Source organism: Thermotoga neapolitana DSM 4359 (genome assembly GCF_000018945.1).
Lineage (GTDB): Bacteria > Thermotogota > Thermotogae > Thermotogales > Thermotogaceae > Thermotoga > Thermotoga neapolitana.
On sequence record NC_011978.1, the window covers coordinates 1,551,813 to 1,609,483 of the forward strand.

Below are 57,671 nucleotides of genomic sequence, written 5' to 3' on the forward strand. Positions count from 1 at the left end.
AATAGGTCTTCCTGATATTCAACGGCCCTTCGTCTGGGATACAACGCGTGTGCGTGATCTGTTTGATTCTATGTACCGTGGCTATCCTATTGGAACTCTTCTTTTCTGGGAAAATGGTTTCCCTGGTGAACACCGCACTATCGGGACAGGCCCCAAGAAGAAAGTGCCTCGCCTGCTCGTTGTAGATGGTCAACAGCGACTCACTGCCCTTTACTCCGTAATGAAGGGTGTTCCCATCGTAGACAAGAACTTTCGACAACGGCGCTTGAGAATAGCCTTCAATCCGTTGGAAGAAAAATTCGAGGTCACCAATACATCTATTGAACGAGATCCTACCTGGATATCTGATATCAGTATCCTGTGGCAGGAAGGTTTCGCGCTGTACGATTTTATCTCCAGTTTCATGAAGAGATTGGAAGAACGGCGTGGTCTAACCGAAGAGGAACGGCAGCGGATTCCTCGATCCATTCAAAAGCTGGTCAACCTCGTCAATTATCCAATGACCGCTCTGGAAATTTCTGCCAGCGCCACAGAAGAACAGGTTTCTGAGATCTTTGTTCGCATAAACAGCAGAGGTCGTACACTCAATCAGGCCGATTTCATCCTGACGTTGATGTCCGTTTTCTGGGATGAAGGGCGAAAACAACTGGAAGAATTCTGCCGGCGGGCTAAGAATCCACCTTCGGATAATCGTCCTTCACCCTATAACCCATACTTCAAACCTCAACCAGATCAGCTACTGAGAGTCGATGTGGCACTGGCTTTTCGTCGCGCCCGGCTGGAATACGTGTATTCCATTCTGCGAGGCAAAGATCTTCAGACCGGTGAATTCTCTCCTGAACGTCGTGATGCCCAGTTCGCTCTCCTGAGAAAAGCACAGGACGAAGTTCTCAACCTGCAAAACTGGCACGACTTTTTGAAAGTTATAAAGCGTGCCGGATATATTCATCCCAGTCTTATTACCTCTGAAATGGCGCTGGTTTACACTTATTCCCTCTGGCTCATTGGCAAACAAGACTTTGGCCTGGACCAGCACACTCTCCGCAATCTGATGGCACGATGGTTCTTCATGAGTTCACTCACCAGCCGCTACTCCTCTTCCCCTGAAACTCGTATGGAACAGGATCTCGCATTGATACGAGGCTGTACCAATTCAGAAGAGTTCATTCGGACACTGGAACAGGAAATATCAGCGGTTCTGACAAATGATTACTGGACTGTCACGCTCCCCAACGAACTCGCCACAGCTTCCGCTCGCAGTCCGGGACAATTCGCCTTCTTTGCAGCTCTCTGTTTGCTTGATGCCCCGGTACTCTACTCTTCTATGAAGGTTCGCGACCTGCTCGATCCCACATCACAATCGGGAAGGTCAGCCCTGGAGAGACACCATCTCTTTCCACGCAAATACCTTCAAAAACTGGGCATCAAAGATAAACACGACATAAACCAGGTTGCCAATTTCGCACTGGTAGAATGGTACGACAACGTTGATATAGGAGATCGCCCTCCTTCAGATTACGCGCCCGAGTATGAAAGACGTTTTCCACCCGACAAACTTAAAGAAATGTACTGGTACCATGCACTGCCCGAAGGCTGGTACAACATGGATTACTGGACATTTTTGGAGGAACGCCGACGTCGAATGGCAGAAATCATTCGAAAAGGGTTTGAGAGTTTGAAGTGAAAAAGTCAGTCTAATTGGAAGAAATCACCTCCTGCGGTATATTTTCTGTCCGAGTGAAATGACGTATCGTTGTTTTGTTTTTATTGTCGATCCAAATATTTCGGTGATATCAATGTCTTTATTCTCGTGAACCAGGTATATTCTTCTTTTTTCATCATCGAACGGGCTGAAGATCTTTAAAATTACGGGCTTTTTACCTCCAAGGTTGGAAACTATGTAGATCCAGTATCTATCCCGATTGTCATTTGCGAATCTGTGCTCAGCCGCGGTCAACTCAGCGGACAGCCACAAGGGTTTGTGTCCCTTGACTTCTATGTACTTCTCACCTTCTGGTTCAGAGACTTTTATATCGTAGTGTTCCTTCAAAGAAACATCCTCTACCTTCCAGTCAGAGCTTTCCCCATACTTTTCAATTAGACGCTTCTTTTCTATGTTCATAACAATTTCCATGGCTTTTCTTTCACTTTCAAGAATATCTTCGAGTGGAACGAAACCTCTTTCCATCCATCTTTCATAGTCGTTCGATGGAAGATCAAAGCTGTCTGGAGGAAGGCCGAGGATTTCAAGAATGGAAGGATGAAATAGTTTAAAAATGGAAAATTCCCTGTCGGATACACCCTCAACTCTCAAAATCTCAGATGACTTCGTGTCCAGATTTATGAACAGTGAGCCTGTTTTCATAAAAGATTCATTCAGTTCAGTGTCATAATCTGTGTGTTTATTCATGATGCTTTGTAAATCTTTGGCACTCCGATCTATCAATTTCGCGGTTTGAATATCCATCTTCTCTTTTGGATTTGCCCATTCAATAACGAACCATTCTTTTGAAAACACATCTGCCAGCTTTTCCAAAAGAGAAGTACCACGGTAGAGCTGAGGTGAAACGTTTCCACCGATTTCAATTAGTACAGGATACTCGTATATCTTTCTTCCTCGATCGATGACTTCCACCTGGAAAAGTCTGTATTCTTTTGACTCATTTTTAACGGCTATTTTTAAACACTTCTCGTTCAGAAGTGGTTCATGTATTCTATCTGTCAGAATTTTAAAAAGGTATGAACCTATACTATTGATAAAACTATTTTCAAAAACTGATATGTACTTTTTAAGTTTCTCGAAAACGATCTCCGATTCCATATCGTCAGGTAAAAGAACACTGTTCAGTTCTTCTTGAATTTCATTACAGGTGTTCAAAGGAACGACTTCTTCGATCTTCGTTCTGAGAGATTTCAAAGTGCTGATTATACGTTTTGTCTGTTCATCTAAATTCCTCCTTTTGATGGCAGAGAGCATCAGTTCGAACTCGGACACAGGAGAATCCGAAGTTTCCTCGTCCTGAACGTTCTCCAGCCGATACTCGAAATTTCCACTGAGCGTTCTCGTTCCAAAAACTGGCTTACCAACGTTCGGCCCAGTTCCAACAGCATCAGTTATGTTCAGGATCTTCTGATAAAGGCTTTCCAGTATCTGAAGATCTGCCTCGTGGTTGAGAAGAAGGGTGTAAGCGATCGTTTCTTTTGTCTGATTCAGTCTCCAGATTCTTCCCACCCTCTGTTCGAGCTTTATCGGACTCCAAGGGATTTCGTAATTGATCAGGATGTTTGCCACCTGCAGGTTCAATCCCTCGGATGCCACATCGGTTGAGATCAGTAGTTTTCCATCGTTTGCAAATTTCTCCACCTGTTTTTCTATTTCTTCGCTTTTCATTCCGCCATGAAGTACAGATATATCCTTTTCCTCAGAAAGGTGAATACCTTCTTGTTCGAGGAGTGTTGGAAGATTGTTCCTAAGGTATTCCAGTGTGTCCTTGAATTCTGTAAATACGATCACCTTTTCGTTTTTCTTCAGGTGATATGCGAGAACTTCGGCAAGAGTTTTCAACTTGCTGTCGTTTTTTCCGATGGCCTTTCCAATCTTCAGGATCTTTTCTAACGCGTTAATCTGTCCTTTATCAAGAGGGTATCTTTTGGCCACGCTGTTTATTATGCTACTGATCAGATCGTCTATTTCTGAATTTTCTTCCAGTTCCATCTCATCGTACCCGAGGCCGAATATCTGCTTGATCTGATCTTCCAGCACGTCTTCACCTGAAGCCCCGGAATACTGATTTTTGATGATGTTGTTTATAGTTTTCAAAGCGGATTCGTAACTCGAAGCCGCTCTTTTTCTCAAAAGTACAGCAAGAAGAGCAACAGGAGAGTTCATATGAACATCCTTGACCATTTCAAAGAGCACTTCATCCAGTTCCTCAAAGAAACGTTTTTCTTCTTCGGTAATATCAACTATCACAGCGTTGAAATCGCACTTTTTGAAGATCTCTCTCTTCTCCAGATCGTTGACAACCTTTTTTGTTCGACGAAAAACCAGAACCCCGTGAGTTCTTCTGTAGAACTTCTCGCTGTCCAGAGCGTTCCAATCGGCTGTCAGTGTTGGATCAAGGAGTCTGAGCCTTTCTATATAGTCTTTCGGATTACCTCTGTGCGGTGTTGCGGAGAGAAATACGATGTTGAGGTCCTCTTTTGATTTTTCGATCAGACTCTTCAAAAAGTTGTATCTCTGTGTGTTGTAAGTTACATTATGAACCTCGTCAACGATTAGAAGATCCCAATCTATCGCCGAGAACTTTTCTGAATGGTTTTGACTCTTTGCCAGATCGATTGACACCACAAAATACTCGGCAGCATTATTAAAAGTAGCCTTTCTGAGAAGTTTTCTTTCCACTTCGCTTCCATTCGTTATGACAACCGGTTTTCCTCCCAATCTTCTTATCTCCTGTTTCCACTGCTCTCTGAGGATCTTGGGAACGAGGATCAGAATCTTTTTTGCTTCACCTTGAAGCTCTAAATATCTCGCTATTGCAAGAGCCTGGATGGTTTTTCCGAGGCCTATCTCATCGGCTATTAGAATTCTCACAGGCCTTGAAAGCATGGCATGACAGAGCGTCTGAAACTGATGCTTGAAAGCTTCTATTCTCCTTCTGTTCGAGGGAGAAGTCAGCGAGGAATAAAAGAGAGCGGGATTGCTCAGTGTAACTTTTCTGAGTATGACCTCAGGTAACCTTTCCAAGCCTTTCTACCTCCAGGATACGCCTTGCAAGATAATTCAGCACTCTCCGATTCTTGGCTTTCCAGAAAGTGTATTTTATCTTCGAGCCCCAGAACCGTAGAGTTAAAGGTTCCATTGAAAGAACGAGATCCTCGAGATACCCCCACTCCACAGGATTCTTCAAAACAGACATCAAAACACCGTAGATCATCAATCTCAAGTACGCGTAGTCATCCGAGACCTTCAGTACAAGCTTTCTGGATCGATCATTTTCCATCTGAAAAAGGCTGATCTGTTCATCGTGTATCGCTCCTACTTTTTTCGCAAAGTTCAAAAACTCTGGCAAAAACACCTTCGCACGTGCCTCTGCTTTCCCGGGTATCTGCTCTTCTTTACCGTTTTTTCCAGCGATAAAAACCGGAACGAACTCCGCCAGCTTCTGAGTTCTCTTCACAGGAAGAGTGGACTTTTTGACGTACTTCAAAGATATGCGGTATTCGATCGCACTGTTCATTTCTGATCTCCTTTCTTTAGAATGAATGATACTTTTCCATTCAGAGGTTTCAGTTTCTCAAAGATAAGGTCATTGATCATCTGTGGTTCCGACAAACGGAAGTTCACATCGAGCAAAGCCTTTGTTCCCAGAAAATCTTCGAGCTCACCGGCAATGTATTCAAAAGTTTTTCTGTCGGTTTCACTGAACTGAACTTTCCACTCAGGCTTTTCCGTTTCGAGACGACCACTCACCACTCCTTCGAAGTCCTCTGGTAGAGATTTCAGTGTATCGAGATCTCTGATGGATTTCACGGAAACAAGAAACATTCCTTTGTGAGTTTCGTCCAAGGTATTTGTCTCAAGAACACTCGATTCAACTTTCGGTACAAGAACGATCTCCTTGGGAATCATTTTCTCTTCACTTTTTGCCTCTATCTTCACAACTTTCTTCTCAGACGGTATGGTCATATTCCATAGAATTTCAAGAGATTCACCCTCTCTGAGAAAAACGTTCTGATAGGAAAGTTCCCCGTATTCGGATGAGAGTTCGATCTCGGCATCACCAAAAGCGGTTATCCTAACGGGGATCTCTACTTTCTCGCCCGGTTTTCCTTCAACGCTTCGTCGGGCTACCTCAAGGTCGAATTCTCCTTTTTTAATCTCCACTTCTTCCTTTTTTTCCAGGATTAAACCGTACATAACGGCTTCTTCGTCCCCTATCTGACATTCCTCGTTCTCCACAGTAACCAGGTTCTTCAAAAGCTCTGAAAATTCCGAACTCGGAAGATAAATTTCGTACCACACGCGATATCTTTTTCCATCCCTAATCTCATCCTTTTCCTGTTTCAAAAGCTCGCAGACTTGTCTTCTGAGAGCTTCATTAGCTGGCAGAATTATGTCATCGGGCTCAACTTTGGAGATCTCCACGCCGCTTTCTTGTGCAAAGTCGGGAATCTCCGAATAGACCTTTTTGAATAGTATCTTTCCTTTTCTTTCAAGGCCGATCTTGAGCTTTCGAACAGCCTCCTTTATCGACTTCTTGAGATTCTCAAAGTCCACCATGGGTGCAGAGGGATTCGAACAGATGATTTTTCTCAGTTCTGACACGTAGTATCCTTCTGGTTTCAGAATATTGAGGCCGATGTTTTCTTTCAACCAGTTAGCGAATTCGATGAAATCGAATTCCTCTACGATCTTTCCTCTGCCTTTCAGAGCAGAATACACGTTTTCGACAACAGATTTCGAGCTGGCAGGAGCGTCAGCGGTGTCTATACCATCTTTAACCGGGTAAGCTACTTTTCTGAAAGAGCCCACAATTTGATTCTCAAGGTCTTCAAGGGCCCTGTTTCTTATATCTCTGAGCTGGTTCAGCTGTATTTTCACCACGTCTTCTCCATACTTTCCATACATCTCTTTTACCGTGTCCATCACCCTCTGGCATGCCATATCTCTTGCCGTCGTCATTATCAGATGTTTCATCGTTCCCGGAATGGGATAACAGACAACCACAGTGTTCTTGTAAGTTCTGCTTCCAGAACCGATCTGGAACATAATGCCTTTCAGTAATTTCTCATCGACATCCTCACTCACCAGTACGAAGAGCTTGTACATTTCATTGTCCATAAGTTCCTGTGGTTCTTTGCTAACGATCACCTGTTCGAAGAACCTCACGTGTTCTTCTACAGTGGATCCCTTACCTCTTGCTGCGATACTCCTTTTTTCCCTCACTAACTGGTCCACATATCGGACAAGCTGGTTCCAGATCTCACCATAGCTGCTTTCGATGAGCTCCTCAGTTTTGCTGTCAACCATCTTTGTCACGTTGGCAACTCTCCAGAACCAGAAAACACCGTCTTTTCTGTTCAGAAAGACGAAGTGTGGATGGGATTCTATCTCTTCGACGGTGTCTTTTATATCAGCGGGAATCCACTGTTTTTTGGAGAAAGTTTCTGGGTCGTAGATCGCTCTCGATATGGTGGTCAGCGTTGGGAAATCATTTAGAGGAGTCGGTGCATCGAATGGATATGTTCTCAAAAAGATGTAAGTGAGAATCATCCTTGCAAGCTCTGGATGTCTGAAAGCTCTGTACTTCTCATCGTTGACCAGTTCAGCATCTATAATCGAAGCGTAATCAGCGAACTTCGACTTTTCTCCAAAGAGCATTCCCCTTATTCTGTCATTTGTAAGATCGATGTGAATAGGAAGTATGATAGCAGGTGCAAATCCCTCTTTCTCGTAGCGATCGATCAGGTTTCTCACAACGATTCTGGTTATTCTGATCATGTCCCTCGTTCTCTGAAGATCCGTCTTTTCTATGATCGTTCTCAGAATCTGTATGTATTCGGGATGGAACGGATAGGTTCTGGGTATTTCATGAGTGAATCCTCCGTGACCGAAGATTTCCACATCGTTATTTTCAGATCTTATTCTTTCCAGTGTTCTTCTTCGGATATCGGGATCCACACGCTTGAATATCCTCTTTTTCAAGACCTCGACGAGTTCGTCGTTTATGCCAACGGTTCTCACAGGTGTGTAAGAATCAGCCCCACCAACTCTTCTGACAGCATCCCACAGAGCCCTTACAACACTGTGGTTGTATTCTTCCTGAGTCCTCAGATTGCCTCCTTCCTCTGTCATGGGAAGTGTGATCACCATAGAACTCGTAGAGCTTGAAAGAGCCGTGGAGAGCCTGTCGATGAAGTTGTCCACGTTTTTTGCGTAACGGCGGTCCTCTTCCGCTCCAGAGTTGTAAAGGTTGTCAACGTAATCCGCAATTTCGTCGATCAAAAGCAGTACTTTTTCGCCTCTGAATAAATCCCTCAGAGTTTCAATGTCCGGCACCGTGAGATTTTTATCGTTTTTCTCGACGATGGAGTACTTTCCAAGGGAATGTGCTATGTACCCCCAGATCGTCTTCACACTGTAGGGGCCCACGTCCAGAGGAATACTTGGCTGACCTACCCTTCCCTTACCATACACGGGAACGACCTTTACGCTTTCTCCAAGGAGCTTTATCCTCTCTGCCAGTTCTCTTATGGTTTCTCTTTTTTCGGGAATGTATCCCTCGAGGACCTCTGGGTCTTCCAGAGCTTCAGGTGTTTTGAAGGCGTGATACAGGGTGAGGAGCAGATGCGTCTTTCCACCACCGAAGAGAGAGTAGATCAGAAATATGTTTCTTCTCTCTTTTCCCTCGAATGTATCAAGGATTCTTTTCAATATCTCCACCGTTGCATCGGTGAAATACGTCCTTTTGAAAAACTCCTTCGGATCTCTGTATATCTCCGGCGCTTCACCGGTGTACACATCCCCTAATTCCGGCGCAACTTGAGAATCAAAACTCTCATCCAGAACGTCCTCCCAAACTTCGTAAGGACCGAATTTCATCACACAGCACCCCCTACATAACCCAGGAGTCTTCTCATCAAAACGACTTCGAGGAATCCGTCCTTTTCCAGCTCCCTGTCTATCTCTGAAGCGAACTCTTCTTTCATCCTCCTGACAGGATCTATTTTCCTGATGTAGATCTCCGCGTAGTACTCAGACACGAGCCTCGCGATAAAAAGGGCCTCTTCTACCTCACCAGCCCACATTTTTCTGAGTTTTTCTATCTCCTCTTTCACTCTGGAGCGTCCAAGCAGTGAGTAGTACTCGAGAAGCTGAAGCACATCCACACTGTTTTTTGGTTTTGGCTCTACCGGATCGAGTTTCTTTTCATGAAGGAACTTCTGGAACTCCTTCGTGTCCAAAGCTTTCTTGCCGAGAAGATCCGGTGTGTAGAGCGTGTATTCTTTACTGCTTGAAGATCTCTTCTCTTTGAGAACTCCACTGCTGATCAACTCACTCGGATCTGTTGATGTTGCGAGCCTGAGGAGGACGATATCGTTCGCGCTCAAAGATGCGTTTCCAAATAGTATCTTGTAAGCGGTGTAGAACATGGCAGTGCCAGAATGGAGTGTTCCAGTTCCTTCGATCTCCGCAATCGCGTTCACAATTCCTCTTATAGTAGCGGGATATACGTATTCGTTCAAAATTTCTTCTGTCGTAAGAGGACCTTTCAGGGAGGAAATTTCTCTGTACTTTGTGACTTCCTCGAGGGCAGCCGCCATCACACCGTACAGCAGATCGAGTCCTTCATAACCATACTCTATGAATTCACGAGCCGAAGACTTTGCTTTTCTCTCGATCTCTTCCTTCAGAGTCGATATTTGAACGGTTTTTTCCTCTTTCTGTTTTCTCCAGACAGCAACGATCGAGGTGTCGAGACTCATTTTACCCCTGCTCACGATGCTCGTTTCCGATTCGGTTGTCAGAGGGATTGCCCTCGTTATTTGAAGTCTTGCTCGCCTCCAGCCGGCTTCAATGAGGTTTATCCAGCTTCCCGGATCTGTGTGAGCGTAGTAGGTGACAAGAACCCCATCGTCCTTGAGGTGCTCCCTCATGGCCACGAAGGCCTGACTGAAGAGGTTTTCGAAGTGTTGGACGGCTTTCTCCTTTTTGTTTTCGTCTTCCATGAAACGACCCGGATTCGTCGAAACTTCTTTCTTCGCAAATTCCTGCCACTGGGTCTTGATTTCCACCCATTTGGGGCCGATTCTTTTGAAAAACGCTTCCTTGTGGAACCTTGGAATGAGTTTTCCGTTCTCAACGTCGCTCAGAGCCCTTTTGAGCCAGACGTAGTAGAAGTCAGAAAGTTCTGTGTATGGGACATCATCTGCATAGGGTGGATCAGTTACGATGACGTCGAACTTCTCTCCAAGGTTGAGCGAGGTCGCGTCGCCCTGGAGAACTTTAACGGAGTTTTCTGTGAAATCCGCAAGGGTTCTCTGGGAGGAGGAGAGAGCGGAGGTGAGGTATTTAACACCCCTTAATATTGCAAGGAGTGTTTTGATCATCCCACCAAAACTACTAAACCAAGGACTTTCTGTCCAGTTCCAATTCATTGCGATTCCACGGGTGGACATTGTTTCCCCAATTTTCCACCAAGTAGAATCCCACCGGGTAACGATTGAATTGTAGTACGCATACTTCAACATCGCCGTGCTCAAATACGTTGCCACTGCCTCCGCATACTCAAATGCCCTTTCTTTATTCCAGCCCTCGGCAATCTTTTCCTCCTCGACCTTTCTGCCAACTTCCCTTATCAGCCTCACGATCTTTATGAGGGTGAGAAGCTGACGGGGGTTGAAGAACTGATACCATTTTTCTGCACTGAGTATTGGAGTAATACGGCGGTTCTCGTAAAGAGGTATTGCTTCACTCGGCACGTCCAGATCTCCCTTCTCAAGCATCTCCCTGACCTTCTCCTTCGCTTTCCAGAGTTTTTCGCTGTCTTCCTTTGTCGCTGGTTCAAAGATCAGATCTCCATCCTTGACTTTCACCTTCACGAGCAGTCTCTGCCTTGCGAAGCGCTCATCACCTTCGTGGTACTTTCTCAGCGCGAACTTCACATAAAAATCCCCGTTTTTCAGCTTCATGTGGTGATTTCCATTTTCATCCGCGTACTTTATGACATTTCCACACATAAGACAGGTGAGCTGGCTCCGTCTTAATTCGATATTCGCCGAAGGAACTTCGAAGATAACCGTGTTTCCATCTATCTTCACATCACTCTGTTTCAGCTTTCCATCTCTTACAGCTTCTTCTACTGTTTTCACGTAGTTTTCTCCTTCGAAGATGATCTCATTGCCGTCAACATTCGCTTTAGAAATATCGTCCAGGATTTCGTTGAGGTCAATCACCCTTATTTCAATCTCATCGCCCTTCCTCTCAGGCTTCATGTAGGCGAGCCTCTTGTAGCCCTTGCCGTCCTTAACTCTTGCCAGCCAGAAATTTCCTATCGCAGGAGTCCACCGCCCACAGTGAGGGCACCTGATTTCCCACGTTCCGATGTAAACGGCCACGTCATCGTCGTAAAGCTCCCTGATTTCAGGGTCATTCTTGAGTTGCTCGGTTATCCACTCACCCCACCTTTCAACGTCTTTCACGAGGGATTTCCCGAACTTCTTTGGATATTCGAGAACGGCCTTGAGAAAAATGTAGGTTGTTGGTAGAAGTTCAACAGCCGTGACATCAAGGCCGAGTCTCAGCCCTTCGAGGGGAATCGAACCGAACCCAGCGAAGGGATCGAGCAACTTTTTCCCTTCAAAGTACTTCGCAAATTCCGCGGGAATTTGAGGGTTCTCTCTGTGGGGTGTGGGCGAAGAAAGTCTTACAGCCGCTTTGAATAGATTTTCATCCACGTTTTCGGGAAGCAGTGCCCCCGCTATTACAGACCTTGCACCTACGAGAGGTTTCCTCGTCCAGTAAAACACCATCTCCCAGTACGGAGGCCTTCCAGGTCCTTTCTCGCCGGAACTTTTTTTATTTACTTCCTGGACCGGGAATTTGAGACTTTCAAGGAATGTTTTCATTGTACATCCCCCTTTGGATTTGCTGTATCCAACTTAAATTGTACACAAAATCACTTCAAAAACCTGAACCTGTAAAATCCAAGAAAGTACGGATTTATCTCAAGGGGTGCCCAGGAGGGGTCGTAGTTCACAAGTTCGGAGTATCTGACGAACCTGAGCTCTCCCGGATTTTCTCCGATCGGACCCGTGTGGTAAACGAACCATCCTTCATGATCAGCGAGGTTCAGATTTCCGACGAATATCATGAGATGGTACGGCATCTCAACGTCTTCCGGATGAAAGAAAACCGCTATGTCACCCGGAAGCGCTTCCGAGACACTCTTTGTGACGAACTCCATACTGCACTCCACAAGAATCCTCGCAACCGCAAAGTTCGAAAAGTCCTCAACTCCCCTGTAAGCTCCCTTCTCTATCCTGAACATCTTCGTTCCAACAAGAGGAAGATTCGGGTAGTTGTACTTCTCCACGTCTTCCCAAACGGGTCCGTTGTAACCTGAGAGAGAAAACCAGCTTCCTGTGTGTTTCTTCAGTGCCTCTCTTGCGCAGTACCTGACGAAACCAGAGCAATCCCTTTCTTCTTTCGGCCAGAGGAGAGGATCGTTCTTGAACGCCGACAGGGCTATCCAGACGAACCAGTTTCTGAACCTCTCACTGTCTTCACTGTCGAGTTCCAGAGAGTCCGGATATCCCATCACCGTCGCTGTCTTCTTCGCTGGCTCTGGCTTCGATCTTTAGCTCCTTCTTCACCCTGAAAATGCCACCGCTTTCAAAGTGCAGAGTCACAGTCTCGCCGGGTCTCACCTGCTTGATCAGAACACCGTTTTCTTCGAGCACGAAGTTTTTGGAACACTCCACCTTCGCTCCTCTGACTTCAAGAGGAACGAAAATGTCCTGGACGTTCTTCAGAACGAAAGTCCCACCAGAAAACTCCACCCTGAACCTCAAAACCTCAACGACGTTCCACAGAAGAACGCCTGTAACGATCAACAAGATCAGGTATCTCTTCATAACGCACCTTCTCCATAAATCTCAGAAGACAGTCCCTGTGGTAGCCAAAGACCTCTTCCGGTTTCACACCGAGCACTGCAAGGACCACACCCTCTTCCATCCACCGCGGCAGATCAAAATACATCTCCAGAACATGGTGTAGAAGCTCATGGAGGATCGTCGCTTCGAGGGAGTTTTTCCTTCGAAGTACATCGAGCGGCTGGGTGTATATGACACCTTCGTGGTAAACCCCGCCTGTGTGGTACGGCATACCCGTAATTTCGTGGAACTCTTCAAGACTTTCGCACTCGAAGACTACCACATCCAGACTCGGCTCGACCCTCAAGAATTCACATACCTTCGTGAAGCGATCCAGAAAGTCTTTTCCCAGCTCAAGGTTGATCATCTCTTCCATCGATAAAATCCGCCCCGATGAAAAGCACATCTGGATCTGTATGAGCATAGAGACCACGAGAATACATCGGATAAACCCGTGCCGGAAGAAGATGAAACACCCCCTCTGCAGTCGCCCTCCAGACGTAGTCAAAGCTATTACCGTAAAGATATCGGGCAAAGAGCGCCACCCTGTCCGTTCGAATCTCCCTTCCAGAGTACCATGCGTTCCATGAAGAGTACCAGCTGTACGAGAACTTGTTTTCCTCGATCCCTTTTTCTCTGTAGTTCGAGAGCACCTGCGCACAGGACGGGATGAAATCCTCCACTATGAGATAATTTCCATCTCCTTTAACCCTCACCACCGTTTTGATTATGTCTCCCAATTCTATCTTCACGTCTCCAACATCGAAGACCACCTCGAAAACTCTGTTCCGAAGAGTTTTTGAAGATCCACTGAAGCGTATGTTCTCCGCAACCAGCTTCTTCCCATCCCAGAAGAATACCCTTCTGGCAACAAACGGAAGATCCACGAACTCTCCGTTCCTGTACCAGTACGTTTTGTTTTCTCCCCTCAGCAAGATTTCGTCCATCGTGCAGGACAGTCCCGTAACGTCTTCGGGAACGGGTATCTTTTCATCACCGACCAGCACGAATCCCTTCATGAGAAAGACGGGACCACTTCTCATGAAACCTGCGTCCGTTACATCCAGATACCTGGTGATGGTGTTCTTTTCCGTATCGTAGATGAGCGCTTCGTTTCTGAAAAAAACAAGAATCAAGCCGTTGAACGTTTCGATCCTGAAGAACGTGTAAGTCTCTCCCTTTATTTTCACTTCTGCACCGTTTATCTCGAGGGGAACTCCTCTGTATTCGATTGTCTTCTTCCAGTACTTGTACGGCAGGATGTAGAGCTCTTCAGTTTGCTCTTTCTCGACAGGGTGTATCGAGCGCGGTACGTATCCTCTCCCGATCGGCACGAAGGCATCCACAATCATTTTATTCTCCTCTATGAGCAGTTCGTACCTTTTGTAGAATTCTCTTTTTATCTCCAAACCTTCGCTCACAGCCTCTTTCGGAACTTCGATGTAAACTACCTCCACTTCCACAATGCCTTTTCCAGAGACGGTCAGTGAACCGGGAACGAGGGACCTTTCTTCACCTGGCTTCAGTTCGAAGGTGTTTTCGGAGTTGATGACTTTCAGTGTGGTTGAAGCGTACTCCGGCATCGCCTCAAGGAGCGCCAAAATAACAAAGGACGTGTCTTTTGTGGAAGTCCAGAAAGCGCTGTCTTTTTTCAAGAGAAGGTAATTTGTCACTTTTCTTTCCAGTTCTGGAAATTCTTTCCACTTCGCAAGAGCCCTGAGGAAGACGCTGTTGAGCTGGATCTCACTGATGAGGGGATTATTAGAATATACATTCAGATAGGCCTTCTGCTCGTCCTGGACGACGTAGTTCATCAGCTGTTTCAGAGCCTCTTTTGAACTCAAACTCAGAAACACCAGATCCGCTTCGCTTTCTGGCTTGAACGGCTCGTGATTCACTCCGTACAGATCGAGAACATACGATCCGTAGGCCGATGGATGTTTTCTGAGATACTCTATTCCTCTCTGCAGAACGCTTTCTGCGACATCGTATCCTGCCTTCATGGTAAAGTACAGCCCTTCCATCACGTAGCAGGTCATGAAGTCATCGGATTCGCCGAATCTGAACCATCCCCAGCCACCATCGTTGTGCTGGTAAGAGTAGAGTTTGAACAGCCCCCTCTGGATGATCTCTTCCAGGTTTTCCACCTCTATTCCTGCGCTTGCTGCAACCACAGCCGGGAAGAACCGGCTCATGGTCTGTTCGACACAACCGTACGGGAAGTCTATCAACCTTTTCAGGCTATCCTCGACAAGCGGAACGATGCTGTCCAGAAACCTTATCCTCGATGAGATGAACTGCCCTGGAATTTCCAGCGTTTCTTTCCCGTCCAAGAGCATGATGCGGTAGAATTCCCTTTCGAAGGCGAATCTTTCAACGGGCAGTCTCATGGAGACCGCATCGTTCAGATCTTCTCCGACCGCAACGAACTTCACGAAACTTCCTTCAGAAGCGGAGACAGCCTTCACTGTCCAGGTCTCTGTGTGTGAGGAGTTCGCCTCCATCAAAAAGTGCCTTGAAGAACTCCCCTCGAGGAGTTCTATGTTCTCGGGAAGTTCCACCGTGAGTTGAACCGGAAGCGTCTTTGAAGTCCTGTTGAAAACGGTTGCGGATATTTTTATCACATCACTCTCCCTCAGAAAAGATGGAAGATGTGGCATCAGATAGAACTTTTTGGAAACGACCATTTCGCTTTCTGTCTGGGAAAATCGATCCTTTGAGAAACCGTAGGCCGTTGCCCTGAAAGAAGTGATGCTGTCTGGTACCTTGAAGCTCACCCTTGCCGTTCCGTTGTGAAGCTTCAGTGATGGGATCCAGAGGGCCGTGTCGGGGAAGTACTCCCTGACGTTCAACTTGGATGGAAGGGCGTTCTGCTTGAAATCGGCAAAGGTCTTCTCCTCCGGGAGGGAAGCGAGTTTGTTTCGGAACGAATCCCTTGAAACGTAGAGCCTCCAGTAATGCGGAAATCCTCCTCTTGTCCGGGGATAGTTCATGTATGGATAGAGGAAGTTTTCGAGCACCGGTGGTTCTGCTCCAACCATGGCGTATATCGCTTCATCAACGAGGAAAAGACAGACTCTGTCCACATTCGATTCGATCGTGATCTGTGCCATTTCTCCAGGTTCATACTGATCTTTGTCGAACAGAATCTTCATGGTGGTGAAATTCGTGTCGAGCAGAACGTTCAGCCTTTCCAGCTTGTAGATACGCCCATTATCGTCGAGTCCAACGAAGCTGATGAATAGATTCTTCTCGGGGATATCTTTCGGTATTCTGACACGCAGGTTGACAGATCCGGTGAAGGAGACGGGAATAGTGTCGTAAACCCTGTTTGAGACGATTCCCAGAACTCCCATCACCTTACCAGGTGCAAGGATCTGAACCGAAAGTTCATCCCCGGGTTTCACTGTGTTCGTTGCCGGATTGATTACGAACTCGCTGCTTGTTCCTGCACCGCAGTAAGCGTACACGTAGAAGTGAGTTTTCGCTTTTCCAAAGGAGAGTTCTATTCTGTAACTTTTTGGCTCTTTTGGGGTGAAAGTGACGATCGCCTCACCGTTTTCCACGGCCACCGTGCTCGTTGAATCCTCAGAAGAGGTGGTGAGCAGTCCATTTAAAGGATTTCCTGAAAGATCCGTCACTTTCACCTTCACCCTCACCTGCTTGCCCGGTGAAGTGGAAACGTACCGATCCAGAGGAGATATCAGAACGTTGTCGGCGTACACCTTCACAGACCTTGTTTCCTCGATCTGACGCTGGCTCTCATCCGTCACAATCACCTCCAGCCGGTAAGAGCCCTGAAACCCTTCTTCTGTTTTCACACCGAGCCTGAGGTTTCCCTCTTCGTCCGTGAAGTCCGTTCCCCTGTAAACTAGATAGCCGCTTCCTTCCTCTGGAAAGGCCCGAACGTAGTAGGCAACCTGCGCCTTCGCGACGGGCTGGCCGTTGAAGTACTTCACCCTGACAAGGTAGTTCACAACTTCGCCAGATATGTACACGTCTTTATCCGTTTCGATTTCGACTTTGTACTCCGGTTTCCTGTATTCTTCCACCAGAAAATATTCGTAGTAGCGTCTTCCTCCGTGATCGACATTCACCTTGTAGAGTCCGACCGAGGCTGTGTCTGGAAGTTTCATGGAACCGCTGAATCCACCGAGCTCGTCGGTTTCGAACTCCGATCTGTAAACCTCGTTTTTCTTTGTGTCGAAGATGGAAACGGTGACTTTCGTCTTCTCAAAGGCTTTGTAGAGACCCTCTTCAAAAGAGAAGATCTGACCTCTGAAGTGGACCGTGTCGGACGGTTTGTAGATCGGCCTGTCTGTGACAAAGAAAAGCTTTTCTCTTTCAAGCCCTCCACCTGAAAAGTACACCCCTCCAAAAAATCGAGAGTCCCCGTACCTGATGTAGAACGTGTCGAAGTGTTTCGTGATAGAAACGACCCCGTCTTTGCCGGTGAAAACTCTGTCGATCAGTTTTGAATCTTCAAAGAGGAGGACCTCCGCTCCTTCTACAAAATCACCGTCTGAGTCGAATACGTGGAGCCTCAGCTTTTCGCTGTCGGAAAAGTAGATCGCTTCCAGATCGGTGACGATGAACAGGCTCCTGTCAATCACCCTTCTGAAAACCGTCCCCTCGTTGGAAACCAGAGTCGCAAAGTAAAATCCCCTGTCTTTGAGCGGAAATGAGAATTCTTTCCACTCTTCTGAGGAGAACTTTTTACTGTAGATAGGACGTGTTATCTCTAACAGTGAAAAGTTAAAGCTTTCTGGATCAAAAACTGCTTTCAAAAAGTCTTCTTCACTTATCTTCCACACGTTCAGGGTGATATTCTCCAGATCTGAGATCACAAAGGAGAGCCCCTCATCTGGGTGCAGAACAGGATATCTAGAGAAATAGGCGTATCCTCCAAAAAGACTGAAGCTGATCAGAAGAAAAACCAAGAAAATCAATCTCTTCATACCCATCCCCCTCTTTCACGTTTTTAAAATGTTAATACTATGATACCACTTAACGAAAGAAAATCAGAAGATCAATCTTTAAACGTGATCATTTGGTTAATTTACCATATCGTAATATTATTCAACGTCTATGTAACATTAGAATATTATTATTTTCACGAGGATTGAGATTTTTTTCACAAAAACTCAAGGGGAGGTGTGCAGTATGGCGAAGTACCAGGTCACCAAGACTTTGGATGTGAGAGGAGAGGTTTGTCCAGTGCCTGATGTTGAAACCAAAAGGGCTCTGCAGAACATGAAGCCAGGAGAAATCCTTGAAGTGTGGATCGACTATCCAATGTCGAAAGAAAGAATCCCGGAAACTGTCAAAAAACTTGGCCACGAAGTCCTGGAAATCGAAGAAGTGGGTCCGAGCGAATGGAAGATCTACATCAAAGTGAAATAAGGAGGTGCAGAAGTCATGGTCTGGACCGGTCTACTAATCGGAGTTCTGTTCGGTGTAATCCTTCAGCGTGGCAGGATCTGCTTTAACTCCGCTTTCAGAGACGTTCTGATCTTCAAGGACAATTACTTGATGAGGCTCGCTGCGCTGACACTCGGTCTCGAATCCATCACGCTCTTGATCTTCGCTCAGGCCGGCATCATAACTCTCAACCCCAAACCCCTCAACTGGATTGGAAACATCATTGGTGGATTCATCTTCGGAATGGGAATGGTGCTCGCTGGTGGATGTGCTTCGGGAGTGACTTACAGAACCGGCGAAGGAATGACAACAGCGTGGTTCGCAGCTCTGGCCTACGCTCTGACGGCCCACGCTACAAAGAAGGGATTGTTCTCGGGATGGATCAAGTGGCTGAGCAACTACACGGTGACAGTTTCGAACACAAATCCCGTTTACGCACCAAAGACAGGGCCAACTATCGCAACGGTGCTCGGTATCAGTCCATGGATCGCCTCAATTATCTTCCTTGCGCTCATGCTCTGGTACGCCTTCGGAGTGAAAAACAAGTCCCAGAGGCCTTCCAAATTGAACTGGATCGCTGCTTCTGTTCTCATAGCGATACTCGCACCCATAGCCTGGTGGGCAAGTGCGAGTACAGGAAGAAACTATGGTCTTGGTATCACAGGGGGCTGGATAAATCTGGTTTCTGTTTACGCAAACAACGCCTCTCTGAACTGGGAAGGTGCTGAGATTCTCGGAATAATAATAGGAGCTGCCATATCTGCCATTGCAGGAAAAGAGTTCAAACTGAGAATGCCAAAGAACCCCAAAACCTACGCTCAGGTTCTTCTGGGAGGATTTCTCATGGGATTCGGTGCGGTAACAGCTGGAGGATGTAATATAGGTCATTTCCTCACCGGTGTTCCGACACTGGCCATCTCATCGATAGTAGCATCTATCTTTTTCATTCTCGGAAACTGGACAATGGCCTGGTTCCTGTTTGGAAGACAGAAATGAAACTTCAAGAGGAGGAAAAACTATGAAGATAGGAATACAGGTGATGGTTCCACCCTATACATATGAAGATCTGGATACCGCTATAAAGATCGCTGAAGCCGCAATGGAAAAAGGTCATGAAGTAACACTCTTTCTCTTCGCGGATTCCGTCATTTGTACTAACAAGAACATAAAGCCAATCAAAATCGACAGAAACATTCCACAGAAACTTGTAGAACTGATGCAAAAAGGAAACTTCGAGGTTCACATATGTGGAATATGTATGGACTACAGAGGGATAACCACAGACATGATAATAGAGGGTTCGAAACCGAGCGGTCTTCCAGAACTCGCAAACCTGATTGCCACCTGCGACAGATTCATAAATCTGATGGCTTGAGGTGAGATCATGAAGAAACTTCTGTTTGTAGCCTATCAATCACCGGTTGGAAGTGTCTGGGTCAACGAAGCATTCAGAACTGCCTTTGGAATGTACGGAGAGGATCTGGAACCAAATGTTCTCCTAATTGAAGAGGCTTCTGTTGCGTTATCCAAAAATACGAAGCCGGAGATGCTGGGACTACTTCCTCTCTCGATCTGTCACAAATACATCAAAAGATACGGTACCAAAGTTTACGCAGTCAAACAGCATCTCGAGAAGTACAGGGTAAAAGAACTGGACGAAAATTTCGGGGCAGAAGTGATCGACGAAGCGAATCTCCCAGAATTCTTACACAGTTTCGACTACGTTATATTCATGTGAGGTGATAGGAGATGGCACTCGTACTCGTTAAGTACGGAACGGATCACCCAGTGGAAAAACTCAAAATAAGATCTGCAAAGGCAGAAGATAAGATAGTTCTCATACAAAACGGTGTCTTCTGGGCTCTGGAAGAACTCGAAACACCAGCAAAGGTCTACGCAATCAAGGACGATTTTCTTGCGAGAGGATATTCCGAAGAGGATTCAAAAGTTCCACTGATCACTTACAGTGAATTCATAGATCTTCTGGAGGGTGAAGAGAAATTCATCGGCTGATGAGATTTAGATGTGATAAAATAAGAATACGCTAAGTCAACAGCAGGCCGCGGCTCGTCCGCGGCTTTTGCAGAAGGTGGTAACCCATGGGACAGCGCGGAAGCGTTTTGACACTCTTTAAAACCTTATCGAATCAGACACGACTCGACATCCTGATGCTTTTGAGAGACAGTTGTCTCACCGCTTCAGAAGTGGCGGAGAAGCTGAAGATCAATCCCTCAACCGCTTACAGGTATTTGAACCAGATGGTTAAAGCGGGGATCCTCAAAGTCGTAAAGACACCCGAGGGTGACAGGTACGATTTTTCTTCTGTTCAGGTGTTCAGGATGCTCGAAGCAGCGGTGGAATTGCTCCACGAGAACGAAAAAGAAAAGAAAATTTCCAGTATCATCTCAGTAGAAGAGTCGCCTGGGTCGAAGAAATTTCTCGATATGCGGGGACAAATATGTCCCGTTCCAGAGATCACGACCAGAAAAGAACTGGAAAAACTCCAGCCTGGAGAAACCCTGATCGTGATGTGCGACTATCCACTCTCGGGAGAGAGGATCACAAGTTTCTCTCTGAGGGAAGGCTATGAAGTGGCCACTGAACAGATCGGACCCGTAACCAAGATCTACATAAAGAAACCGCAATCTCTTTAAAAATTGAAAAGGATGGGAAAGAGAAGAGTGAAAATCACAAAAGTGACCAGAACGTGAAGGTAGAGCGTGTTGAGAACGAGTTGCATGTCTTTTTGATTCCTCTCACTTATGAACAGCGGCATTATAAACGGTGGCGGAAGAACCATAAGGGTGATCAGAGTTCGCTCAAATCCTCTGTCAAGATGCAACACCCTCACAAACAGAATCTCACCGATCGCGACGGCAAGAGTAAGTGTAATCATCGTTCTGACGCTTGTGAGGCTGTAAAATCAAACACGTTTTCTCATCACCAAGTGTGTGGGTCTGGCATAGCGAGGTGCCAAAACGAACTTAAGCAAGGACTACCGAACAACAAGGGTGTTGTGAGAAGAAAATGCTATGAGTTTTTGCGCGGTGGGCAAGGAGACAAGCGTATCAAAGCCATAGACTCGGACTGGAAGATCATCTCAGCCCTTCAACGATTTTTTTGAAGCGTACTCGACCAGAGTATTGAATGACGTTCATTTCTTTCTGGAGATGGTATTGCGGTTTTAACCATCTCAAGAATCGGCCATTTCGCTGCCAGGTTTTTGGTTTGAGTGTTTAAGTTATGTTGATTATTACTGCTGATCTGATTTTTGATTAGTGCCACTTTTAATGCCTTGACCACAGTTTATCATCTTTTTCTCGAGATTCTCAACGTCATGAAAAATACTCTTGATCCGGTCAGAAAGTTAGATTATAATTTCAAGCAGAAGAAAGCTGATTTGTATCGAGTCGCTCTTCACGCAAAACTTTGCTGGACCGTTCACGTGAAAATTCTCGGCGATTCTTTGAAAGGGGGTTGTGTCGAGTGGTTACGGGATTCCAGTTTATCCTTGTAGCGATTGCTTTCCTGGCACTCGGGGTCTCAGTGGGTTTATTCGTAAGTACAATGAGAATGAGAAGAAAACGTACTGTAGATCCTAAAAAATCGGCAGCGGAAGAATCGTCGATGGGTATGAGCAATACTACGGAAAAAACACTCAGTTCGTCAAAGGAGCCAGAGAAGGTTGAGAAAGTGATCATAGAAGATGAGTTCAATTCACCAGTACTACAGATTGAACCATACACTGGTGATTATGTTGGGAGATGGGAGAAAGTAGAATTACCGCAAAAGGTCCTCTCGAAACTGTCTGCAGCGTTCTCGAGCATGCCATTGCTGCTTTTCAGCGTTCCTCTATCCTCACCTCGAGTCTACCTGGTGAGATTCAGTCAGCCTTTTGATCATCTCATGCGCTCGAATGGGGTTTATAAAGCTGTAGCACTTAGACCAGATGGTACGATCACAGGGCTTCCCAACGTTTTGTCTCCCGGGTTTTACAGATTCTTAGGTTCGGCAGCAACGGTCTGGGCTATACTGGCGGTGATAACGAGACAGAAATATTTGCACGATATCGAGCAAAGGTTGAAGAAAATCGAAGAGGGTGTTGCTGACATAAAGGAATTTCTTGAAAAAGAGCGGGATACCGGAATTCAGGGTAATCTGCTTTACTTGAAACAGGTATACGAGGCTTTGAAGAACGGAGATCTTTCAGAGTACGATATCAATAGTTTCAATAGCCAACTTGAATCCATAGAAAGGCAATGTCAGCAGGCCGTCTTACATTATCAAATCGATATGGAAAACTGCTTCAAGAAATTGGAAGAATTCGAGATTGGCGCTTGGATTGGAAAGGGACTAAAGAAGCAAGGAGAAGAATTCAGGAAGGTCTTGAACAGTTTTTTCCACTATTCTAAGTATCTTTTGTTGGTCTTTCAAGAAAGGTTAGTCACGATTTATCTTAAGACATTCTTACCAGTTGGTAAATCGATCTTGAGGGTTAGAATCAATGACCTGAAGGAATCACTGAGATTTTTGGAAAGAACAAGAAAGATCGAAGAATTCATAGAGCAAAGTTTAGACAGAATTGAAGAGTTTTGGGCATTGTTCACAAGCGAAAAAACGGAAAACCAGATTAAAAGGTCATTAAGACAGGACGTCAGAAGGAATTTGCGCGAACTTGAAGAAATGAGAGAAAGGCTGTACGAATCCTTAGCTAATTTTGAGGAACGGTTGAACCAGCTTGAGGCGGAAAAACAGGTAAACTTGGTTGTTTTCATGGACCAAGACCACAAGCAGATAAAAGAAGTGCGTATGATTCCCGCCGGCGGTTCAGCATAGGTAGGATAGTTGAACAACGATCGCTGCTGTGTGGGCTTCAAAAGATGAGCCCAGGGTTGTCTGTCTCAACTTCTAATCCTGTCCAGGTCGGCGCGCATGAATAGCAGTAGGTAATAAACCGGCTCGTCACGGCCTTCAACGTAGATCCAGCGGGACATCTTCAAAAATTCTTCGGCGTCGATCAGGTTCTGCACGTGTTCCGCTTCCTGCCGGGTGCAGGGTTCTATGACCTGCTCGATCCTGGAAATCTTTGCATCCTTCAAACTGTTGAAGAACAGTTTGGCGAGGGATTTTGTCAAATCTTCGTTTTCGAACGATTTTGAAACCTCAGGATGGAAGTAGGACTTTTCCACCACGATGGGGCCTTCGTCGACGTACCTGAGCCGCCACCCCAGTACGGTTGAAGGACCAGACCAAAACTGCCAGGCTGTGTCTGCAACAGGTTGTTGCAACTGTATCGAGTATTGCCGAACAGACGAATTTACTTGCCCTCAATGCCGCCATAGAAGCTGCAAGGAGTGGAGAAGCCGGAAGAGGTTTTGCAGTGGTTGCTGATGAAATCAGAAAGCTTGCCGAAGAGAGTCGAAGCTCCTCTTCAAAGATAGCAGAATATCTATCGACCATAAACACGGGTATTCGACGATACAGAATTTCTTCTCCCAGTTGAAGGTTGTTCTCGATAGTGTGAACGAAACCATAAATCTACTTTCGATGATTAAGGAAAACTTCGAGGACATGGTGCTGTGAATCTGCGGAAAAACCCACAATACGGGGAGCCTCTGGCTCCTCTTTTTCTTAATCACAACAGGACTTTTTCTCTCTCTTCATTCCATACATCTCTTCGTCCGCTTTTTGAAGGAATTTCAAATAGTTGTCACCTGGATTGAGTTCAGCCACACCGTAGCTGATATCGACATCCACTCCCAGTTCATTCGAGTTTCTGATTTTCTCCCTTATCCTCGAAGCGACCCGTTCTGCTTGTTGTTTGCTGGTGTTGTAAAGGACAACTAAAAATTCATCCCCACCGTAGCGCACTGCAAAATCCGAAGAGCGAATCGAATCGCTAATACATCTTGCAACGAATTTGAGCACCTTATCTCCGGTTAAATGTCCGTATGTGTCGTTGATCTGTTTGAAATCGTCAACATCGATCATTATGAAAGACAGCGGAACGTTCTGGAACTGCGCTTTTCGAACTTGATCCTGAATCCACTCGTTGAAAAACGCCCTGTTGAAGAGCCCTGTTAAACTATCGCGATGAGCGATTTCCTTGAGTTTTTCTTTTTCTTCGTGAAGTTCAAACAATAGAGCTCGAACAGGATTCGCCAAAGCGTTCACTATCATTCCCCTCAAAATCACCATGTACGAGAGAAATCTGAAAACATGTCCCAGGAAATTGAAAAAACCATAGACATCTGAATACAGTGTGAAAGAGAGCTCTCCAAAGATCGTGAGAATTACTGCAGCTACGAGAGGTTTTCGGAATGTAGAGATCGAGATATCTTTACTTCTGAGCGTTCGAACAAGCACCGCAAGTAGAACAAAAATTATGATGTACTCCATTGATATTTTGAACTCTGTTAAACCGAAACCTTCGATGAAACAGTCTGGGAAAACTCCAGTCCAGATGGATGTGATCAGAAATGTGGTCAGAGGGCCGAACAGAAAAAACAATGTTCTCTCGCTGAGCTTAGGAAAATACAGGATCAGAACAAAACCGAGTGTTTCAAGCAATCTTCCTGCGATCCAAAACTGGGTGGGCTGGTTTGACGTCCAGTTTGGAAAAACTCCCATACCCTTATACGCAAGCGTATGAAGGAAGTCGACAATTGCAACGAATATATAAACGATTCCAAACTTTATGAAGATTCTGTTTTGATTGAATCCACGTGTGGCATACGCTATTAAACCAATCGACAGACCGGTAAATATCGCAAAGAACTCTATTACTGTATGATAAAGCAGGTAGTTTATCCTTGAGAGAAAAAACAGCGCAGCGAGAACTGGTATGTAAATGAAAATGAATCTTTTGGTGATCGCTTTCAAAGCCAATCCCCTCCACACAAAAGTGAATCACAGGAAATTATATCATGGTGAGAGGACCGCATGTACCTGCTTTTTTCACTCCAGAATTAAACGGTAGATGTTTCTCAAATCGCGGTGTCGTAAAATTGACATTTTACGACACCAAAGTCTTCCTCCCAAAAATATAAATCTGAATTTACTAAATTCACATTTAGCAAATCATCATTTATAATTTTTATTGTAAGGAATCTCAAGGGGGAATGGGCATGCTGATTGACAGGGAAAGGGAATGTGAGTTTTTAAGAAGAAAGATTTCAAGCAACAAATCAGAACTTTTGATCATCAGTTGTTGAAAAACTGAGCCACGGTATCACCGAGATAGACATCGACTCGATCAACAACCAGAAACTCCACCAGATGCCGTATGGAAAGTTTCTCAGCAAACTGAAGTACAAAGCCGATCAAGTAGGAATCAGAGTTATTGAAGTGCTCGAAACGCACACCTCACAGACATGTTCTATATGCGGTGCTGTGGACAGATGAAGCCGAGGTTTGTACGTTTGCAAACACTGTGGTTCGGCGATGAACAAGGATGTAGAGATAGATATCGTAGGAATAAAAGGAAACACCCTATACGTTGGCGAATGTAAGTGGTCAAACAAGAAAATAGATGTTCGTGTTCTGGATCGATTGAGAAGCAAAGTTCCATACCTTCTAAAGGATCTTCAAGTAGATAATCTCTCCGTTGTTTACTATCTCTTTTCCAGAAGTGGTTTCGATGGACTAAAAGAGACCGAAGAAGTGAAACTGGTCGAACTCAAAGATCTGTTTCGGTGAGGTCTTCCCATTCACTCTTCAGCAAGCCCATCACGATAACGTCGTGATACCTTCCTTCTCTGAAAAGTTCTTGTCTTAAGATACCCTCCACTTTGAAGCCTATTTTCTCGTAAACTCTCTTTGCCCGCTCGTTGAAACTGAACACGTGGAGCTTGATCTTGTTCATATTCATCTCGTTGAAAATGAACCGCACCAGTACCCTCATAGCGTCCGTTCCATATCCCTGGCTCCAGTAAGGCCTCCCCAGAAATATGCCGACCTCTGCCACAGAGTTTTTCCAGTCGATTTTGTTAATGCTGCATCCCCCTATGTACTCTCCATCACTCAACTTCTCGATGGCGAACGAGTAGGAATCTGTGCTGAAGGGATTCAAACTTTGGTACCATTTTTCTTCGTCTTCTTTTCTCCACGGAAAAGGAATACCCGGAACGAGGCACTTCTTCACTTCAGGATCGTTGGCGAATTCCAGGGCTTTCTCTATGTCTTCTTTTCTGTAGGCCCTGAGCCTCACCAGCTTTCCTTCAAACATAGAATCCCTCCGTTCGTTTTTTGATTTATAGTGTAACATAAATTATTGGGAAGGTGATCTTCGGTGGACGAATACCTGGAGTACCTCAAAGTGGTTAAAAAAAGAAGCGAAAGGACGCTGTATCAATACAGATCTATTCTAAGAGAATTCACCAGGTTCGAGCCCATCACTCCAGAAACCTGGAAGGAGTATCTCAACACAATATCGAAGAACGCTCCCGCTACCCAGAGGAACAAGCTCGTCGTTGTGAAGAACTACCTGAACTGGAGAGCGGATAGAGGACTGCTGAACGCGGAAGAGCGCTTCTGGAACGAAGCAGAGCCTCCCCGTCATACGGTGTTACCAAAAGCCATTGAACTCGATGAAGTCCGTCGTATTATCGAAGCGTGTGACAACCCTCTGTACAGAGCGATATTCAAAGTGCTCGCCAATACCGGGATGCGAGTATCGGAGATTGTGAATCTGTCAGTTCACGATATTTCGGTGAACGAAACTGCCAGGATAAGAATAAAGGGAAAGGGAAACAAGGAAAGAATCATCAACGTCTCAAAGGAACTGGTAGAAGAACTCATGAATTCCGGCTTTTTCGAGAAGAAACCTTCCGTTCGATCGATACAGAGAGCCGTCAAAAGATACGCAAGGAAAGCGGGTATAAAGAAAAAAGTGACTCCCCACATATTCAGACATTCTTTCGCTGTGGCGCTGATTGAACGAGGTGTTCCCCTGAACAAGATTCAGGCCCTTCTGGGTCACGCAAACATCTCCACCACTTCTATATACCTAAAGATAGCAAGTGAAGGAATTGAGATTCCAAAAATTATTTAATGAAATAAATGACAATAACGATTTTGAAACAAAGAAGATATTAATATTTGCTAATCTAAACTAATATTAAACAATATACTCTTTGTTATTTAATTTACCCTAAATTTTACTATTCAATATTTATAATTATGTACAACTTGATTGCGTAAACTAATATTACTGGAACATTGCCAGAACATTACTTTGACATACCCTCTATCGTCCTGTTCAGCTTTCCGCTGGCAAAACCTTCCAGATCCAGCGTCACAAAAGAAAAACCGATCTTCTGAAGTGCCAATACAATATCTGTTCTTTTGCCCATGAGGAGTTCCATCTCATCTCTTCCCACTTCGACAACAGCGGTTTTGTACGGGAAAAATCTCACCCTCACCTCTCTGAATCCCAGTTCTCTGAGAAAGTTCTCCGCTTTTTCCACCATTCGAACGCGCTCTTCGTTCAATCCAAATCCGTAAGGAAACCTCGAACACAGACAGGCCATGGCGGGTTTGTCCCAAGTTGGAAGCCCCAGCTTCTTGGAGTACTCTCTTATCTCTTCCTTCGTCACTTCAAAATCTATGAAGGGATGCCAGATGCCGTCTTCCGTGGATGCCTTCACTCCCGGCCTGTAATCCTGAAGGTCTGAAAAATTCAACCCATCAGCTATCACATCGAAACCATTCTCCCTTGCCCAGTTCTTTACGATGTTGTCTCTCAGCTTTCTGCACAGGTAACACCTGTCTGGAGGATTCTCTATGAGGTGTCTGCTCTTGAGCTCGTTCAGTTCGATGAATTCATGCCTTATTCCAATGAGATTTGCCAGATTCTTCGCTTCTTCTATCTCTTTTCTTGGAATCACCGGGGAGTCTATCGTGAGTGCCACGGCGTTTTTTCCCAGCACTTCACGTGCCAGTTTCGCTAAAAGGGTGCTGTCGACCCCACCGGAGAACATGACGACGAGTTTTTTCTTGCTTTTAATAGCTTCACTTATTCTCTGAAGTTTATCCATCTTTCCTTATCCTCCTTAAAATTCTCACGGCGGCCGCTGCGGCTCCAACGGTGTTCCCTATGTTCACCACAACAAGACCCGGAACACACGTTTGAAGCATCGTGGAAAGCGCTCCCAGTCCCTCTCCACCGAATCCATAACCAACGGGTGTGGGAACGGCTATCACCGGAAGATCTGTGAGAGAAGCTATGAGAGAAGGAAGAATTCCTTCCATTCCGGCAAAGACTATGAGAAGGTCAGAATCTTCTGTCTTGCTGAGTGCGTAAAAGGATCTGTGTATCCCCGCAACTCCCGCGTCGTAAACCTTCTGAACGTTGACACCGAGTTCTTCAAGTATGAGAGAAGTCTCCTCGGCGAAGGGAACATCAGAAGTTCCAGCAGTTATCACTCCAACTTTTCCGTTCAACTTTTCCAGAGTTGTATTTTCTCTCTTTAAAACCACGAGTCTCCCAGCTTCTTTTATCACGTAGCCAAAAAATCTATCTTTCAACTCCCGTTTTTTCTCCTCGTCCAGACCGGAGACAAAGGCGATTCCCTTTCTCTCTAAAAACTTCTCCACAGCGGCTATCGTCTGCTCCTTAGTTTTCCCCAGTGCAAAGACGATTTCGGGAAATCCCTGCCTTTTGTCTCTTTCCATGTCGAGCATCAACTCGTTTGTTCTTTCAAAAAATTTGCTCAAAATCTTCTCTTCCGCTTCTTGAATGGTTATCTCACCACTTGCGAGAGATCTCAGTACATCTTCAAACATCGTTTCGAACCTCCGAAACACTCTTGTAGACCGCTCTGTATACTTCTTTGAGAGGAATTCCTTTCTCCTGTGCAACCTTCTTGCAAGCCTCGTACTCTGGTGAGATGTTCACGATCTCCGAATCGAAACTCGCTATCTTGACTGGAATCTCCCCGTATTCGGTCTTTACCGTCTTCAATGTGCGGGTCGCTTCTACCTTTTCGGGATAGAAAACCCTCGCACCTATGCTGGTGCTTTCTTTGAAGAGCAGTTTCAGGATCTCATCTTTTTTCGACTCGTGACAGAGAACAGAAACCTTGACAGCCGGACGGTTCTTCTTCATGTATATGGGTGTGAAGAAGACATCCTTTGCCCCCGCTTCAAACAGTCTCTCCATGAGATGACCGAACAGCTGTGGATTCATATCGTCCACATTCGTTTCTATGAGAACATCTCCGGTTCTTTCGGAGGGTTCGATGTAACCGAGATACCCCCTCAAAACGTTCGGTATTTCGAGATCCATCGTCCCAGCTCCGTATCCCACTTTTTCTACTCTCAAGATCGGTGTCCTGAACTCGTCAACCAGGATCTTCAAGATCACTGCTCCCGTCGGCGTGACCAGTTCCGCGCGCACTTTCTGATCCATATAGATCGGAATGCCTTTCAGCAGCTCAGCGGTGGCTGGAGCGGGAACCGGGTATCTGCCGTGTTCTGTCATCACAAAACCGCTTCCCGTGTTGACAGTGCCACAGAAAACCTTCTCTACTTCGAGAAGCTCCAATCCAACTACAGCTCCCGCGATCTCTATCACAGCGTCCATGGCCCCAACTTCGTGGAAATGAACCTTTTCTTTTGAGAGGCCGTGGATCTTGCTTTCCGCTTCTGCGAGAGCTTCAAACATCCTTATCGCTTTCTCTTTCAAAGGATCTTCGAGTCTGCTGAGTACTTCAACGATCTCGGAGAGATGTCTTCCATGGTGATGGTGGTGATCATGATCCGACACAATGTGATCCTCGTGGTGCTCTTTTCTAGGGAAAACAACGTCAACTTTTGTGGCGGTTACTCCTTTTTTGTTTACCTTTTTCACCACGAGATCGAATTCGACGTTGAGCTTTTCAAGACGGGATTTTATCTTTTCTGGATCCACCCCAAGATCGACCAAAAGGCCAAGGAACATGTCCCCAGATATCCCTGAGAAAGGATCGAGATATAGTATCCTCATCGTATTCGCACCTCCATATCTTTTTTAAGTAAGTATACACTAATTCTTGATGCGAACTAAGTAACAGTTGATTTAAATTGGGAAGCTTCGAAGCATCCTTGCCGCAAAATAATAATGGAGAACCCAACAAGGAGGGCATGTACAATGCGCTGGGAAGAGGTTGAACCGGTTGTTCGAGAACTTCTGGATTTTCAGATCAGTTCTCCTGAAGAATTCAGAACCTTCATCAACAAAGTGACGGACTTCTTCGACCGGGTAAGAGAAGAACACGGATGGCTCTACATCAAAATGACTGTGAACGCAGACAAGGAAGAGTTCGCAAAAGCTTACGAGGAGTTCCAAAAAGAGATCGTGGCAAAACTCAAGCCTTACGAACAGAAGATAAAAGAGAAAATCGTAGAAAACGAACACTTCGCTCCGCGTGGTTACGAACACATGATAAAGGTGATCAAAAACGATGTGGAACTGTTCAGAGAGGAAAACGTTCCTCTTCAGGTGAAAGAGAGTATCCTCTCTAGAAACTACGGCACGATCGTGGGAAACATCGAAGTCGATTTCGAAGGAGAGAAAAAGACGCTTCAGCAGCTTTCCGTGTACCTGAGAGATCCCGACAGATCTACGAGGGAACTCGCCTGGAGGAAAAGGTACGAAGGAATCTGGGAAGTACGGGACAAGCTCAACAAACTCTTCGACGAACTCAAAGAAATCAGGCACCAGCAGGCCCTGAACGCGGGTTTTTCCAACTACAGAGATTACATGCACAGACTTAAGAGCAGGTTCGAATACACCCCGGAAGACCTGTACCGTTTCCACGAAGCGGTGGAAAAAGAAGTCGTTCCCTATCTGGTGGAAAGAACAAAAATCAGGCAGAGAAAGCTGGGAATCGAAAGCGTCAGACCCTGGGATACAGCGGTAGATGTGGATGGAAAGGTCTTGAAACCTTTTTCCTCAGTGGAAGAATTCATGGAAAAAACCGAGAGAGCACTCAAAAGGTTGAACCCCACCTTCGCGGAAAGATTTCGCCTCATGAGGGAAAAGAATCTCCTTGACCTTGAAAACAGAAAAGGAAAAGCTCCTGGTGGATACAACCACACGCTTCCAAAGACGGGAGCTCCCTTCATCTTCATGAACGCGGTGGGACAACCGGGGGATGTGAGGACGATCTTTCACGAACTGGGACACTCGATGCACTCGTTTGAAACGCTGAGCCTTCCGGTCTTTTACAGACCGCATAGAATGGAAGTTGCGGAGCTCGCCTCCATGTCGTTGGAACTCATCTCCATGGAATACTGGGACGAGTTCTACACCGACCCCGAGGATCTGAAAAAGGCAAAGATCGAAGAACTCGAAGGTGCACTCTACTTTCTGCCGTGGTGCATGATCGTGGACGCCTTCCAGCACTGGATCTACACCAACCCAGATCACACACCAAAAGAAAGGGACGAGTACTTCGCTTATTTGATGGACAGATTCAACCCGGGAGTGGACTGGAGCGATCTGGACGAAGAAAAGAAAACGAGGTGGCTCTTTCAGCTTCACATCTTCGAAGTACCTTTCTACTACATCGAGTACGGCATAGCACAGATAGGAGCCCTGGCAATTTACAGGAACTACATAGAAGATCCAGAAAAAACACTGAAAGACTATCAGAGATTTTTATCCGTGGGATGTTCGATGCCGGTGGACGAAGTTTATAAAACCGCGGGAATAGAGCTCAAATTCTCGAGGGATTACATAAGAGAGATCGTGGATTTTGTGGCAAAACAGATCGAAGAAATAGAAAAATGAAGCCCTGGCAATGCCAGGGCTTTTCACCATCCCCTCGAAGCACCTCCACCACCGGAAGATCCTTCACCGAATCCCCCAAAACCTCCTGATCCACCTCTGGAACCACCGAACCCACCAGGAAACCTTGGGCCTCTGTACCAGCGCCTTCCTCTTCCCATGATGGAAGAGAAGATGATGAACGCGATGACAATTACAATGATCGAAATACCGCTGATGTCCGTTCCTCTTTCAGGAAGATCAGAAGTCCCGGTGAGTTCCACTCCGTACTCTTTCGCCACCTCGTTCGCGATGGCAAGGTAGCCGTAATAGATCCCTTTCGAGTACTCTCCGTTTTTGAAATAGGGAATCACGTATTCATCGAGGATCCTTCCCGCTTTTCCATCTGGAATGGCACCTTCCAGACCGTAACCAACTTCTATTCTCACCTTTCTGTCGTTCATGGCAACGAGGAGCAGCACACCGTTGTTCTTCTCTTTTTGTCCTATTCCCCACTCTCTGAAAAGCCGATTCGCATACTCTTCGACCGTGAGGCCGGAGAGGGAAGGTACAACGACAACCACCACCTGGGCTGTCGTTTTGTTTTCCAATTCTTTTCCAACGGAGATGATCTTTTCCACGGTAGTTTTATCGAGAACACCTACGTAGTCGTTCACGTACTTGTACGGGGTCGGCTTTGGAAATTCAACTGAAAGCAAAAGAACCGATGAAACAATGAAAATCAACAGAAAGATCTTTCTCATCAGAACTTCACCTCGGGAACTTCCTCGGCTCCCGGTTTCGCTTCAAAGTACTGCTTTTCTTCGAATCCGAACATCTTCGCGAAGATCACACCGGGGAATTTTTTTATAGCGGTGTTGTATTTCTTCACCGCTTCGTTGTAGTCTCTTCTTGCAACGGCGATTCTGTTCTCTGTTCCGGCGAGCTCATCCATGAGCTGTCGGAAGTTTGCGTCTGCCTTCAGATTTGGATAGTTCTCGGCTATGGCAAGTAGTCTCGAAAGGGCCGAAGAAAGCTCTGCATCGGCCTGAGCACTTTCCTGAGGAGTTTTCGCACCTATCAACTTCGCTCTGGCGTTCGCTATTTCTTCGAGTATCTCTTTTTCATGCGCGGCGTAGCCCTTTACAGTTTCAACGAGATTTGGAATGAGATCTGCCCTTCTTTGAAGTTGATTCTGGATCTGGCTGTACTTTTCCTGAACTTCCTGCTCAAGGGAAACAAGGTAGTTGTAGTATCCCACAGTTGTTCCAATGATGACAACTACCAGTACGAGTATCACTATCAGTACGATCAGACCTCTTTTCACTCGGATCCCTCCTTCCATTTACTCATGTTACCATGAAATTCTATATTATGAAAATTCTCGTTCATGGATATTATCCAAAAAATTCATTTATCATCGATTAATAAGAATTATTGGGTTTTATGATCGAGATTCTTTGTTTTTCTCTCGTTGACTTTTCATTTTCCTTCGTGTTACCATTCTTGTGAAAACGATTTCGAAAACGATTTCATCAAGACACAAGGGAGGATGTTTCTAGTGATTTCCGTCGTGGGGAGTTCAAACATAGATATCGTTCTGAAGGTTGATCACTTCACAAAACCTGGTGAAACCCAGAAAGCGATAGAGATGAACGTTTTTCCGGGTGGAAAAGGGGCGAATCAGGCTGTAACAGTCGCAAAAATTGGAGAGAAAGGATGCCGTTTTGTAACGTGCATTGGAAACGATGATTACTCTGATCTGCTCATAGAGAATTACGAAAAACTCGGAATAACTGGATATATAAGAGTTAGTCTTCCTACAGGAAGAGCGTTCATAGAAGTCGATAAAACAGGACAAAACAGGATCATCATCTTTCCTGGAGCGAACGCCGAACTGAAAAAAGAATTGATTGATTGGAATACGCTCTCTGAAAGTGATATCCTTCTCCTTCAAAACGAAATTCCTTTTGAAACCACCTTGGAATGTGCGAAAAGATTCAATGGAATTGTGATCTTTGACCCCGCACCCGCGCAGGGAATAAACGAAGAAATCTTTCAGTACCTGGACTATCTCACACCGAATGAAAAAGAGATCGAAGCCCTGTCGAAAGATTTCTTCGGTGAGTTTTTGACGGTTGAGAAAGCCGCTGAGAAGTTTCTGGAACTCGGCGTCAAGAATGTGATAGTGAAGCTCGGTGACAAAGGAGTACTTCTTGTGAACAAAAATGAAAAGAAACACTTTCCGACCTTCAAAGTAAAGGCTGTGGACACAACAGCGGCGGGGGACGTGTTCAATGGAGCTTTTGCCGTTGCTCTGTCTGAGGGAAAAAATCCCGAAGAGGCGGTAATCTTTGGAACGGCAGCAGCGGCCATATCGGTAACAAGGTTGGGAGCTCAAAGTTCTATTCCAGCGAGAGAAGAAGTAGAGGCGTTTTTGAAGAATTTATGAGGGGGCAGAATCATGAAAAAGGTTGGTATTTTGAATTCGGAAATTTCTAAGATTGTAGCGGATATGGGACACATGGATACATTAGCCGTTGTGGACTTAGGATTTCCTATCCCGCAGGGAGTAAAAAAAGTAGATCTGGTGGTTGATAGAGGAAAGCCTGGCTTGATGGAAGTTATAGAAATTCTTCTTCGGGAGTTAAAGGTGGAGAGAATAATCCTTGCAAAGGAGATGGATGAGAAGAGTATACAAACTAAACAGGAACTTCTGAAACTTATAGAGAAAATGAATGGACCAGTTGAAGTCGTTACAGTTCCTCATAAGGAGTTTAAGGAAATGTCGAAAAACGTGAAGGGGATTATCAGAACAGGAGCGGACATTCCTTATTCCAATGTAATACTTGTGGGAGGGGTTATCTTCTAAATTTGAAAAGAAGAAAATACTGTTTTTACCTCAAATTTCCTTAGGGAGGTGGGTTTTATGAAGAAGAGCTTGTTTGTGGTGTTGGTATTGGTTGGATTGTTACTGGTTTCCTTCACAGGTTTGGCACAGGAACAGCAGAAACCAAAAGGAAAGATGGCTATTGTGATCTCCACACTTAACAATCCATGGTTTGTTGTCCTCGCTGAAACAGCGAAGCAAAGAGCAGAACAACTCGGCTATGAAGCTACTATCTTTGATTCTCAGAATGACACAGCTAAGGAGTCGGCTCACTTCGATGCGATCATAGCTGCCGGATATGATGCCATCATCTTCAATCCCACCGATGCGGATGGATCGATAGCAAACGTGAAGAGAGCGAAAGAAGCAGGCATACCTGTCTTCTGTGTAGACAGGGGAATTAACGCAAGAGGACTGGCGGTAGCACAAATTTATTCAGATAACTACTATGGTGGTGTGCTTATGGGTGAATACTTTGTAAAGTTCCTCAAAGAGAAATATCCAGATGCAAAAGAAATCCCATATGCGGAGCTTCTCGGAATACTCAGTGCACAACCCACCTGGGATAGATCAAATGGATTCCACAGCGTTGTAGATCAATATCCCGAGTTCAAGATGGTGGCACAGCAATCCGCAGAATTTGACAGAGACACAGCTTACAAAGTCACAGAACAGATTCTCCAGGCACATCCTGAAATTAAAGCCATATGGTGCGGAAACGATGCTATGGCACTCGGTGCTATGAAAGCATGTGAAGCTGCAGGAAGAACCGATATCTACATTTTTGGATTCGATGGAGCAGAAGACGTGATAAATGCCATCAAAGAAGGAAAGCAGATCGTAGCAACTATCATGCAATTCCCGAAACTTATGGCAAGATTGGCAGTTGAATGGGCTGACCAGTACCTCAGAGGTGAAAGAAGCTTCCCGGAGATTGTACCTGTCACTGTTGAGCTGGTGACAAGAGAAAACATCGATAAGTACACTGCTTACGGCAGAAAAGAAGAATAATCACTGAGCTAATCTAGACAGGGGGACCCGCGACCTATGAGCGGGTGCCCCCTTTTAGAAAGGAGGATGGAATTTGAAATCGAAGTTAACTAAAAGAAAAGTTATTTCCATGATTGTTGTCTTCTTTATCTTACTTCTGATCTATCTTTCGTGTGATGTCATTCCTATAGAAGAAATGGAGAAAGGCTTCGATCCCAAAAGATACGCCAGAGAATTATGGTTCAAGCTCCAAGACATGATGAACGAGGGACTTGGTTATGATGCGGTGGAAGTTTTAAATACATTGGACGAAAATCCTGAACTTGCTCATCAAAAGTTTGCTAAGGTAGTTGGCGTTTCAAATTACAGATATTACATCATACAGGGTGTAGGAGAAATTGTTGAAATAAAAGACGATGGAATACTCGTTAAAGTCAGAGAAAACCGCAAAGTTCCAGATTTGTTTCTAAGTAATCACATTTTTGGCAATGGAATAGTCAACGCTACTGGTATTGCAAAAATGGAAGATTTTGATAGAATCATTGATTTCAACCTCACTGCCACGGAGCTGAACAAAATAGTGAAAGAAGAGGTGGTCAATTCTTTCTTAAAACAACTCTCGAAAGGAGCAGGCAGCGTGGGTTCTCTTGTTAGATTCATAGCCGTTTTTACTCTACTCAAAGATGAAGAAATTAAGTATCCAATAGAAGCGATTCCGCTTTATCTGGAAATTCAGGGAGGTTTTTGATATGATGCTCAACACAGAAAAAGAAAGGGAAGTATTGCTGGAAGCCAGAAATATTACCAAAACTTTTCCGGGAGTAATCGCTGTCAATAATGTAACTCTTCAAATATATAAAGGGGAAGTTTGCGCTCTGGTTGGAGAAAACGGAGCTGGCAAATCCACTCTCATGAAGATTTTGGCCGGGGTATATCCGGATTACGAGGGACAGATCTTTCTGGAAGGAAAAGAGGTTCGATTCAGGAATCCAAGAGAAGCCCAGGAGAATGGAATCGCCTTAATTCCTCAAGAACTAGATCTTGTACCTAATCTTAGTTCAGCTGAAAATATCTTTCTCTCCAGAGAACCGGTCAACGAGTTTGGTGTGATTGAATACCAGAAAATGTTTGAACAAGCTTCAAAATTATTTTCAAAGCTAGGAGTTAATATCGATCCAAAAACAAAAGTGGAAGATCTGAGCACTAGTCAACAACAAATGGTAGCTATTGCTAAAGCACTTTCACTTGACGCCAAAATAATCATCATGGACGAACCAACCTCTGCCATAGGTAAACGTGAAACTGAACAACTGTTCAATATTATAAGATCTTTAAAAAATGAAGGAAAATCTGTGATTTACATTTCTCATCGATTAGAGGAAATATTCGAAATAGCTGACAGGGTTGTTGTGATGAGAGATGGTAGAAAGGTAGGAGAGGGTCCCATAGAAGAATTTGATCATGATAAACTTGTTAGATTAATGGTAGGAAGAAGTATAGATCAGTTTTTTATAAAAGAACGTGCGACAATAACAGACGAAATTTTCAGAGTGGAAGGTATTAAACTGTGGAGTTTGGACAGAAAGAAACTTTTAGTTGATGATGTGAGTTTTTACGTCAGGAAGGGAGAAGTATTGGGAATATATGGATTAGTCGGCGCTGGAAGAACAGAACTTTTGGAGGCTATATTCGGCGCCCATCCAGGTCGTACAGAAGGAAAGGTATTCATTGGAGGAAAAGAAATAAAAATTCACTCTCCTAGGGACGCTGTAAAGAATGGGATAGGATTAGTCCCAGAGGATAGAAAAACTGCAGGACTGATTCTTCAAATGTCTGTTTTGCATAATATAACCCTCCCTTCAGTGGTAATGAAACTTATCGTTAGAAAATTTGGATTAATAGATAGTCAACTCGAAAAAGAAATCGTTCGTTCGTTTATAGAAAAATTAAACATTAAAACTCCTTCACCCTATCAAATCGTGGAGAACCTCAGTGGAGGAAACCAGCAAAAAGTAGTTCTGGCAAAATGGCTTGCAATAAAACCAAAGGTACTTCTCTTAGATGAACCTACCAGAGGAATTGATGTAAACGCAAAGAGTGAGATTTACAAACTCATAAGTGAAATGGCTGTTTCAGGAATGGGTGTAGTTATGGTTTCCTCTGAACTTCCAGAGATACTTGCCATGTCCGACAGAATTCTTGTTATGTCTGAGGGGCGGAAAACAGCTGAGTTTCTCAGAGAAGAAGTCACCGAGGAAGATCTTCTGAAAGCAGCAATCCCCAGAAGTGTGAAGGTAGAAACAACACAAAGGGAGGAGTGAGTAAAAGATGCAGGTCGAGAGATCCAGAGCGAAGATTTCGTGGTATCAAAGGATATCTCGCTATCAGTCGATTTTCATACTTCTTGGTCTTATCGTCTTGTTCAGTTTTCTGTCCAATCGATTTCTCACTCTTGAAAATTTCTGGATCATTCTCAGACAAACAGCTGTTAACCTCTGTATAGCTGTGGGTATGACGTTTGTCATTCTCACGGGAGGAATAGATCTATCTGTTGGTTCTATCCTTGGATTCTCGGGGGCTGTAACCGCAAAACTTTTGAAGTATGGTCTGATACTAAGTGCGTTTGGTGTCGTGCTCAAGTTCAATCCTCTTGGTGCATCAATAATTGGAGTCTTGGCTGGTTTTGCAATAGGATTGTTCAATGGGTTTATTATCACAAGATTCAATATTCCCCCATTTGTGGCCACACTGGGAACAATGACAGCAGTTAGAGGATTCATCATGCTTCTGACTAAAGGACATCCTATAACGCGATTGGGTGATAGTTTTGACTTCATAGGTTCTGGGTGGTTTTTAGGGATTCCAATGCCAGTCTGGATAGCCGCTATAGCCACAGGAGTAGGCATTTTTATTCTCAGAAAAACTCAGTTTGGAAGATATGTATATGCTGTTGGAGGTAATGAAAAAGCAGCAGTTCTCTCTGGTGTGAATTCAAAACTGACGAAACTCTGGGTGTACGCGATATCGGGTATCCTCTCGGCTGTTGCAGGTCTAATAGTTACCGCCCGTTTAGATTCAGCCCAGCCAAATGCTGGTTTGATGTACGAGCTAGATGCAATAGCCGCAACAGTTATTGGAGGAGCCTCTCTTTCAGGTGGAAAAGGAACTCTCATAGGAACTGTTGTAGGTGCATTGATAATTGGTGTTTTGAACGATGGGTTGGTACTCGTTGGTGTTTCTCCTTTCTGGCAACAGGTTGCAAAGGGATTCATAATAATAGCTGCTGTGATAGCAGAAAAACTCGGTAGAGGGGAAAAGGAGTGATCAAAGAGTGGGTGCATTGACCAGACACGAGGTTCTTGAACTGAAAAGAAAAGCTATCGAAATAAGAAAGATGATTCTCGATATGATCTACAAGGCAAAGTCAGGGCATACCGGCGGTTCCTTATCGAGCGTGGAAATCCTGGTAACACTCTTTTACAAAATTCTCAGAGTGAAACCGGAAGATCCGAACTGGGAAGACAGAGACAGGTTTATTCTGAGCAAGGGTCACAGCGTTGAAGCATATTACGCAGTCTTAGCTGATAAAGGATTTTTCCCGAAAGAAGAACTCGAGACGTACTGCAAGTACGGTTCTAGGCTCACAGGACATCCCACCAGAAAAGTCCCAGGGGTTGAGGTGAACACCGGTGCGCTTGGTCATGGTCTTGCCATCGGGGTTGGTATGGCTTTAGCAGGAAAAATGGATGGTAAAGACTACAAGGTTTACGTTTTGATGGGAGACGGGGAGCTGGATGAAGGAAGCGTCTGGGAAGCAGCACAGGTGGCGTCCCACTATAGTCTTGATAATTTGATAGGCATAGTTGATAGGAATCGTCTTCAGATATCTGGCCACACAGAAGAAGTCTTGAAACTGGAACCACTCTCAAAAAGATGGGAAGCATTTGGCTGGAACGTGCTGGAAGTTGATGGTCACGATTTTGAGTCACTTTACAAAACGTTTGTCTCCATACCTAGAGAAACTGGGAAACCACATTTGATAATCGCAAACACGATAAAAGGAAAAGGAATCTCCTTCATTGAAGGAAGAGTAGAATGGCACCACAAGGTTCCAAGTGATGAAGAATACAGGAAAGCCATCGAAGAGTTAGAAGAACAGCTGAAAACGCTAGAAGAAGGTGATATGGTATGAAAGTTGCTCTCAGAAAGACAATAGGTGAAAGATTGCTAGAACTTGCGAAGCAGGATGAAAAGATCGTGGTTGTAACCTCTGATGCACGGGGATCCGCGGCCATTGCGGACTTTTTCAAAGTATTTCCAGAAAGATCAATAGAAGTCGGAATAGCTGAGCAGACAGCAGCTGGAGTAGCCGCCGGTCTTGCCCTCTGCGGAAAGAAGGCCTGGGTCTTTGGACCTGCATGCTTCTATTCCGCAAGAAATTTAGAGCAGATAAAAAACGACATTGCCTACTCGGATGCCAATGTGAAAATCGTGGCAGTCAGTGGAGGGGTCAGCTATGGCCCTCTGGGAAGTACACACCATGCTCTCCACGACGTAGCTGTTATGAGAGCCATTCCCAACCTGAAAGTATTGCTTCCCAGTGATGCTGTTCTTGCAGCTGCCATCTTGGAACAGTTACTGAAAGATGAGAAACCCGTATACATGAGAACGGGAAGGAATCCGGTACCTGTGATCTATTCACGAGACGAAAAATTCGAGGTAGGAAGAGCAATAACATTGAAAGAGGGCAATGATATCACAATAATAGCAACAGGAGAAGTCGTGTGGAGAGCTTTGGAAGCGGCAAAGATTCTTGAAAAGGAAGGAATAAGTGCAAGGGTGATTGATATGTTTACCGTTAAACCCCTGGATGAAGAAGCAGTTTTCAGAGCTGCTCGAGAAACAGGAAGAATAGTAACCGTTGAGGAACATAGCATTTTTGGAGGTCTCGGTGGAGCGGTTGCAGAATTCCTTTCTCAAAATTTACCTACTCCTATGAAAATCCTTGGGATACCCGATGAGTATCCGGTTACAGGAACGCAGGATGAAGTTTTAAAACACTACGGCCTTGCGCCAGAGGGGATTGCAAAAACTGTCTTAGAGTGGTTCAAGGAGGGAAATTAGAATGTACGTTCTCGCAATAGATCAGAGTACCTCTGGTACGAAAGCTATTATATTCGATGAGAAAGGAGGAATTGTTCACAGGGTAACGGTGTACCACAAACAGTACTATCCAAAACCAGGCTGGGTAGAACACGATCCTGAGGAGATCTTTCGAAACACCTTAGATGCATGCAGAAAAGTCATTGAAGAATCGGGTATAAAACCGCTCGAGATAGAAGCTCTAGCTATTACGAACCAAAGAGAAACAACCATCTTGTGGGAGAAGAAATCAGGGAAACCAGTCTACAACGCTGTGGTCTGGCAGTGTCAGAGAGGGGCTTCTCTCTGTGAAGAGATAAAGAAAAGGGGATTGGAAGGGAAGATAAAAGAAAAAACAGGACTCGTAGTTGATCCTTATTTCTCTGCCAGTAAAATCAGGTGGATTCTGGACAATGTGGAAGGCGTAAAAAACAAGGCAAAGCAAGGAGAAATTGCTTTTGGAACAGTGGACAGCTGGCTGATCTGGAAATTGACTAAAGGGGAAGTTCATGCAACAGACTTTTCAAATGCGAGCCGCACACTTCTTCTCAACATTCATGAACTGAGATGGGATGAAGAAGTACTGGAGATCTTTGAAATTCCACCTGAAATCCTCCCTGAACTGAAAAGTTCAGATTCTGTCTTCGGTTACACCGATTTGGGATTTTTACCGAAAAAAATTCCCATAGTCGGTGTCATGGGAGATTCTTCTGCCGCTCTCTTTGGACAGGGAGGATTCTATTCAGGGGATATAAAGGTTACCTACGGTACAGGGAGTTCCACCATGTTGAACATAGGGGAAAAACCAAATGTATCAGATTCGCCCATTGTGTGCTCTGTTGGATGGGTCGTAAAAGAGACTTCCAGTTATGTACTCGAGGGTAACATTCATTCAGCAGGTGACACAATTGTTTGGTTAAAGGAAAAACTCGGAATCATAAGCGATCCCTCTGAAACAGAAAAAATAGCACTCTCTCTTGAAAACAACGGAGGGGTTTATTTGGTTCCTGCCTTCGTTGGGCTTGGGGCCCCGTACTGGCGAAGTGATGTGAAAGCGGCTATTCTGGGGCTTCAAAGGAATCATGGAAAAGAACATGTTGTTCGAGCGGCTTTGGAGTCCATAGCCTATCAAGTGAGAGATATCTTCGAGGAGATGGTCAGAATATCCAGTAAGGAACCCACCGAGGTCAGGGCAGATGGAGGAATCACAAGAAACAGATTTCTTATGCAGTTTCAGGCGGATATTCTGAACATACCAGTTTTAGTAAGCAACATAGAGGAAGTATCAGCGAGAGGAGTAGCTTTTGTTGCTTTGCTTCATCTCGGAGCGTTCAGCGATCTTGAAGAGATAAGGCAAAAGATAACTTACAGGGAAAAATACGAACCCCGGATGGGTGATGAATTACGGGAAATGTACTATGAAGGGTGGAAAACTGCTATCAGAAAACTACTCACCGAGTGAAGGAGGGAAAATGAAATGGAAAAGATGACCTTTGGTTTGATCGTCGGAAACAGGGAATTTTTCCCCGACAGACTGGTAGAAGAAGGAAGAGAAAGGGTAATAAAAGTTTTAGAAGGCATGGGATACAGGGTGGTAACCCTTTCACCCTCTGATACGAAACTCGGAGCTGTGGAAACAGCTAAAGACGCTAAAAAGTGTGCGGAACTTTTTAAGGAAAAAGCCGGGGAAATAGACGGGATTATTGTTACTCTTCCAAATTTTGGTGATGAGAAAGGAGTAGCTCAGGCAATCAGATTGAGTGGTTTGAATGTTCCTGTGCTGGTCCATGCGTTTCCAGATGATCCGGAGAAGCTCGACCTTCAGAATAGAAGGGATTCTTTCTGTGGAAAAATATCTGTAAGCAACAACCTGAAGCAATATGGGATAGAGTTCTCCTTGACGACACTTCATACAGAGGATCCAGAAAGTGAAGTATTTAAACGGGACATAGAGAAGTTTGCTGCCGTGTGCAGAATCGTTAAGGGAATGAGAAACATAAAAGTTGGAGCAATAGGAGCGAGACCCAGTGCCTTCAACACGGTGAGATTCTCTGAGAAGATCCTTGAAAGAATGAGCATTTCTGTTGAAACGGTAGACCTCTCGGAGATTCTTCACAGAGTTTCTAATCTCAAAGATGACGACGAGAGAGTAAGGAGAAAACTTGAGGAGATAAAGAAAAATTACAGGTTACAGATTGTACCGGAAGAGAAAATTCTCTTGATGGCAAAGTTTGGATCCGTCATTGACGAATGGATTGAGGAAAACGATATAAAAGCTCTTGCAATTCAATGTTGGACCTCTCTTGAATGGAATTTGGGAATAACTCCGTGTACCATCATGAGCCTTCTCAACGAAAAAGGAAAACCTGCCGCCTGCGAGGTTGATATCACCGGTGCTCTCTCTATGTATGTACTCCAGTTAGCTTCTGGACAGCCATCTGCAATAGTTGACTGGAACAATAACTACAGAGATGAAAACGAAACAATTCTCTTCCACTGTGGAAATTTCCCGGCTTCTATCTATGAAGAAAAACCTGAAATCAAATATGCAGATGTAATAGGAACAACTGTGGGTAAAGAAAGGGCCTATGGAGCTTGTGCAGGGAAGATAAAGACCTCACCGTTCACTTTTCTGAGGCTCACTACAGATGATAACGAAGGAAAAGTGAAAGCATATGTGGGAGAAGGGCAGATACTGGATGAAAATCCAAAGACCTTTGGAAGCAGGGGCGTGGCAAGAATTGAGAAGCTCCAGGAACTCATGAAATACATCTGTGAAAACGGATTTGAACACCATGTAGCGATAAATCTCTCGAGAGTGGCAGATGCTGTGAAAGAAGCTTTGGAAAAATATCTTGGGATAGTAGTTCATAAACATAACGCTGAAGTTTAGAGATTAAACCAGTTCTGGATGCTCTATGAATAAGAAGGGTGATCTCGATGACTCAAAACAATGTTGAAAAATGGGGAACATACGAAATAACACTCAAAGGGAAAGCGGAGGGGAATCCTTTTACAGACGTAGAAATCAAAGCAGTGTTTACAAGCGAAGCTGGTGACAGTTTTGAAGTGGAAGGCTTTTATGATGGGGAAGATACCTTCAAGATCAGGTTCATGCCGAACAGGACTGGTTTGTGGAAGTACGAGGTAAGAAGCGACATCAAAGATCTTGACGGTATGAAAGGAGAGTTTCTGTGTGTTGACCCTTCTGAAGGGAATCATGGACCTGTTCGAGTGTGCAACACTTATCATTTCTGCTATGAAGATGGGACACCTTACCATCCGTTTGGGACAACACTCTATGCGTGGGTACACCAGAGAGAAGAACTCATTCAGCAGACACTCGAATCACTCAGGAACTCTCCATTCAACAAAGTCAGGATGTGTGTGTTTCCGAAGTACTACGCTTACAATAGAGAAGAACCTCCTATGCTTCCTATGAGCTGGAGAGAGGAAGACGGGAGATATCAGGTAGAGTTCAATGTGAAGTTTTTCCAGCACTTTGAGAGGTTAGTGAAGGAACTTATGGACATGGGGATAGAAGCGGACGTGATACTGTTCCATCCGTATGACAAATGGGGATTTTGCAGCATGCCGGAAGAAGTGGACAAAGCGTACTTGAGGTATCTGATAGCGAGAATTTCTTCTTACAGAAATGTGTGGTGGTCAATGGCGAACGAATACGACCTTATCAAACCACAAAAAGACTGGGATGGATACTTTCATTTCATAGTGGAGAAAGACCCTTATAACCATCTAAGATCAGTGCATCAGTGTTTCAAGTTTTATGATCACACAAAACCCTGGATAACACACGCCAGCATTCAGTGGCAGGGGTCACTGAGATCGTGGAGCGGAGAACCTGAGATAGATATAGGCATAAATTTAATACCAAAATGGCGCGAGATGTACAAAAAACCAGTTATCATCGATGAATGTGGCTACGAAGGGAACATTGAGTACGGATGGGGTAATCTGCCACCACAGGAGATGATGAATCGCTTTTGGGAAGGTGTTACCTCTGGAGGTTATGTGACACATGGAGAAACTTATTACTCTGAAGACGAAGTCCTCTGGTGGTCAAAAGGCGGAAGATTGAAAGGTGAAAGTCCAAAAAGAATCGCATTCCTGAGAACGATTATAGAAGAAGCTCCACCGTTTCTTAAACCTATCAAGCTTGATCCTATGATGGACTGGGACGTTCATTGCATTGGTAAAGAAGGAGAATATTACCTGATCTACTTTGATATCAACAGACCAGTGAAAAGAACCTTAAAGCTTCCAGAAGGTAAGTACAGAGTAGATTTAGTTGACTGCTGGGAAACAGAGATACATAGTCTGGGGATCTTCCAGGGACAAGTTGTGATAAGGTTGCCGGGGAAATCGTATGTCGCTTTAAGAATTCAAAAAATGGAGAATAACGACGATTGGATAATTCTCCGAGAAGATGCTAAATTATAAATGAAATCATTATTAATAGCTAAGTTTTTGTTTTGAATAGATAAAACAGGGTATGAGCGTACCACCATTGACGAGTGTTGCTGTTGACTCTTTATATTTACGTTTTTCAGCAAGAAAATCATTGAAGGAGTAGCAGCAATGGGAGGTTAAAAGAATAAGGCTTCTCATCAGTGATAAAATTTCATTGAAGATACTCGACAGGAAGGAGAAATTAGCATGAAAAGGCGCCCTACAATAAATGATGTGGCGAAATTAGCTGGTGTTTCGATTTCAACTGTTTCCAGATATTTGAAAGATCCCTCGCAGGTCAGTGAAAAGTTAGGAGAGAGAATAAGAGAAGCCATAAAGAAACTGGGATACAAACCCAACAAGATAGCCCAGGGGTTGAGAACTGGTGATTCCAAAATGATAGGCTTCATCGTACCTGATATAACGAATCCCGCTTTTCTTACTATAGTTAAGGGAGCAGAGGATTTTCTGAGAAAAAAAGGTTATTCATTTATCATAGGAGGAACCGATCATAAATCGAAAGATGAAGTAGTGATTCTCGAATCTTTCATATTCCACAACGTAGACGGTGTTATAGTAACATGTACAGGCTACGAAAACAAAGCTCTAAAAGAACTTATAGAGAGATATCACCTCAAGTTGGTTTTCGTGGATAGAAGGTATCCCGGCATCGATGCTCCCTATATTGGTGTTGATAATTTTGGAGGAGTTGCCAGGATGGTTGATTATTTGGTCGAAACAGGTCATAGGTCATTTGCCTACCTTTGTGGAGATATGACCTCAACTGCGAAAGAACGTCTGGAAGGTTTTCTCGATCGTATGAAAAAGTACAAGATAAAGGATTACCAGGTTCTGTACGGAGAATTCACGTTTGAGAGTGGTTATAAACTCACCAAAAGATTGTCAAAAATACCGGACGCAATAATAGCTGGAAACGATCTTATGGCCTTTGGTGTGATAGAAGCTCTGAAAGAGAGAGGATTGGTAGTTCCAGAGGACGTCAGTGTAACAGGCTTCGACGATATGTTTTTCAGCAAATACTATAAACCTTCTCTAACTACTGTTCGTCAGGATCTTTATGAAATGGGAAAACAAGCCGGGAAAGTTCTGTTTGCACTTATTTCTGGAAAGAAGATAAGAAAAAAAGAGTACATACTTCCAACGGAAATCGTTATAAGAGATTCTGTGAAAGAAAGAAGAGCATAATATTTCTACGGATACATTTCCAGATACTCCTTCTCTATCCTGCACGGAATGGGGAGTCTTTTTTCAAGCTCTTTCAGTCCTTTTTCTCTGAAAAGATCGTAGACAACAGCGACCCAGAAATGGACCTTTCCGTGGAGATGCTCCAGTGCTTTCAGCTGGTAGCGGAAGTACTCACCGCTTGCTCCTGTGATTTTCTCAAAACTTTCTTCATCCCAGCCTTTCACACTCACTCTGATTAAAACGTTGAGATTCACAAAAAGATCCACAAGAGAAGGATCGAACCCAAACATCAGACCATTCGTCTCCAGAATGAAGGTGTTGTTCACAAGTTCTATAACTTTTCTCACGTGTTCGGCGGATCTTCTCCCAAGGATCGGTTCTGCCCCGCTGATCCTGAAAAGATCACACTTTCTTTTCTTTGAGATCTCAAGAAGCCTTTCTGCTACTTCCTCTGGTGAGAGAAAATCCCCTGCACGCTTGGGCCTGAGGTTTCTGAAGTAGTTCCAGCAGTAGGCACAGAGAAACTTACATCCTACAGTATCCGCTGTAACGATTCCCCCGTAGTAAAGAGAGTATCTGAATCTATAGTATTTTCGCCTTTCACCCTTCATGACAAGCGATTCCATCTCCATGGCTCTTTGTACCGGATTGAAGGCCATATTACCCCCTCCTTGTGTATAATGTACACGATGATCACAGCCGGTGTGGATGGTACGAGGAGAGGATGGGTGTATTCGATAGTGGAGGGAGACAGGGTTCTCGAGATAGGATTCATGGAACACTTCATGTTCCTGGACTTTCCCACACTCGTTGATATTCCCATCGGTCTCCCGAAAAAAGGCGAGAGAGAGTGCGACAGACTCACCAGAAGGATCCTTTCAAAGAGAGCTGCAAGTGTCTTTACGGTCCCGTGCAGAGTGGCCGTTTATCGAGAAAGCTACGAGGATGCACTGAGAGTCAACAGAGAGTGCCAGGGGAAAGGATTTCCTGTTCAGTTCTGGCACATAGTGGAGAAAGTGAGAGAGGTTGACGTTTTTCTCAGAAGCTATCCAGATCTTTCCGATCAGATCAGAGAATCCCATCCCGAGCTGTGTTTTCTGAGGATATCAAGCAAAATGATGAAATCGAAACACACCAGAGAGGGTTTGAACCAGAGAATCGAGATCTTGAGAGAACATCTGGTCTTCGATGTGGAAAATCTGCAGAGAATTTGCAGAGAGTACAGAATACATATCCACGATGTGCTCGATTCACTCGTTCTTGCACTGGCTCAGCAATTTCCTCTTGAGAGGATACCGGAAGATCCCCCACTGGATGAACACGGCCTTCCCATGCAGATCATTGCACCAGCAAGGACACAGCGTTCGCCGAACCCTGAGTGAGGACGTTGAAAACCTCATTCATGTGAGAAGGATCACTCACATCCACCACAGTCAGGTATCCGTTGAAGTCTGCAATGTAAAGAAATCCTTCATAAAGCCACAGACTCTGAGCCTTTCCTCCACTCGTTGGTATGTGATCGAGAACGAACGGGTTTCCAGGATCTGAAACGTCAATCGTTTGAACACCGAACGCGTAGTCTGCAAGATACAGCACACTATCTGAAACGATCACATCGTAGGGTGTCTGCGATTCGTAGGTCCCCAGAATTTGAGAGAGATCGTTCGCATCGATGATCGATACCCCTTCACCGTAGACAACGGCGTAGATCCTCTCATCTGACACGAAGACACTTCTCACCGTTCCAAAATTCACTCTTTCGAGAAATACAGGATTTGCCGGATTTGAAACGTCCACCACCTTCAAACCTTCATTGTAACAGGCCACGTAAGCGCGGTTTCCTGAAATGTGTACCTTTTCCGCCCAGTCCGCTTCTTCGAGTCTTGCAACCAGCACAGGGGAAGAAGGATCGGTTACGTTGTAAACCAGAAGACCGTTCGTCCAGTCCGCCACGTAGAGATAATCACCGGATAGGTCTACCCCGTAGGCGTAGTGGGTGTTCAGCTGATTCAACTGAACGGGATTTTCGGGATCGCTCACATCGAGAACGTGGATTCCGCTCTGACCATCTGCGAGGAACGCATACTGTCCCGAAACTTCAACATCGAGAGCGCTGTTTGCGAGAGAAACAAAAGAAATACTAACGGGGGTAGCTGTGACGTCGAACACTTCCAGACCTTCCCCGGTTGCCACCAGGGCATAGACCTTTTCTTGAGGCAGAGCCGGTATCATCTGGAAGCATCCAGAAAGGAATAGAAGAGCGAGAATAACAGGAAAGATCGCCTTCATTCTATCACCTCCCTGTGCATTCTACGTCCAGTAGTAAAAGAAAAATGAAAAAACAGTGTAAGATTTATAACTGGAGGGGGGAGATAACATGAAAAGATTTCTGGCAATTCTTTTGATTCTTCCGGTCATGGTGCTTGCGATACATCCTCTGGATCTTCTTGTTCGTGCAAGGGGAAATCCTGTCTACGAGACGATCATTGCAACCACAACCCAGGACGGCGACGAGATATACATATTGAAATCCTACGGCATGAACTGGCAGAACATCCAGTGGTTCCACAGAGTGGGCATAATCCTTCCGTCGAACTTGAATTACAAAGACAGGGCGTTTTTCTTCATAACGGGAGGAAGCAGAAAGGAAGAAAACGAACGCTATTACGATTCGTTTCTGGAAGACGTAAAAGAGAATCTGTGGGTGGCGAAGGAATTCGAAGCACCTTTCATAGTTGTGGGGGACGTTCCAAATCAGCCGATTTTCGGGCTCAGAGAAGATGCCCTGATCGCAGAAACGTTCAAAATGTTCCTCGAGAACCCAGATCCGTTTCTTCCCCTCCTTGTTCCCATGACGTACGGTGTGATAAAGGCCATGGACACGGCACAAGATTTCCTTGAGAAAAAAGGCGTGGAAATCAAAGGCTTCATGGTATCGGGGGCCTCCAAAAGAGGGTGGACCACGTATCTTACGGCGATCTTCGACCCACGCGTTTTCGCCATCGCTCCGATGGTGTACGACAATCTGAACATAGAAGCCCAGCTTTTGCATCAGAAAGAGTACTATGGTACCTACAGCGAGAAGTTGAGAGATTATCAGGAAAGAGGGCTCTTCGAGATTCTCGAAAACGATCTGGGAAAAAGGCTTCTTGAAATTGTCGATCCTTACGCTATGAGATTGAGACTCTCTCTTCCAAAGATCCTTGTGCTCGGCACCAACGACGAATACTGGACCGTGGATTCGGCGAACCTCTACGTGGATGATCTTCCGGGCGAAACCTTTCTATTCTATTCTCCAAACGATCCCCACAACCTGAAGAATGTGAAAGAAATAATAGAGACTCTCTCTTCGTTCTTCAAGATGTACCCCAAACTGCCGAAGGTGGAATTCTTTTACAGGGACGGGAAAATATTCGTTGAAAGGATTCCGGAAATTGTAGACGCGGAACTGTGGTTTGCAAGATCGAAGAGCAGAGATTTCAGAAAGGCGGTGTGGCTCAGACGTGGCGTGGAAGAAACCGATGATTCGCTGATCGGGGTACCTCCTGAAAAGCCTGAAGGTTTTCATCAGGCGTACTTCTTGAGGGTCACTCTCGAAATCAATGGGTTGAGGATGAAGCTTTGCAGTAAGATGATGGTGGAATAACGGGGTGAAATCTTGGGAAAATGTAGTTGGTGAATCTAATAGTCCAGGTGAAGACTCAATAGACTGTGTAGAAGATGAGTTCTCCAGAATCGGTGCAGAGAACAGCGAATTCTTTTTCGGAGATCTTGAAAATCTTCAGAGGATACTTTCCCGTTTTAACCGTTTGAACGACTCTATCGTTTTTTATCAGATATATCTCTTCTGCTTCCACAGAAAGTGCCACCAGATAGTTTTCTATCTCCTCGAGGTAGAGCACAGGGTGCGGCACGTTGATTTGTTTTACGCTTCCGTTTCTGTCAACCACAGAGATAACGGGAGAAACAAGACTGGCAACTGCAATGTCGGGTCCATAGAAGGAAATACCGTAAGCAAAATCGGGAAGGTTTTTCTTCCACACCACCTTTCCGTTCACCAATTTCACGAGCCAGCCGTTTCGGTAGTCAAGGACGTAATCACCGCTTGAACCTTCCACGTAGCGCAGAGGTCGAGAGAGTCCCAGACGAACAGAGGTCATGCTACCGTACCTGAGGTAAATCACATCGGGATCGTCTTCATCTCTCCAATAACAAAGGTAGGCGATTCCTTTCGAAGTTGGAACGAAATAGGTGCTTGAAACTCCTGTTCTGTACCTTTCCACAACTTTGAAGGAACGTAGATCCACTCCAACGAGCGTTCCCTGGGAAAACAACGAAATGTAAAAAACACCGTTGTGGTAAAGAAAGACCGTGGGATCCCCACCAAGAAGAATTTCTCTCTTTCTCTTTCCCGAAGGAGTGAGTTCAACGAATTTTCCCTCGAACATATCAGTAACGTAGAAGTTTCCTTTGAGGTACATACCCCAGACAGGGTAGGAAAAACCTGTGAAACGCGCTGTTACTCTCTTTGAAAGCGCATTCACCGCGACGACTTCTCTTTTCAAAGAATCAACGAGGGTGATGACACCCTCGTTGATCGTTCCTCTCAAAGGATTCACATTGAGATCTATCCTCTCTGTTTCGAGGATTCCCGCGAAAACACTTACGATCAGAGATACAAGTAGCGCTGCAGTTCCCAGTTTGTAACGTAGGTGCTGAATTCCTTCCAATCCTTTTCGGCAGCCTCCACAAATTTTTCGAATATATGTTCTCCCAGTGCATCTATTATAACATCGTCTTTCTTGAGTTCTTCGACAGCCTCTTTCAGTGATCCTGGAAGCGATTCTATGTTGAGTTCTTCCCTTCTCTCAGACGTCATGTGGTAAATGTTTTCTTCAACCGGCGCGGGAGGCTCGATTTTGTTGATGATACCGTCCAGACCTGCCGCGAGGATAGCCGCGAAGGCAAGATAGATGTTACAGGATGGATCGGGTGATCTGTACTCCAATCTTGTCGCTTTTCCTCTTGCCTTTGGAATTCTGATGAGGGCGCTTCTGTTTCCAACTGACCAGGAGATGTAAACGGGCGCTTCGTAACCGGGAACGAGTCTCTTGTAGCTGTTTATCGTGGGATTTGTGACGGCTGCGAGAGCTTTGGCGTGCTTCAATATACCACCAACGAAGTATCTGAGTTCTTTAGAAAGCCCAAGAGGATCGTCGGGATCGTAGAAGGCATTTTTGTCACCCCTGAAAAGACTCATGTGGACATGCATTCCCGATCCGTTCACACCGTAGAAGGGTTTGGGCATGAAGGTTGCATGATATCCGTGGAAGATGGCCATGGTCTTGATTACGAGTTTCACGGTCTGGGCATTGTCGGCGGTTCTCAGGAAAGTGTCGTACCTGAAGTCCACCTCGTGCTGTGAGGGAGCAACTTCGTGGTGCGTTGCTTCAACAGTGATCCCCATCTTTTCGAGAGCTATCGCGATGTCCCTTCTGATCTCCTCGACTTTACTGAGCGGCAGAAGATCGAAATATCCTCCATGGTCAAGAAACTCAGGAACAGGTTCTCCTTTTTCGTTGATGGGAAGGATGAAAAATTCCATCTCGGGACCCGCATACGGTGTGTAACCCAGCTGTTCTGCTTTTTCCATCATTCTTCTTAGTCTGTAACGGGGATCTCCCTCAAAGGGTTTACCATCTGGAGTGTAAACGTCACAGATGACTCTTGCACTCTTTGCACCATCGACCGTCCACGGAAGAACGGCGAAGGTGTCGAGGACGGGCTTGAGGTACATATCAGACTCTTCGATTCTCACAAAACCCTCGATGGATGAACCGTCGAACATGATTCCGTCCTCCCAGGATTCGAGAAAAACATCCGGCGTTATCTCTAAATTCTTCAAGGTCCCGTTGATGTCGGTGAATTGCAGCCTGATGAATCGAACATTCTCCTCTTCGATGATTCTTTTGATGGTCTCAATTGTCATAACAACACCTCCTCTTGAACATAAAAAATCATTGTGGTATAATCAATATCCCAAGACATGAAATGAAGTTGTTTGGGCCAGTAAAAATCAAAAACAACAACCTTTTCTGTCCCCGGGGACAGAGGGGTTTTTTCTTTTTGCATCTTTATGCGTAGAATATAACAGCCGTTTGTGAATTGCAAATTATTTGGAAGTTAAAAAGCGGTTTAGAAATACCTTCAGAAATAAGAACACAGCATATCCTATAGCAAGGCCAAGAGCGCTTCTGTAGATAGAAACCACCAGAGGCGTTTTAACATGACAGAACGTGTTGAACATCGAAACGAGCGCAACGCTGCCAAAACTCTCTCTGAGAAAATCGTATTCTCTGAATCCTTCCAACCAGAAAAACGGGTAGCACACAATTTCCTTGAAACGGGGCCGAACCATCAAAACACTCTCCAGCCAGTCTCTGAACTTTCTTTCAACTTCCAGCACCCATCCCGAATTTCCCGAACGCATAAGATAATAGAAACCCACAGGAATGGCAAGGAAAAGGAGCGGCAGGTACTTTTTCCAGTTTCTTCTGTTCTTCCAAAGTCCTGAAAGAAAGAGAAGCCCGGGAAGAAGTACGAGTGAAAGTTTCACTCCGCGGAAGTCCAGGATACCGTTGAGGTGGTACAGATCGCTGAGACTCAGAGACAGAGAGATCGACAGAAGGAGAAAACTCAACACTTTCAACCATTTCTTTTTCGGCACAAAATACGCCGCCAGTGTACCGGAAACAAAAAGGAGAGACACGAACCATTCCCTTGAAAAAGGCAAAACGAAGACTACAGAGAGAAGCAGAGGATTCAGAGAGGTTATCATAAGAATGGGAGGTATCAAGAAGATCCACTTCGGGAAAGGCGGTTCAGATTCTGGAGGAGCCGGAAACGGTACAACTTTTCCTTTGAAATAACTGGAAAGCCTCTGAACGAGGAGCTCTTTTTCGTCTATGTCCCTTATCCAGAGAACCTCCACACTTCGTTCAAGAACGGCTCTTTTGTACCTGTGAAACAGCGCTTCTTCGTCCAGATTCAGCTTTTCTATCTCTTCGGGTTTCACCGTGTGAACACGAAAGAAGAGGCCGTCTTTCTTCAAAAGTGCGACTTTTCTTGCGAAATCGTAAGATGGATCGAACTCAACGATCCCAAGCCATTTTCCTTTCAATTTCTCTGCCAATTCTTGAGGCTCCCAGAAGAGAGGTTCACCTTTGAGAATCACGATCTCGGCTTCCGGTGGCAAATCTTTTCTGCTCGAAAGGTCAAAGAGAACCACTCGCTTTCCATCGATCATGTCGTCGAACAGAAAGGAAAATTCCATCCCTTTCCTGTCATAAGCCACCCTTTCTGGAAGAAAGAACACGATGAGAACAACAGAACTCACCAGAAAAATGAGAAAAAGACTATTTCTCAAGTTTGTAAACTTCTTCACCCACCATCACCTCGACTTCTTCCCTAGTCCAGCCGTAGATCAAACTCCCTTTCAGGGAGAGTCCGCCGATCTGGATTTTCCTTTTTGGTCCCAGATACACGGGAACGGGCCTTTCTCTCACAATCACTCTGTGTGGTCTGTTCACCACAAAGAAAGCGGTACTCGTGTTACCGAAAGTATCCGTAGCCTTCACAAAGACAACATGATGCCCATCTGGTATCTTCTGGGCTTCTCTTCCATCGCAGATGTATTCAACTCGAAAAGAAGAAGCGTCTTCTATCTTCTCCGGAGAGAGAACGAGTGGAGGAGTGGTGTCTCTCACATCGATCTCCATTCTCAAAAAGTTTCCGGATTCATCGCAACCGATAAGGTGATAGACACCAGGAAATTCTGGAGAAAACACAGTGATCTTTTCTCCAGTTGATGGAAGAAACCAGTTCACAAGAGGTGGTAGAATGAGGCTCTGGCCGAACTCAACAGAAGATTGGTACGATCTTTCCGCGAAAGAAACAGGAAGAGCTTCGAATGAGAGACTGGTGGATTGTCCCAGAGAATCCACCACTTCTACTTCGAGCTTTGTGGCTTCCGTGGTTTGGTACCACAATTTGCCTTCCCTTCCATTCCAGAGTGTGACGAAGGTAGAATCGTCAGTCACATTCAGAAAGACCACCGTTCCGATAAGAGGATGCCACACCTTTGAATATCTCACCTCAGGAGGCTTTGGAGTGACGTCTATGGTGCCTTCTATTCTCCTTGGAACCTCAATTTTTTTGAAGAAGAAGGAAAGATAGTACTCGAGCTTCTCTTTTGTAATAGATCCCTTTACAACGACCCTGTCGCGTGAAAAGACTTCAACGGGAAATGCGTCGTAAACGAACGTGAGATCTGTGCTTTCAAGAAGCTCGGCGAAAACATCCTCGGGAATTCGGATATCCCCCACATCGACTCCGATCGTCACACCGTTGCTCAGGACAAGGGTCGTGCTGTCTGGAAGATCAATGGTGATACCCCGAACCTTCGGAGGAGTGTAAATTGTCTCAAGAGAGGCTTTGAAGGGTTCCAGGTCGCGTGAAGTTTCAAAAGGGAAAGTTCTGTTCGTTAACGAAACGATGCCGGTGTTGTTGTAAGTGTTGAAGAGCACTTCCTTAGAAAACAAAAGAAGAGACGAGAGAATGAGAATCAGGAAAGAAATTCTTCTAACCATTCATCACTCCTCTCTTCTAAAAGGTTCAGAACGCTGAGAAGATCATCTGGAAGGGGTGCCCTGAAGTCCTTTTCCTCCTCAGTCCACGGATCGATGAACTTCATTCTATAGCTGTGGAGGAACTGTCTTTTTAAACCGTATCTCTTTCGAAACTCTCTGTTGAAATGTCTGTCACCGTAGGTGTCGTCTCCCACAACGGGAAAACCTATCTGCGAAAGGTGTCTTCTTATCTGATGCTTTCTACCCGTGTGTATCTTCACGCGGAGAAGCGAAACATCTTTCAGAGGTTTCACCGAAACGATCTCAGAAACCGCTTCCTGCCCATCGAGAGGAATGGTGATTTTCATGTTGTTCTCTGGAACTCCTCTTACGAGCGTGACGTATTCTTTCTCTATGTTTCTGCCCTTGAACAGTTCCGTGAGAATTCTCGCGGCCTCTCTGTTTTTGGCAACAACGAGAAGCCCAGAGGTTTCTTTGTCGAGTCTGTGAACGAGAAACGGTGAAAACCCCTTTTCCTGACCGTAATAAAGGAGTCCTTCTATCAACGTCGCAACATGAACACCTTTTCCTGGATGTATGGCTATGTTCGGTGGCTTGTTCAGCACAAGGTAGTGATCGTCTTCGTAGAGCACGTCGAGTTTCATGGGAACTGGTGTGAGGTCTTTCTTCTCAGATCTCTTCGGAAGATTTTCCAGATTCACATACCGGAGCTCTACCACGTCTCCTTCTTCCAGATCGAAAGAAGGATCCTTCACGCGTTTTCTGTTGACATACACCTTTCCCTTTCTGATGAGTTTGTATATCACCGAAAGGGGTACGTCTTTCAGCTGGTTCCTCAGAAATTTGTCCAGCCTTCTGTAGAAATTCTCCCTGGTGACTTCCATTCTCATGACTTTTATTTCTCCTGAACGATTTCGTTTTTCTCGTTGAGAACGATCGTTTTCGCTTTCACAGGTTTGTCACTGAAGGTGAAAGCCATGATGATCACTCTGTCACCTTCTTCACCGAGTCTTGCGGCTGCACCGTAGAGGTTTATCTCACGGCTTCCCCTCTTTCCCTTTATGACATACGTTACGAATCTTTCGGCGTTGTTGACGTTCACCACCAGTACGAGTTCTCCCTCGCTGATGCCCGCTTTTCCCATCAGCTCTTCGTCTATTTCTATGCTTCCTTCGTAGTAAACTTCTTTTCTCGTGATCGTAGCCATGTGAATTTTGGACTTCAGATATATGTTCAGCATCGTTTCACCCTCCCGAAAGATTTTATCATGCAAAGATATGTTATGATTTTACAGAAACACAGGAGGTGGGAAATATTTACAAGCGATTCGCACGAGTTTTTCACGAGGGGCCGTACACATCGTTCTCGAGAAGAATAGCGAAAAATTTCGCCAAGATTCTGGAAAACTTTCATATTCGAGGAAAAAAAGTGCTGGATGTGGCCTGTGGAGAAGGAACATTCGCTGTGGAGATCGCAAAGCAGGGTTTCGAAGTGGTGGGAGTGGATCTGTCACCTGAGATGCTCAAATTCGCTGTGGAGAGGGCAGAGAGAGAAAACGTGCCCGTAGTTTTCCTGAAGATGGACATGAGGGACCTGAGCTTTCAGGAAGAATTCGACATAGTCACGTGCTGGTTCGACAGTTTGAACTATCTTCTTGATTATGATGATCTGAAGAGAACGTTCAAAGGGGTGTGGAACGCTCTGAAACCGGGTGGGCACTTTCTTTTCGACATGAACACCATATACGGTCTGTTCATGGCGAGTCAGGAAGGTCCTGTGTACATCCAGCAGGACAGTTCGAACGTTTTTGAAGTTCAGGATATAGAGTTCGATCTGGAAGATTCCATTGCCACTTTCTACGTGACGGTTTTTGAGAGAAAAGAGGGAAACCTTTGGGAAAGGTTCGATGAGATACACAGAGAAAGAGGCTATAAAATCAAAGAGATAGCAAGCGCTTTGAGAGAAGCAGATTTCATATTTTCTTTTTACGACGACCTTTTGAACAAAACTCCGGTATCCGATTACAGTCGAAGGCTCTGGTGTGTTGCAAGAAAGGAGATAGAAAGATGAGGTTTCGAGGTGGAAGAGGAATTCACGGATGGTGGCTGGCCAGCGTTCTCCTTTTGCTCATAGCAGAAGAACCCTCACATGGGTATGAACTCGCGGAGAAACTTTCGGATTTCGGAATAGAGGTACCCGGTATCGGCCACATGGGAAACATCTACCGCGTGCTGGCAAGTCTTGAAGAGGGCGGTCTTGTCCAGACCGAATGGGACACGTCGGTGAGCCCTCCCAGGAAGGTGTACAGGATCACACCGCGGGGAAAGATGTATTTGAGGGAAACCTTGAAAAACCTGGAGGAGATGAAAGAAAGAATAGAGATGCTCGAAAGGAGGATAAAGAAAGCGCTTCAAGAGTAGAGTTCTTTTTCGATTCTCTTCAACTCTCTTTTCACTTCATTCTCGTCTATGGTTGGGTATTTTCCATCGTAGTA

At 45.0% G+C, this 57,671-nt stretch carries 52 protein-coding genes and 2 pseudogenes (2 of these 54 cut by a window edge); 29 read left to right on the plus strand and 25 right to left on the minus strand.

Annotation, left to right across the window (positions count from 1 at the left end; all coding sequences use genetic code 11):
* On the plus strand, positions 1 to 1,684 hold the 3' portion of the coding sequence (locus CTN_RS07915; protein WP_015920036.1) for a GmrSD restriction endonuclease domain-containing protein. It extends 71 nt beyond the left edge of the window; 1,684 of the gene's 1,755 nt are visible here — the last part of the coding sequence; the start codon falls outside the window, past its left edge; the stop codon is at positions 1,682 to 1,684.
* Between the two features lie 24 nt (positions 1,685 to 1,708).
* On the opposite strand, the gene CTN_RS07920 is transcribed toward CTN_RS07915, so the two are convergent.
* The 7 genes and pseudogenes from CTN_RS07920 to CTN_RS07950 all read right to left on the minus strand — a co-directional run bounded on the left by CTN_RS07920 (position 1,709) and on the right by CTN_RS07950 (position 17,624).
* Complete coding sequence (locus tag CTN_RS07920) at positions 1,709 to 4,750, minus strand: helicase-related protein (protein ID WP_012311353.1); 3,042 nt, start codon at positions 4,748 to 4,750, stop codon at positions 1,709 to 1,711.
* A complete protein-coding gene (locus CTN_RS07925) occupies positions 4,734 to 5,243 on the minus strand; it encodes a hypothetical protein (protein WP_004080570.1) in 510 nt (169 codons plus the stop codon). Before CTN_RS07925 ends, CTN_RS07920 begins: the two co-directional genes overlap by 17 nt.
* Positions 5,240 to 8,608 (minus strand): ATP-binding protein, encoded by a 3,369-nt coding sequence (locus CTN_RS07930; RefSeq protein WP_012311354.1) that lies wholly within the window; start codon positions 8,606 to 8,608, stop codon positions 5,240 to 5,242. The genes CTN_RS07925 and CTN_RS07930 overlap by 4 nt, the downstream gene beginning before the upstream one ends.
* Positions 8,608 to 11,634 carry a DUF1156 domain-containing protein gene (locus CTN_RS07935; RefSeq protein ID WP_012311355.1) on the minus strand — a complete coding sequence of 1,009 codons (3,027 nt, stop codon included), beginning with the start codon at positions 11,632 to 11,634 and terminating at the stop codon, positions 8,608 to 8,610. The genes CTN_RS07930 and CTN_RS07935 overlap by 1 nt, the downstream gene beginning before the upstream one ends.
* 50 nt (positions 11,635 to 11,684) lie before the next feature.
* Positions 11,685 to 12,642 (minus strand): annotated as a pseudogene (locus CTN_RS07940) (DUF1175 domain-containing protein).
* Positions 12,584 to 13,036 (minus strand): hypothetical protein, encoded by a 453-nt coding sequence (locus CTN_RS07945; protein WP_004080578.1) that lies wholly within the window; start codon positions 13,034 to 13,036, stop codon positions 12,584 to 12,586. The pseudogene CTN_RS07940 and the gene CTN_RS07945 overlap by 59 nt, the downstream one beginning before the upstream one ends.
* Positions 13,014 to 17,624 carry an alpha-2-macroglobulin family protein gene (locus CTN_RS07950; protein WP_015920040.1) on the minus strand — a complete coding sequence of 1,537 codons (4,611 nt, stop codon included), beginning with the start codon at positions 17,622 to 17,624 and terminating at the stop codon, positions 13,014 to 13,016. The genes CTN_RS07945 and CTN_RS07950 overlap by 23 nt, the downstream gene beginning before the upstream one ends.
* 199 nt (positions 17,625 to 17,823) lie before the next feature.
* Here CTN_RS07950 and CTN_RS07955 point away from each other — a divergent pair, with 199 nt between their 5' ends.
* From CTN_RS07955 to CTN_RS07980, 6 genes are all read left to right on the plus strand, one after another.
* Entirely contained in the window at positions 17,824 to 18,063 is a 240-nt protein-coding gene (locus CTN_RS07955) for a sulfurtransferase TusA family protein (RefSeq protein ID WP_004080581.1), read from the plus strand.
* Positions 18,064 to 18,078: 15 nt separating this feature from the next.
* Positions 18,079 to 19,077 carry a thiosulfate transporter TsuA gene (gene tsuA, locus CTN_RS07960; protein WP_004080582.1) on the plus strand — a complete coding sequence of 333 codons (999 nt, stop codon included), beginning with the start codon at positions 18,079 to 18,081 and terminating at the stop codon, positions 19,075 to 19,077.
* Positions 19,078 to 19,099: 22 nt separating this feature from the next.
* Positions 19,100 to 19,456 carry a DsrE/DsrF/TusD sulfur relay family protein gene (locus tag CTN_RS07965; RefSeq protein WP_004080583.1) on the plus strand — a complete coding sequence of 119 codons (357 nt, stop codon included), beginning with the start codon at positions 19,100 to 19,102 and terminating at the stop codon, positions 19,454 to 19,456.
* Positions 19,457 to 19,465: 9 nt separating this feature from the next.
* On the plus strand, positions 19,466 to 19,819 hold the full coding sequence (locus tag CTN_RS07970; RefSeq protein ID WP_004080584.1) for a hypothetical protein: 354 nt from the start codon (positions 19,466 to 19,468) through the stop codon (positions 19,817 to 19,819).
* 11 nt (positions 19,820 to 19,830) lie between these two features.
* Positions 19,831 to 20,094 carry a sulfurtransferase complex subunit TusB gene (gene tusB / locus CTN_RS07975; RefSeq protein ID WP_004080586.1) on the plus strand — a complete coding sequence of 88 codons (264 nt, stop codon included), beginning with the start codon at positions 19,831 to 19,833 and terminating at the stop codon, positions 20,092 to 20,094.
* Between the two features lie 86 nt (positions 20,095 to 20,180).
* Positions 20,181 to 20,735: a sulfurtransferase TusA family protein gene (locus CTN_RS07980; protein WP_004080587.1), complete on the plus strand. Its 555-nt coding sequence runs from the start codon at positions 20,181 to 20,183 to the stop codon at positions 20,733 to 20,735.
* Here the strand turns inward: CTN_RS07980 and CTN_RS07985 are convergent.
* The gene (locus tag CTN_RS07985; protein ID WP_015920043.1) at positions 20,732 to 20,977 is read right to left on the minus strand and encodes a hypothetical protein; all 246 of its coding nucleotides are present in this window, start codon (positions 20,975 to 20,977) and stop codon (positions 20,732 to 20,734) included. The two genes, CTN_RS07980 and CTN_RS07985, sit on opposite strands and share 4 nt — an antisense overlap.
* Positions 20,978 to 21,567: 590 nt before the next feature.
* Here CTN_RS07985 and CTN_RS07990 point away from each other — a divergent pair.
* A complete protein-coding gene (locus CTN_RS07990) occupies positions 21,568 to 22,917 on the plus strand; it encodes a hypothetical protein (RefSeq protein WP_004080589.1) in 1,350 nt (449 codons plus the stop codon).
* 65 nt (positions 22,918 to 22,982) lie between these two features.
* Here the strand turns inward: CTN_RS07990 and CTN_RS07995 are convergent, their stop codons facing one another.
* Positions 22,983 to 23,369, minus strand: coding sequence for a UTRA domain-containing protein (locus CTN_RS07995; RefSeq protein WP_227738389.1), 387 nt, complete (start codon positions 23,367 to 23,369; stop codon positions 22,983 to 22,985).
* Between CTN_RS07995 and CTN_RS10285 the strand changes: the two are divergent.
* Positions 23,363 to 23,542, plus strand: a pseudogene (locus CTN_RS10285) (methyl-accepting chemotaxis protein); the annotation flags it as partial. The gene CTN_RS07995 and the pseudogene CTN_RS10285 sit on opposite strands and share 7 nt — an antisense overlap.
* A 170-nt stretch (positions 23,543 to 23,712) precedes the next feature.
* Here CTN_RS10285 and CTN_RS08005 read toward each other — a convergent pair.
* On the minus strand, positions 23,713 to 24,963 hold the full coding sequence (locus tag CTN_RS08005) for a sensor domain-containing diguanylate cyclase (RefSeq protein ID WP_004080592.1): 1,251 nt from the start codon (positions 24,961 to 24,963) through the stop codon (positions 23,713 to 23,715).
* A gap of 372 nt (positions 24,964 to 25,335) precedes the next feature.
* On the opposite strand from CTN_RS08005, the gene CTN_RS10290 reads away from it, so the two are divergent.
* Together CTN_RS10290 and CTN_RS08010 are read left to right on the plus strand one after the other, a co-directional pair.
* Complete coding sequence (locus CTN_RS10290; RefSeq protein ID WP_369792337.1) at positions 25,336 to 25,485, plus strand: zinc ribbon domain-containing protein; 150 nt, start codon at positions 25,336 to 25,338, stop codon at positions 25,483 to 25,485.
* Between the two features lie 9 nt (positions 25,486 to 25,494).
* Complete coding sequence (locus CTN_RS08010; RefSeq protein ID WP_010865227.1) at positions 25,495 to 25,779, plus strand: DUF234 domain-containing protein; 285 nt, start codon at positions 25,495 to 25,497, stop codon at positions 25,777 to 25,779.
* On the opposite strand, the gene CTN_RS08015 is transcribed toward CTN_RS08010, so the two are convergent.
* Complete coding sequence (locus CTN_RS08015) at positions 25,760 to 26,308, minus strand: GNAT family N-acetyltransferase (protein WP_004080594.1); 549 nt, start codon at positions 26,306 to 26,308, stop codon at positions 25,760 to 25,762. The two genes, CTN_RS08010 and CTN_RS08015, sit on opposite strands and share 20 nt — an antisense overlap.
* Positions 26,309 to 26,371: 63 nt before the next feature.
* Between CTN_RS08015 and CTN_RS08020 the strand changes: the two genes are divergently transcribed.
* Positions 26,372 to 27,133, plus strand: a complete 762-nt coding sequence (locus CTN_RS08020) for a tyrosine-type recombinase/integrase (protein ID WP_004080595.1) — start codon at positions 26,372 to 26,374, stop codon at positions 27,131 to 27,133.
* A gap of 178 nt (positions 27,134 to 27,311) precedes the next feature.
* Here CTN_RS08020 and larE read toward each other — a convergent pair whose 3' ends face one another.
* From larE to larC, 3 genes are read right to left on the minus strand one after another with little or no spacing between them, the layout of a single operon-like run.
* Positions 27,312 to 28,118 (minus strand): ATP-dependent sacrificial sulfur transferase LarE, encoded by an 807-nt coding sequence (gene larE, locus CTN_RS08025; protein ID WP_004080596.1) that lies wholly within the window; start codon positions 28,116 to 28,118, stop codon positions 27,312 to 27,314.
* Positions 28,111 to 28,866, minus strand: a complete 756-nt coding sequence (gene larB, locus CTN_RS08030; RefSeq protein ID WP_004080597.1) for a nickel pincer cofactor biosynthesis protein LarB — start codon at positions 28,864 to 28,866, stop codon at positions 28,111 to 28,113. Before larB ends, larE begins: the two co-directional genes overlap by 8 nt.
* Entirely contained in the window at positions 28,859 to 30,067 is a 1,209-nt protein-coding gene (gene larC, locus CTN_RS08035) for a nickel pincer cofactor biosynthesis protein LarC (protein WP_004080598.1), read from the minus strand. The genes larB and larC overlap by 8 nt, the downstream gene beginning before the upstream one ends.
* Before the next feature lie 144 nt (positions 30,068 to 30,211).
* Here larC and CTN_RS08040 point away from each other — a divergent pair, with 144 nt between their 5' ends.
* The gene (locus CTN_RS08040) at positions 30,212 to 31,855 is read left to right on the plus strand and encodes a M3 family oligoendopeptidase (protein ID WP_004080599.1); all 1,644 of its coding nucleotides are present in this window, start codon (positions 30,212 to 30,214) and stop codon (positions 31,853 to 31,855) included.
* Between the two features lie 23 nt (positions 31,856 to 31,878).
* On the opposite strand, the gene CTN_RS08045 is transcribed toward CTN_RS08040, so the two are convergent.
* Together CTN_RS08045 and CTN_RS08050 are read right to left on the minus strand one after the other, a co-directional pair.
* Entirely contained in the window at positions 31,879 to 32,595 is a 717-nt protein-coding gene (locus CTN_RS08045; protein ID WP_004080600.1) for a TPM domain-containing protein, read from the minus strand.
* Entirely contained in the window at positions 32,595 to 33,158 is a 564-nt protein-coding gene (locus tag CTN_RS08050) for a LemA family protein (protein WP_004080601.1), read from the minus strand. The genes CTN_RS08045 and CTN_RS08050 overlap by 1 nt, the downstream gene beginning before the upstream one ends.
* 234 nt (positions 33,159 to 33,392) lie before the next feature.
* On the opposite strand from CTN_RS08050, the gene rbsK reads away from it, so the two are divergent.
* The 12 genes from rbsK to CTN_RS08110 all read left to right on the plus strand — a co-directional run bounded on the left by rbsK (position 33,393) and on the right by CTN_RS08110 (position 46,529).
* Positions 33,393 to 34,283: a ribokinase gene (gene rbsK / locus CTN_RS08055; protein ID WP_004080602.1), complete on the plus strand. Its 891-nt coding sequence runs from the start codon at positions 33,393 to 33,395 to the stop codon at positions 34,281 to 34,283.
* A gap of 12 nt (positions 34,284 to 34,295) precedes the next feature.
* Positions 34,296 to 34,703 (plus strand): D-ribose pyranase, encoded by a 408-nt coding sequence (gene rbsD / locus CTN_RS08060; protein WP_004080603.1) that lies wholly within the window; start codon positions 34,296 to 34,298, stop codon positions 34,701 to 34,703.
* A 57-nt stretch (positions 34,704 to 34,760) separates the two neighbouring features.
* The gene (locus CTN_RS08065) at positions 34,761 to 35,732 is read left to right on the plus strand and encodes a D-ribose ABC transporter substrate-binding protein (RefSeq protein WP_004080604.1); all 972 of its coding nucleotides are present in this window, start codon (positions 34,761 to 34,763) and stop codon (positions 35,730 to 35,732) included.
* Between the two features lie 73 nt (positions 35,733 to 35,805).
* Positions 35,806 to 36,459 carry a DUF2291 domain-containing protein gene (locus tag CTN_RS08070; protein WP_004080605.1) on the plus strand — a complete coding sequence of 218 codons (654 nt, stop codon included), beginning with the start codon at positions 35,806 to 35,808 and terminating at the stop codon, positions 36,457 to 36,459.
* Position 36,460: 1 nt separating this feature from the next.
* Positions 36,461 to 38,032 (plus strand): sugar ABC transporter ATP-binding protein, encoded by a 1,572-nt coding sequence (locus tag CTN_RS08075; protein WP_004080606.1) that lies wholly within the window; start codon positions 36,461 to 36,463, stop codon positions 38,030 to 38,032.
* A gap of 7 nt (positions 38,033 to 38,039) precedes the next feature.
* Positions 38,040 to 39,035: an ABC transporter permease gene (locus CTN_RS08080; protein ID WP_004080607.1), complete on the plus strand. Its 996-nt coding sequence runs from the start codon at positions 38,040 to 38,042 to the stop codon at positions 39,033 to 39,035.
* 7 nt (positions 39,036 to 39,042) lie between these two features.
* The gene (locus CTN_RS08085) at positions 39,043 to 39,903 is read left to right on the plus strand and encodes a transketolase (RefSeq protein ID WP_004080608.1); all 861 of its coding nucleotides are present in this window, start codon (positions 39,043 to 39,045) and stop codon (positions 39,901 to 39,903) included.
* A complete protein-coding gene (locus CTN_RS08090) occupies positions 39,900 to 40,835 on the plus strand; it encodes a transketolase family protein (RefSeq protein ID WP_004080609.1) in 936 nt (311 codons plus the stop codon). Before CTN_RS08085 ends, CTN_RS08090 begins: the two co-directional genes overlap by 4 nt.
* 1 nt (position 40,836) lies before the next feature.
* On the plus strand, positions 40,837 to 42,315 hold the full coding sequence (glpK, locus tag CTN_RS08095; protein ID WP_004080610.1) for a glycerol kinase GlpK: 1,479 nt from the start codon (positions 40,837 to 40,839) through the stop codon (positions 42,313 to 42,315).
* A 15-nt stretch (positions 42,316 to 42,330) separates the two neighbouring features.
* Complete coding sequence (locus CTN_RS08100) at positions 42,331 to 43,746, plus strand: L-fucose/L-arabinose isomerase family protein (protein WP_004080611.1); 1,416 nt, start codon at positions 42,331 to 42,333, stop codon at positions 43,744 to 43,746.
* A gap of 47 nt (positions 43,747 to 43,793) precedes the next feature.
* Positions 43,794 to 45,314 (plus strand): DUF5605 domain-containing protein, encoded by a 1,521-nt coding sequence (locus CTN_RS08105; protein ID WP_004080612.1) that lies wholly within the window; start codon positions 43,794 to 43,796, stop codon positions 45,312 to 45,314.
* A gap of 216 nt (positions 45,315 to 45,530) precedes the next feature.
* Positions 45,531 to 46,529: a LacI family DNA-binding transcriptional regulator gene (locus CTN_RS08110; RefSeq protein ID WP_004080613.1), complete on the plus strand. Its 999-nt coding sequence runs from the start codon at positions 45,531 to 45,533 to the stop codon at positions 46,527 to 46,529.
* Positions 46,530 to 46,534: 5 nt separating this feature from the next.
* Here CTN_RS08110 and CTN_RS08115 read toward each other — a convergent pair whose 3' ends face one another.
* Complete coding sequence (locus CTN_RS08115; protein ID WP_004080614.1) at positions 46,535 to 47,188, minus strand: radical SAM protein; 654 nt, start codon at positions 47,186 to 47,188, stop codon at positions 46,535 to 46,537.
* Positions 47,189 to 47,209: 21 nt separating this feature from the next.
* Here CTN_RS08115 and CTN_RS08120 point away from each other — a divergent pair, with 21 nt between their 5' ends.
* Positions 47,210 to 47,911: a DUF429 domain-containing protein gene (locus tag CTN_RS08120; RefSeq protein ID WP_024103805.1), complete on the plus strand. Its 702-nt coding sequence runs from the start codon at positions 47,210 to 47,212 to the stop codon at positions 47,909 to 47,911.
* Here the strand turns inward: CTN_RS08120 and CTN_RS08125 are convergent.
* A complete protein-coding gene (locus CTN_RS08125; RefSeq protein WP_004080616.1) occupies positions 47,868 to 48,818 on the minus strand; it encodes an LVIVD repeat-containing protein in 951 nt (316 codons plus the stop codon). The genes CTN_RS08120 and CTN_RS08125 overlap by 44 nt on opposite strands.
* Positions 48,819 to 48,906: 88 nt before the next feature.
* On the opposite strand from CTN_RS08125, the gene CTN_RS08130 reads away from it, so the two are divergent.
* Positions 48,907 to 50,175: a PhoPQ-activated pathogenicity-related family protein gene (locus tag CTN_RS08130; protein WP_004080617.1), complete on the plus strand. Its 1,269-nt coding sequence runs from the start codon at positions 48,907 to 48,909 to the stop codon at positions 50,173 to 50,175.
* 55 nt (positions 50,176 to 50,230) lie between these two features.
* Here CTN_RS08130 and CTN_RS08135 read toward each other — a convergent pair whose 3' ends face one another.
* The 6 genes from CTN_RS08135 to panD all read right to left on the minus strand — a co-directional run bounded on the left by CTN_RS08135 (position 50,231) and on the right by panD (position 56,417).
* Positions 50,231 to 51,259: a hypothetical protein gene (locus tag CTN_RS08135; RefSeq protein WP_004080618.1), complete on the minus strand. Its 1,029-nt coding sequence runs from the start codon at positions 51,257 to 51,259 to the stop codon at positions 50,231 to 50,233.
* Entirely contained in the window at positions 51,199 to 52,518 is a 1,320-nt protein-coding gene (gene glnA, locus CTN_RS08140) for a type I glutamate--ammonia ligase (protein ID WP_004080619.1), read from the minus strand. Before glnA ends, CTN_RS08135 begins: the two co-directional genes overlap by 61 nt.
* Before the next feature lie 183 nt (positions 52,519 to 52,701).
* Positions 52,702 to 53,973, minus strand: coding sequence for a DUF5693 family protein (locus CTN_RS08150; protein WP_004080620.1), 1,272 nt, complete (start codon positions 53,971 to 53,973; stop codon positions 52,702 to 52,704).
* The gene (locus CTN_RS08155; protein WP_004080621.1) at positions 53,945 to 55,177 is read right to left on the minus strand and encodes a hypothetical protein; all 1,233 of its coding nucleotides are present in this window, start codon (positions 55,175 to 55,177) and stop codon (positions 53,945 to 53,947) included. The genes CTN_RS08150 and CTN_RS08155 overlap by 29 nt, the downstream gene beginning before the upstream one ends.
* Positions 55,153 to 56,067 (minus strand): RluA family pseudouridine synthase, encoded by a 915-nt coding sequence (locus tag CTN_RS08160; RefSeq protein WP_004080622.1) that lies wholly within the window; start codon positions 56,065 to 56,067, stop codon positions 55,153 to 55,155. Before CTN_RS08160 ends, CTN_RS08155 begins: the two co-directional genes overlap by 25 nt.
* 5 nt (positions 56,068 to 56,072) lie before the next feature.
* Positions 56,073 to 56,417 carry an aspartate 1-decarboxylase gene (gene panD, locus CTN_RS08165; protein WP_004080623.1) on the minus strand — a complete coding sequence of 115 codons (345 nt, stop codon included), beginning with the start codon at positions 56,415 to 56,417 and terminating at the stop codon, positions 56,073 to 56,075.
* 65 nt (positions 56,418 to 56,482) lie between these two features.
* Here panD and CTN_RS08170 point away from each other — a divergent pair, with 65 nt between their 5' ends.
* Positions 56,483 to 57,247: a class I SAM-dependent methyltransferase gene (locus CTN_RS08170; protein ID WP_015920053.1), complete on the plus strand. Its 765-nt coding sequence runs from the start codon at positions 56,483 to 56,485 to the stop codon at positions 57,245 to 57,247.
* On the plus strand, positions 57,244 to 57,597 hold the full coding sequence (locus CTN_RS08175; RefSeq protein WP_012311383.1) for a PadR family transcriptional regulator: 354 nt from the start codon (positions 57,244 to 57,246) through the stop codon (positions 57,595 to 57,597). The genes CTN_RS08170 and CTN_RS08175 overlap by 4 nt, the downstream gene beginning before the upstream one ends.
* On the opposite strand, the gene CTN_RS08180 is transcribed toward CTN_RS08175, so the two are convergent.
* A protein-coding gene (locus CTN_RS08180; protein ID WP_012311384.1) for an amidohydrolase crosses the window boundary here: on the minus strand, positions 57,588 to 57,671 show its end. The gene runs 1,134 nt beyond the window's last position; 84 of the gene's 1,218 nt are visible here — the last part of the coding sequence; its start codon lies off the right edge, out of view; it ends in the stop codon at positions 57,588 to 57,590. The two genes, CTN_RS08175 and CTN_RS08180, sit on opposite strands and share 10 nt — an antisense overlap.

Bases quoted from the DNA above. Each gene is read 5' to 3' on its own strand.
- CTN_RS07925 (WP_004080570.1), bottom strand. From the start codon at position 5,243: ATGAACAGTGCGATCGAATACCGCATATCTTTGAAGTACGTCAAAAAG.
- CTN_RS07930 (WP_012311354.1), bottom strand. From the start codon at position 8,608: ATGAAATTCGGTCCTTACGAAGTTTGGGAGGACGTTCTGGATGAGAGT.
- CTN_RS07935 (WP_012311355.1), bottom strand. From the start codon at position 11,634: ATGAAAACATTCCTTGAAAGTCTCAAATTCCCGGTCCAGGAAGTAAAT.
- CTN_RS07945 (WP_004080578.1), bottom strand. From the start codon at position 13,036: ATGGAAGAGATGATCAACCTTGAGCTGGGAAAAGACTTTCTGGATCGC.
- CTN_RS07950 (WP_015920040.1), bottom strand. From the start codon at position 17,624: ATGGGTATGAAGAGATTGATTTTCTTGGTTTTTCTTCTGATCAGCTTC.
- CTN_RS07955 (WP_004080581.1), top strand. From the start codon at position 17,824: ATGGCGAAGTACCAGGTCACCAAGACTTTGGATGTGAGAGGAGAGGTT.
- tsuA (WP_004080582.1), top strand. From the start codon at position 18,079: ATGGTCTGGACCGGTCTACTAATCGGAGTTCTGTTCGGTGTAATCCTT.
- CTN_RS07965 (WP_004080583.1), top strand. From the start codon at position 19,100: ATGAAGATAGGAATACAGGTGATGGTTCCACCCTATACATATGAAGAT.
- CTN_RS07970 (WP_004080584.1), top strand. From the start codon at position 19,466: ATGAAGAAACTTCTGTTTGTAGCCTATCAATCACCGGTTGGAAGTGTC.
- tusB (WP_004080586.1), top strand. From the start codon at position 19,831: ATGGCACTCGTACTCGTTAAGTACGGAACGGATCACCCAGTGGAAAAA.
- CTN_RS07980 (WP_004080587.1), top strand. From the start codon at position 20,181: ATGGGACAGCGCGGAAGCGTTTTGACACTCTTTAAAACCTTATCGAAT.
- CTN_RS07985 (WP_015920043.1), bottom strand. From the start codon at position 20,977: ATGATTACACTTACTCTTGCCGTCGCGATCGGTGAGATTCTGTTTGTG.
- CTN_RS08015 (WP_004080594.1), bottom strand. From the start codon at position 26,308: ATGTTTGAAGGAAAGCTGGTGAGGCTCAGGGCCTACAGAAAAGAAGAC.
- larE (WP_004080596.1), bottom strand. From the start codon at position 28,118: ATGGATAAACTTCAGAGAATAAGTGAAGCTATTAAAAGCAAGAAAAAA.
- larB (WP_004080597.1), bottom strand. From the start codon at position 28,866: ATGTTTGAAGATGTACTGAGATCTCTCGCAAGTGGTGAGATAACCATT.
- larC (WP_004080598.1), bottom strand. From the start codon at position 30,067: ATGAGGATACTATATCTCGATCCTTTCTCAGGGATATCTGGGGACATG.
- CTN_RS08040 (WP_004080599.1), top strand. From the start codon at position 30,212: ATGCGCTGGGAAGAGGTTGAACCGGTTGTTCGAGAACTTCTGGATTTT.
- CTN_RS08045 (WP_004080600.1), bottom strand. From the start codon at position 32,595: ATGAGAAAGATCTTTCTGTTGATTTTCATTGTTTCATCGGTTCTTTTG.
- rbsD (WP_004080603.1), top strand. From the start codon at position 34,296: ATGAAAAAGGTTGGTATTTTGAATTCGGAAATTTCTAAGATTGTAGCG.
- CTN_RS08065 (WP_004080604.1), top strand. From the start codon at position 34,761: ATGAAGAAGAGCTTGTTTGTGGTGTTGGTATTGGTTGGATTGTTACTG.
- CTN_RS08075 (WP_004080606.1), top strand. From the start codon at position 36,461: ATGATGCTCAACACAGAAAAAGAAAGGGAAGTATTGCTGGAAGCCAGA.
- CTN_RS08080 (WP_004080607.1), top strand. From the start codon at position 38,040: ATGCAGGTCGAGAGATCCAGAGCGAAGATTTCGTGGTATCAAAGGATA.
- CTN_RS08090 (WP_004080609.1), top strand. From the start codon at position 39,900: ATGAAAGTTGCTCTCAGAAAGACAATAGGTGAAAGATTGCTAGAACTT.
- glpK (WP_004080610.1), top strand. From the start codon at position 40,837: ATGTACGTTCTCGCAATAGATCAGAGTACCTCTGGTACGAAAGCTATT.
- CTN_RS08100 (WP_004080611.1), top strand. From the start codon at position 42,331: ATGGAAAAGATGACCTTTGGTTTGATCGTCGGAAACAGGGAATTTTTC.
- CTN_RS08105 (WP_004080612.1), top strand. From the start codon at position 43,794: ATGACTCAAAACAATGTTGAAAAATGGGGAACATACGAAATAACACTC.
- CTN_RS08110 (WP_004080613.1), top strand. From the start codon at position 45,531: ATGAAAAGGCGCCCTACAATAAATGATGTGGCGAAATTAGCTGGTGTT.
- CTN_RS08115 (WP_004080614.1), bottom strand. From the start codon at position 47,188: ATGGCCTTCAATCCGGTACAAAGAGCCATGGAGATGGAATCGCTTGTC.
- CTN_RS08120 (WP_024103805.1), top strand. From the start codon at position 47,210: ATGTACACGATGATCACAGCCGGTGTGGATGGTACGAGGAGAGGATGG.
- CTN_RS08125 (WP_004080616.1), bottom strand. From the start codon at position 48,818: ATGAAGGCGATCTTTCCTGTTATTCTCGCTCTTCTATTCCTTTCTGGA.
- CTN_RS08130 (WP_004080617.1), top strand. From the start codon at position 48,907: ATGAAAAGATTTCTGGCAATTCTTTTGATTCTTCCGGTCATGGTGCTT.
- glnA (WP_004080619.1), bottom strand. From the start codon at position 52,518: ATGACAATTGAGACCATCAAAAGAATCATCGAAGAGGAGAATGTTCGA.
- CTN_RS08155 (WP_004080621.1), bottom strand. From the start codon at position 55,177: ATGGTTAGAAGAATTTCTTTCCTGATTCTCATTCTCTCGTCTCTTCTT.
- CTN_RS08160 (WP_004080622.1), bottom strand. From the start codon at position 56,067: ATGAGAATGGAAGTCACCAGGGAGAATTTCTACAGAAGGCTGGACAAA.
- panD (WP_004080623.1), bottom strand. From the start codon at position 56,417: ATGCTGAACATATATCTGAAGTCCAAAATTCACATGGCTACGATCACG.
- CTN_RS08175 (WP_012311383.1), top strand. From the start codon at position 57,244: ATGAGGTTTCGAGGTGGAAGAGGAATTCACGGATGGTGGCTGGCCAGC.